We start from the raw sequence: 57,671 nt of genomic DNA on the forward strand, positions 1-57,671 counted from the left end.
GTGATGGTCAGGGAGTTTATTATGGTGTCACCGTTACCGGTAATTTAAAATTAACTATTGTTGATAAAGACGATAATCGTGTTGCCCGTAATGAAGTACTGACTATTTGTAAAGCGCCATATAAATTAACCTTATCTAGTGATAGCGGTACATTAAAAACACCTTATGGTGTACCTAATAAAAGTCGTTTTAGTGCAAGTAAGGCCACTTATTATATTAATCCTAAAGCAGCGCCAGTGGTTTGTTTTGCAAGACCTGGCGCATATTATAGTGGAAAAGGGCTTTCTGCTGCCGTTTGGGATCCTTTGAAGGGTTTTCTACCACAATCATTTACGCCATCGTCTTATGGTTTAAACTTCCCGACTACTGGTGCTCATAATTTGTATTTTGATGTACATATAGGTGGTAGTAATCAGGCCTTATCTTGGGCTACGGTTTCTCATGGTGGTATTACGGCGACGATGACCGATTCAACAAATACCAGCGTTCGAGTCACCCTAACTGGTCCTGCCGTTACAGACCCTAATCAATGGTACTCAGAAAATCCACGTAGAATCGACAGACCCTCTTTACCTCAGGTATTTGAGTTAGTCGGTCGTGATAGCAGAGGTAATGCGGTGGTCAAATATGGATTTGAGTTAAAGCAGTGGTTTGTTAATAGTGGTAATAATGAAAAGAACCATTCTAGTGTGGAATCTTGGTGTAATAATATTGGATACCGTCTCCCAAATATCAGGGATTTAACTAATGGGTCTTGTCGGGAAAATTTAGATAAAGAATTCGAAGACGGTTATTGTAACGGTGTAGTAGATGCAACGCCTTCGTCACCTGATTCTTGGTTCCGGCGTCACATTGGTGGAGGATTGTTCTCGGAATGGGGGATGGTGGAGGATTACTTTGGTGCCAACTTTCCCGGCCTCGGCGGCGGCAGCGTTTTTACGTTTAAATATTGGACGCAAGATATAGTAGTTAGTACTCAAAGGTTTTTTTATGTTAACACGCGTTATGGTTCGATATATTACGATAATTGGGACTACTCCGTAAGGGGCGGCGGAGCCTGTGTCTATCCTTAGCTATTATTTCTTAGTTCTTAGGTATTGAAGCTAAGGATAAGAAAAATAACGTTAGGGCGATAAAAGCGGTTTTGTGGCTCGACATTAGCAACGTGCTGACAACTGAGCGAGGTTAGCATGGAAAACAGGGATGTTTGGCAAGGCGGTGCTTTGTCAGGAACAAATCACAGCCGGTGCGTTAAGACCGAACGAAGGCGGAAGGCAGTCACGCAGTGACCACTTGCGTAGTCGCCGCGGGAGATTGTAAAGAGGGTTGGCGCCAACCCTCTTAACTCGGACGTAATCACCATATAGAAACAACCACAAAACAACAAACGTCCGAAACTCAAACAACCAAAAAATTTTGAGGAAAGGGGGTTTTGAAACGCTTATTCTATTTTTCTTTCACAAAAAGACAGTAATTAACCATTATTATTTGCTCTTAAGGTTTTGTTAATCTGCTTTTGTTAGTTTAGTGACCATTATTAATTGTGAATAATGGTCGCTATGCAAAAATTAGATAATTCTCCAGATTTTAATTGGCATTCATTGCTCTATGTAATTTTATTTTTTTGTTACTTTTCTTGTAGTTTGCAACTCTATATTGCTTTGTCTGGACATGCTAATTTTATTGGCTTACGTGATTCAATTATTTACAGCATGATTTGGCTAGTACCGGTATTATTTTTCCCTCGTTATACCAAAAAAATTGCTACTGTTTATGGCATTATAATTGGGGGATTATCTTTAATTTCTATTGGTTATTTTACGATATATCGGCAAGAGTTTTCACAGAGTGTCTTTTTTGTAATGGCCGAGTCGAATTATAATGAATCACATGAGTTTATCTCACAATATTTAAGCATTAAGTTAGTTATAGTATTGCTGATCTATATTTTGTTTGGGTTTTTTCTATGGCTTAAAGTTAAACCTGTTTATGTTAAAAATATGACTAAATGGTTAGTGTCGATAATCATTGTTATTTATGCATTAATGCCGCTGTGTATTAGTGTTGTAATAAAAAAAATGTCGTTTCAACAAGCAACTCAGCATTTGCTAACACGTATGGAAACCACGGTTCCGTGGCAATTAATCAATAGTTATTTAGCTTATCGTTCGCAACTTTCAAATATGGAGAATATCTTAAATCATCTGCAAACACTGCCTGAGTTTGAAAATTTAACGGATGATAATGGTGATACGCCAAGAACATTAGTGTTAGTGATTGGTGAATCGACCACACGTACTCGGATGGGTATTTATGGCTATGAACGCAATACTACGCCGTTGATTGAACAATTTAAGCAAGATAATCCTGATTTTGTTGTGTTTAATGATGTGGTTTCATCAAGACCTTATACTATTGAAATATTGCAGCAAGCCCTAACTTTGGCAGATGAACAAAATCCAGATTTATATCTTAGCAAACCCTCGCTTATTCACCTTATGAAGCAGGCTGGTTATAAAACGTTTTGGATCACTAATCAACAGACGATGACAAAACGTAATACGATGTTGACCATGTTTTCTAAACAAGCTGATGAACAGTTTTATATGAATAATGATCGTAATCAAAGTTCACGCCAATATGACTCATCGGTGTTTGAACCATTTAAAAAAGTATTACAGGATCCTGTTGAAAAGAAATTTATCGTCATTCATTTGTTGGGTACGCATATGAAATATGAATTGCGCTATCCTCAAAGTGCAGAGTATCAGCGTTTTAATGATAGATCGGATTTAGCGTTTAAACTGGATGATGATAAGTTAAAGGTTTATAACAGTTATGATAATGCGATCATCTATAATGATTTTGTAACAACTAAGCTATTTAATTTATTTAAAGATAGTCAAGCAAATGGTTTTATGTTGTATTTTTCTGATCATGGTGAAGATGTTTATCAAACTCCTCCGCATGATGTTTTAGGGCGTAATGAAAAGGCGCCGACTAAGGTGATGTATACCGTACCATTTATGCTATGGCAGTCACCAAAATGGCTAGCAAATCATCCCAATAACTATCAGTCCTATGTGAATAGAAAATTCAGTACTCAAGACTTGATTCATACTTGGTCTGATTTAGCTGGGCTTAGTTATAATTCCTATGCTCCAGAAAAAAGTATAGTAAATGCGAAATTTGAGCAACCGATTCGGTGGATTGGCGATCCTCATGATAAAAAAGGTTTAACTTATTTTGATAAGTTAACTAAATAATAGTGAGTAATTTGCAGATAAAGTTAAGGTATGATATTGTATATTTATACAGTTATTTTTAAATGCTATTATACCTATTATGCGAAAAATTATTCATGTCGATATGGATTGTTTTTATGCCGCCGTCGAAATGAGAGACAATCCCCGTTATCGCAATATACCTATTGCGGTAGGGGGTGATCCGCGTAAGCGAGGTGTGGTATCAACTGCAAATTACTTAGCTCGGCAATTTGGTGTTCATAGCGCTATGTCAATGGCACAGGCAGTTAAGCTCTGTCCTAATCTTAAAGTTATCCCCGGTCGACATGCTGTTTATAAAGAAGTTTCTAATCAAATTCAGCAAATCTTTAAACGATATACTCAAGCTATTGAAACACTCTCCCTTGATGAAGCTTATCTAGATGTGACTGATTGTAAGCTTTTTCACGGCTCAGCCACTTTAATTGCTCAAGATATCCGTCAAGCGATATATAAAGAACTCGAACTCACTGCTTCGGCTGGTGTTGCACCACTTAAGTTCTTAGCTAAAATAGCCTCTGACATGAATAAGCCAAATGGCCAATATGTGATTACACCCGAACAAGTAGGGAGTTTTATTGAGCAGTTACCGCTAAAAAAAATTCCTGGTGTGGGTAAAGTAACTGAGAAAAAGCTAACTGAATTGGGATTATATACTTGTAAGGATGTGGTCAATTATGACCTAACCAAATTGCTGAATCAGTTTGGTAAATTTGGTCGAATTTTATATGAACGTTGTCAAGGTATAGATGAACGTGAAGTTTGTAATGACAGACAACGTAAATCCGTAGGCGTAGAGCGTACTTTAGTTGATGATATTTATAGTTGGGATGAGTGTTTAGCTCAATTTGATCCGTTATTTGATGAACTCGAAAAAAGATTAAGCAAAGTTCGTGCTGATTTATCGATTGCAAGGCAAGGTGTCAAATTTAAATTTGATGATTTTCAACTGACAACCCAAGAGCATGTCTGGTCAAAATTGGATAAGGATGATCTGATTGAGCAGGCTTATAAAGTGTGGACAGAAAGACGAAATAATCGAGGTATAAGATTAATTGGTTTTCATGTCACTTTGATTGATCCTCAAGTTGAAAAACAGCTAATTTTTCAATTTTGATTGCTAACTGACGATCAAATAGTTATTTTTTACTGTTAGATCATGGTGAGATTTGTTAATGATTAAGGATCTGATTTAATTTTGATAAATCAGATCCTTGATTGTTATTTGAATATATAGCTAAATGATTATTTTAAATTTTGACCATTAGTCTTAATCACATTTTTATACCATTCAAATGATTCTTTTTTATAGCGTTTCATGCTGCCGTTACCTTCATTGTCACGATCAACATAAATTACGCCATAACGTTTTTTCATTTCACCAGTCGTGAATGATACTACGTCGATAATTCCCCAAGCGGTATAACCAATCACATCAACACCATCGTAATCCATCGCTTTTTGCATCGCTTTGATATGAGCACCAAGGTATTCAATACGTGGTTTATCATGAATTTGGTTATCATGTTCTAGTTCATCTATCGCACCAAAACCATTTTCAACAATGAATAGTGGTAATTGATAACGATCATATAAACGGTTAAGAGTATAACGTAATCCTTCTGGATCGATTGGCCATCCCCAGTCACTGCTTTTAATATATGGATTTTCAACCGCATTTGGAAGCGCACCATTAACTATATTGTCACGATGGTCATTTTTAGCATCAGCTTTTACCACTGTTGACATGTAATAACTAAAGCCGATGTAGTCAACTGTTCCTTGTTTTAAACAGGCTAAATCATCTTCAGTGATGTCAAGTTTGTAACCTTCTCGTTCAAACTCTTTTAATGCATAAGCAGGGTAATAACCACGTACATGTACATCAGGGAAGAAGAAACGTTGATGCATAGCAATTTCTGATGCCATCATATCTTCAGGATTACAAGAATATGGATAGATTGGCACATGCGAAATCATACAACCAATTTCAAAATTAGGATTAATTTTTTTACCAGCAATCACCGCTTTAGCACTTGCTAATAATTCATAGTGTGCTACTTGATAAAGTACTTCTTGTGGATTTTCACCCGGTTTAATTTGTACACCTGAATTAGTCCAAAAGAAGATTGGATTACTAGTATCCATTTGATTATTGATTTCGTTGAACGTCATCCAATATTTGACTTTATTTTTATAGCGCTCAAAACAACTAATTGCGAAACGTTCGAAGAACTCAACGGTTTTACGATTTCTAAATCCACCATAATGACGAGCAATATGTAATGGAATTTCAAAGTGTGAAAGGGTGATAACCGGTTCAATTCCATTAGCAATAAGTTCATCAAACACGTCATCATAAAACTGTAGGCCAGCTTCATTTGGTTCTAACTCATCACCATTAGGAAAGATTCGTGTCCAAGCAATTGAAGTACGTAAACATTTTAAACCTAATTCAGCAAATAATTTAATATCCTCTTTATAATGATGATAAAAATCAATTGCAGTGTGATTTGGATAAAATTTACCAGCTTCGATATCTTGAGTGATTTGTCTTGCAACGCCATGAGCACCAGCGGTCATGACATCAACCACGCTTGGTCCTTTGCCCCCTTCATTCCAGCCGCCTTCAAATTGGTGGGCAGCTAATGCACCACCCCATAAAAATGGTTTTTTAGTCATTTTTGGTTCCTTGTTATTGCTTAATTTCAAATAAGATATCGTCAAGATTTACTTCAGTTTTATCAGTTAGTGTGATCGTTTGGAACTGATCAGTATTAACAATAATAATCGGTGTAATTAATGGGTAACCAGCTTGTTTAATTGCTTGCGGATCAAAGCTAATTAGTAAATCCCCCGTTTTAACTTGTTGTCCCATACTTACATGGTAACTAAATTCATTGTTAGTCAGATTAACAGTATCAATACCAACGTGAATTAATAATTCTACGCCATTATCTAAAGTTAAACCGATAGCATGTTTTGAACTTTCAAAAACGGCGGTCACTTTACCATTATAAGGTGCATAGACATGGTTCTCAGTTGGTTCTATCGCAATACCTTCACCCATCAATTTTTGAGCAAATGCGGGATCTGGAACTTCACTTAGTGGGTATACTTTACCAATCATTGGACTTGTTACATCGATTTCGTCGATAACGATTTTTGGTGTATCGTCTTCAACAGGTACATTATTTGCTTTTGTTTCATTAGTCCCAAAAATTTGTAGAAGTAGGACTGGGCCAAATAACGCAATGGCTGAACCAAGTGCAACACCGATGAACGAACCATAATGTTCTGGATTAACCGTATTAACAATAGTTAATGGACCCGCTAATGCTGCATAAGTATAGTAGTAAGGTGTAAAGAAACCAGCGACCATACCACCAATTGCAGCACAAACACAACCATAAATAAATGGTGTTTTAAAGCGTAGGTTAACACCATAAATCGCTGGTTCAGTGATACCAAATAGACCTGTCACAAAAGCTGAGATTGATACTCCTTTCATCTCTTTAGAACGAGTTTTGAGGTAGAATCCTAATGCAGCGCCGACTTGGCCAATTACCGCAATAGTTTGGTAGGCTTGGAATGAATCTTGACCATGTAATCTCATGTTTTCTAAAACTATTGGAGTTATACCCCAATGGACACCGAATATAACAAGTACTTGCCAAAGAGCCCCGATAATAGCACCGGCTAACCATGGAGCAAAATCGACTAAATAGTTGTATCCGATTGATATATAGTGTGCAGCCCCAGCAGTAAGCGGCCCCACTACTAATAACGTTAGTGGTACCATGATAACTAAACAGATGAATGGCATGATCAATGGTTTAATAATGCTGTGTAAGAGAGGTTCTAAGAAACGCTCTAAATGAGAAAGTATCCAGACTAAAAATAGTGGTGGTAATACGGTTGACATATAAGTGGTTTCAGACAGTGGTAAACCAAATAAATCAAATGTGCCACCTTCCTTAATCAATTTAGCAATCTCAGCCCATGTTGGTGACAGCAGTGCTGCACAACACGCTACCGCAATGTAGATGTTACAACGGAAATGTTGCGATGCGGTAATGGCGATAAAGATAGGTAAAAAAGTGAATGGCGCCCAAGAGATAAAACTAAATACTTGGCAAGTGCTCGTTTTTTCAAAACCTGGGAAGACCAGATTAATTAAAATCAAGATTCCTTGTAATATCCCTGCTCCCGCTAACACATAAACAAAAGGCGCAAAAACCGCTGACATTGTCGCGATAATCCGATTCAAAATACTACTTTTGCTATTTACATCAACTTTGTTATCACCACTTATCAATTTAGTAAACGCATTGTAGACTTTATCAACATTGGTACCTATTACAATTTGAATTTGTCCACCTTTTTCAACTACCGTGATAACACCAGAAAAACTAGCAATTTTTTCTTTGGCATTTTCAGGGGTAGATTGCGTCACAACACGTAAGCGAGTTGCACAACGTGCAACAGAAACAATATTATTTTCACCGCCCAATTCGTTTAATATATCAACTGCTAATTTATCATAATCTCTAATTTTAGATGACATCAATTAAGCTCCTTTCAACAGGTAAGAGTGCCTATATTATTCCTAAAATAAAAATTGTTAATTACCAATTTAATTGTTTGTGATCTAGATCCCGTTTTCTCTTAATTTTGATTTAATAATTAATTTACAGGTATAGAATAAATACTATTTATAACAATAATAAAGAATAACAAATGTTAAAATATCAAGATATAGCGAAAAAAATCCAGCAAGCAATTTATCAGCAAGATTTGCCTAAAGATACGCAATTACCAAATATTGAAGGTTTAATTCAGCAATATCAAGTTAGCCGAACTACTATTATTAAGGCTCTAAATCGTCTTGAAAGACATGGCGTAATTTATCAAATCCAAGGTAGTGGTATCTTTGTTCGACAACCGAAAAAACAAGGTTATCTAAATTTTCTGGAAAGTCATGGTTTTAGTGTTGATCTCAATGATTTACCTGGCTCATCGCAAGTATTTAATGTTGATGTTATTCAACCTAATGCTAAAGTTAAAGAAAACCTTCAGTGTGAAGATGATGAATATGTCTATTATATAAAGCGATTACGTTTGGTTGAAGATAAAGTATACGGTTTTGAACAATCTTATTATCGAAAAAATATAATTTCTTATTTAAATAAAGAAATTGCCGAAAACTCAATCTTTAGTTATGTAAAAGATATTTGTAAGGTCAATATCGGTTTTTCAGATAAATATTTTAAAGCCATAAAATTGGATGAAGATATCGCTCCTTATTTGGGTTTAAAGGCCGGCGATCCCGCTTTATGTGTTGAAGAGATCTTTTATACTTCTTCTGGTGAACCTTTCGATTTTTCACGAATTATCTATCATTACGATAATGCGAAATTCTTTGTTCAAAGTCATTCAAAATAATCAGCAAGATTTCATTTAGTTAATCCAATATTAAAAGACGCTTGATAATGGTTATCTTCTTAATTCAGGCTAGCGAAATGGGCTTAAGTAAATTAATGTCGAAAGATAAGAAAAAATGGTAATTACTTTAATTGAATAGTTGTCAAATAATTGTAAAAGTTTGCAAATATAAAAAAAGCGTCTTACGACGCTTGGTTATTTAATGCCATATTCAGAACGATAAGCTTCGACTTGGACTACTTGGTGTTTACGTGATGGATCACGATAAAGATATTGGATCAAATCATCTAAAGTGATAATCGAAATTACGTCACAATTATAAGTTTGTTTGATTTCTTGAATAGCGGATAATTCACCTCGACCTTTTTCTTGACGATCAAGACAGATTAATACGCCAGCAAGCTTAGATTGATTATCTTCTAAGATTCGCATTGATTCACGAATTGCAGTACCAGCAGTAATTACATCATCAACTAACATGACGCGTTGTTGATAGATCGAACTACCAACTAAATTACCACCTTCACCATGATCTTTAGCTTCTTTACGGTTAAAGCAATAAGGTACATCAACATTGTGGTGCTCGGATAAAGCCACAACTGTAGATGAGACAATTGGAATACCTTTGTAGGCAGGACCAAAGATGACATCATATTGTAAATTTGCATCCATTAATGCAGCGGCATAAAAACGACCTAATAATGCCAAATCCTTTCCGGTATTAAATAGTCCTGCATTAAAAAAATAGGGACTTTTCCGCCCTGATTTTAAGGTAAACTCACCAAATTTTAATGCTTGCCTATCTAAAGCAAATTCTATAAATTCACTCTTATATGATTTCATCGATCCTCTCCAATTAATCTTTTAAAGCTTGTTTTTGTGCTTCTATAATGGTTGTAATGCCATTTTTTGCCAGTTCTAATAAAGTTAATAATTCTTCATGACTGAATGGTTCACCTTCGGCAGTACCTTGAACTTCAATGATGCGACCATCATCAGTCATTACCACATTCATATCGGTTTCGGCATTAGAATCTTCAATATATTCTAAGTCGCATACCGCTTCACCATTAACAATGCCTACCGATACGGCAGCCACTAAAGATTTAATTGGGTTTTGCTTGATTTTACCACTTGCTAACATCATGTTTATTGCGTCAACTAATGCCACACTAGCACCAGTTATTGATGCTGTTCTAGTGCCTCCATCAGCTTGGATAACATCACAATCTAATGTAATGGTATATTCACCTAATAATTTTAGGTCAATCATTGCGCGTAATGAACGGGCAATAAGGCGTTGGATTTCCATCGTACGGCCAGTTTGTTTTCCTTTTGCCGCTTCACGTTGGGTTCTTGAATTGGTAGCTCGCGGCAACATACCATATTCAGCAGTTACCCATCCTTGATTTTGACCTTTTAAAAAGCGTGGTACAGATTCTTCAATTGTTGCATTACAAAGTACTTTTGTTTCACCAAACTCGACTAATACAGAACCTTCTGCATGCTTAGTGTAATGACGGGTTATTTTGATTGGGCGGACTTGTTCCGCGGATCGACCAGACGGGCGCATGCAATTCTCCAGCAGTTTTATTTTAAAATTTATCTTTGAACTTATTAAATCATTTAGGAGGACATCAACAAGAAAGCGTTGATGTTTAGCCTAAGCTAAGAGCACATTATACAGAATTTGTGATACAATGCCCAGCAAGTTTTTCATAAATTTAGGACCTATTATGATTTCTAGTATGACCGCATATGCACGAAAAGAGTTGAACCAATCATGGGGTAGTGCTTCTTGGGAGTTACGTTCGGTCAATCAACGCTACCTAGAAACCTATATTCGTTTACCCGAACAGTTTCGCTCTCTTGAACCGATTATTCGTGAACGACTTCGGGCACGATTAACGCGCGGAAAAGTCGAATGTAATTTACGTTTCGAATTAGATCCAGCGGCACAACATCAAGAACTGTCATTAAACATTGAACTGGCTAAACAAATATTAACAGCTGGTGACTGGATAAAACGTGAGTATCAAACGGGACAAATAAATCCGCTTGATGTTTTACGTTGGCCAGGTGTTATGTCAAGCAAAGAACAAAATTTAGATACCATTTCGCAAGAAATTTTGGCTTTACTTGAAACCGCAATTGATGAATTTATCGCCGTTCGGGAGCGTGAAGGTAAAGCGCTTTGTGAATTAATTACTCAGCGCTTACAAGCAATAACCGAAGAAGTTGATAAAATTCGTACTTGGATGCCACAGATATTAGAATGGCAAAAAGAACGATTAAAAAGTAAGCTTGAAGAAGCTAATATTGATCTGGATAGCTCACGTCTAGAGCAAGAAATTGTTATGGTTGCCCAAAAAATTGATGTCGCTGAAGAACTAGATCGGTTAATGACGCATGTTAACGAAACATATTCGATCTTAAAGAAAAATGAGGCCGTAGGTCGTCGACTCGATTTTATGATGCAAGAATTTAATCGTGAATCAAATACCATTGCTTCAAAATCAATTAATGCTGATGTAACCGCTAGCGCTATCGAACTCAAAGTGTTGATTGAACAAATCCGTGAGCAAGTACAAAATATCGAATAATTTACTAGTTGATGAATCAGTATCTCGGTATTTTTGCCGTTATTTTGGCTTCGCTATTATGGGGCACAACTGGCACAGCAGCCACTTTTGCCCCTACTTTATCTCCTCTATTTATTGGTTCATTCGCCATGGGTATTGGCGGAATATTGCAGTGTGGATTTGCTATACCTAACATCAACCAAGAACTAACATCAATAAGATCGCATTATCGCTATTTAATTTTAGGGGCATTAGCAGTTGCCGTTTATCCTTTGGCATTTTATTCATCGATGCGCTTATCAGGCGTTACTATCGGTACGGTTGTTTCAATAGGATCAGCGCCAATCTTATCAGCTATGATTGAATATATTAGTCGTGATTTTCAAGTAACTAAACAATGGGTTATTGGCGCTTTATTGGGTATTATCGGCATGACTATGTTAGCATTTTCTGAAAATGCCTCGACCACAATTGAATATAATTATGTTGGTTTGGGAATTTTATTAGGACTTATTGCTGGTTTTACTTATGCACTTTACTCATGGTCAGCACGACAATTAATGTTAAAAGGTATTGATAGCAAAGCGGCCATGGGGGCTACTTTTGGTTGTGGCGGTTTATTACTGATTCCGGTAATGCTAATAACGGGAACTACGTTTTTTGCAGCATGGAATAATATTGCAGTTGGCTGTTATATGGCATTAATTCCGATGTTTTTGGGTTATCTATGTTATGGGTATGGATTATCAAAAATATCTGCCAGTTTAGCAACTACCATTAGCCTATTGGAACCCGCGGTAGCCACAATTCTGGCGATATTAATTGTTGGTGAGGATTTATCATTAATCGGTTTGGGGGGGATATTGTTGATTTTTATTTGTCTAGTAATGGTTATCTCGTCAAGCCTAAATAAAAAATTTATCTAATTCAATACATTATTCATCTTTACTTTTTCGCAAGTACCTTTAAAATGACTTCTGTCAAATTAATCATATAGTTCCTATTTTGTGGAAAACTACAAAAATTAACAATTAACATTTTAGGTTAGCTATAAATTAATTTTTTTATTTGTCATTTATTGTTAAGGGAATAAAACAATGAGTTTTACTGTTAGTTATTATCAGTCTTCAAAAAAATATGATCCACTATTAACTATTGGCTATACATTAGCAGGTATTTTGGCCGCAATAATTTTGGGTATCATCTATTCATTTATCTCTTATATTTCACCAATTGTAGTAATTAATATTGCTTTAGTTGGTGGGATGGGGTTTACATTAGCTTATATAACAAATAACCTTGCAAAGTTAGCAAAAGTAAGAAATACCATTGTTCACTTGTGTATGGCTTTTTTTATCTGTCTATTTGCCTATTATTCAAGCGTATGCACATTTGAAATTAACTTTATGTCGCTGGGTCCAAAGAGTTATATTAAGCTGTTTTTCAAACCGTTCACGGTATGTGACCTCATGTTTAATGGTATTCTTCCAATCCACAAAATAATCATCAGTAAAGGTGCAAGTACAGGTTATATTTCTGGTTCCATGTTGAAAATCTTATATTTAATCGAATTTCTTGCCTTTTTCTATCCATTACTTGCTGCATTTAAATTTAACGAATATTTTTGTGAAGATTGTCGAGTTTGGTATAGAAAATTCCGATTTTTCTCGTATAGTAATGAAAATTTAGAATCTAATATTACTAGCCATGTCACTAATAATTATGCTGATGTCTTATTGCAATCAACACTCTATGTTAATGAAAAATTACTTGCAAGCGAAGTTGACAAGTCAACAAAAACTATCGATGTTTTAGAATACCAATATTGTCAATGTCCCCAATGCAAGCAGAATAGTATTTTTAGCATAGAGAAAAAGAAATTAATGAGGAAAAATAAAAAAGAGTTTGATCTAAGAGATGTTAAAAAAGGAATTTTAGTTAAAAATGTCTATATCGATAATGAAACTAATGAATTATTAAAACAAGCTTGTGATCAATTATAATGATTTTACGGGGGCAAGGTGCCCCTTTTTAATGTTTCGGATAATGTCGACTTTTAATTGATCTAAAATACCAATATAATGCGGCATAAGCGATACCGGTTGATAAAAGGTCTGCCGTTGGTGATGCAGCCCAAACGCCATCTAAATCGAAGAATAATGGAAGAATATAAAGCGTTGGTAATAAAATTAAAAGTTGTCTTGAAAGGCTTAACAAAATAGAAATCTTTGCCATTCCGATACATTGGAAAAAACTAGTTGTTACCATTTGAAAGCCGACAAACGCAAATGAAAACGTAGTATAACGTAGTGCAATCGCGGATATTGCCACTAAATCGACATCAGAACTAAACGCTTTAACCAGCACGTCAGGCATAAAGCAACCAAATATAAAACCAACACTAGTAATTACTGTGGCAATTTTAACTGCATAGATAAACGTTTCCTTCACCCGGACATAATTTTTAGAGCCGTAATTATAACCAATAATCGGTTGCATACCTTGATTTACACCAATGACGATCATGATAATCAGTGTAATTAATCGGTTAGCATTAGAATAACCGGCGATCGCATCATCACTTGAAACATGTGAAATGGGGGCATAACGGGTTAACTGCCAGTTTATAAAAACAACTACCACTGAGGCGGCAACTTGCATAGCAAATGGTGACATGCCAATCGACAAAATCGACTTAATGTAAGTAAAATCGAGCCTAAAGTTACGACGATATAGCTTTATATTACTGTTTTTGCTAATAAAGTGCTGCATCACAAATAAAAAGCTTATGAACATTGCGAGAGTGGTAGCAAAAGCTGCTCCTCTCATTCCCCAACCTAAACCTATAATAAAAATTGGCGCTAAAATAATGTTGGCAATCACGCTAATAAACATGGTTACCATTGCTTTAAACGGATAGCCACTGGCGCGCATCATATTGTTATAATTAAATGTTAATGTGATAAAAATACTGCCCGGTAAAAATACTTCTAAAAACTCACGAGCATAAATATGGTTGGTTGGGCTTGAACCAATAAAGTGTAAAACAGGATCGATAAAATAGAGTAGTAAGGCTAAAGTGATACCACTAAGTACGGCAGTTAACATAAAAGATGTTCCTGCTACTTTTTCTGCTTTATCGATTTCTCCTCGGCCTAAAAAGATAGATATTCGGCTGGCAGAACCAATACCTACTAGCATGCCAATGCCGGCAGCAAGATTCATTACCGGTAAAATAATACCTGCGCCACTCAGTGCTTCACGACCAATCCAATGGCCAATAAAAATTCCATCAATAATATTATACAGCGTATTCACTGTTGTGCCGATAATAGATGGAAGCGCATATTGCCAAAACAATAAGCTGATTTTTTTATGTTTAAAATCATCATAAATATCGTGTGAGTTTGTCATTTTGATTCACATTGATAAAAGGTTAAAAGTTATAAAGAAGTTTTAGAACAAGGATACGTAAAGTATAAAATTGACAATAAGAATGTTGCTTAGTTTAGCAGAGTTATAAATTGATGATAGCACTTTTTTAGTGCTTTGTTAAAATAGACACTATTAAATTGTCGATCCAAATAGGAATCTCCATGAGCGTACAAATTGAGAATATAGTTCTACATAAATTAATTAGAAAAAGTGATACTGAAATTGAACTACAACTTCGTGACTCACTCCTCGGTAATGAACAAGCTGTTGCTAACTTGATTGAAGATATTAATAGAATTTACAACAATAAAAGTAAAGCATATGGTTTATTTAATAGTGAAAGTCTTTTTGAACAATCACTTAAAGAGTTACGTTTAGGTAATCAAAATTTTCTTAATTTTAGTCAAGAATCAACCAAACAGCTGCGTAATGAATTAGCCAAATATCCATTTGCAGAAGGTGGTACTGTTATTTTTTGCCACTATCGATACCTTGCCGTTGAATATCTAATTATTGCTGTATTAAATAGTTGCTTAAGCATGTTAGTTAATGAGGAGCTTAATATCTCTGAAACTCAGTATCTAGATATCGATCATGCGGATATTATTGCCCGTATTGATATTACTGAATGGCAAACGGCACCAGAATCAAAACGTTATTTAACTTTCTTAAAAGGCCGAGTAGGGCGAAAAGTATCTGATTTTTTCATGGATTACTTAGGTGCTAGTGAAGGATTAGATGCAAAAGCGCAAAATAAAACTCTTGTTAAAGCGGTAGATGATTACTGTCAAGAGATGCAATTTGACAAACAAGATAAAACCAATGCTCGTGAAAATGTCTATAACTATTGTCAAGCTCAATTACAAGCAGGGGAAGAGATAGAGCTGAAAAATCTTGCTAATGAATTACCAACAAGTGACGAAAATAACTTTATGGAATTTGTAAAAAATAGCGAATATGATTTAGAAGATACATTCCCTGCTGATCGTAGTGCCTTACGTCAATTGAAAAAATTCTCCGGTAGTGGTGGTGGATTAACCCTAAGTTTTAACTCCGATCTATTAGGTGAGCGTATAAAATGGGACCCACAAACTGATTCACTCGTTATTAAGGGCGTCCCACCTAATTTACGTGATCAACTTCAACGCAATAGTGGCTCAAACGAATAATTAGGGGAAAAATATGAAATACATTGGTGCACATGTGAGTGCAGCTGGTGGTGTGGATAATGCGCCAATAAATGCTTATCCAATTGGCGCAACAGCCTTCGCTCTATTTACTAAAAATCAACGACAATGGCATGCCAAACCGCTTGAAACTGCAGTGATTGATAGTTTCAAAAAACGTTGTGAACGCTATGGATTCACCAGTAAACAAATTCTACCTCATGATAGTTATCTAATTAATTTAGGTAGCCCTGACAGTGAACAACTTGAAAAATCACGCACCGCGTTTTTGGACGAAATGCAACGTTGTGAACAGTTAGGCCTAACTTTGCTAAACTTTCATCCAGGTAGTCATCTACAAAAAATATCGGTTGATGACTGTTTAGCGCGGATTGCCGAATCGATAAATATCACGCTAGATAAAACCAAAAGTGTCGTCGCTGTGATAGAAAACACAGCAGGACAAGGATCTAACCTAGGTTATAAATTTGAACATCTGGCACAAATCATCGACAAAGTAGAAGACAAAAGCCGTGTAGGTGTCTGTATTGATACCTGTCATGCCTTTGCTGCTGGTTATGACTTACGCAGCGAAAAAGCCTGCAAAGAGACCTTTGATGAATTTGAAAAAATTGTCGGTTTTAAATATTTACGTGGTATGCATTTGAACGATGCCAAAAGCGAACTTGCCAGCCATGTTGACCGTCATGACAGTTTAGGCAAAGGCACCATTGGTGAAGCTGCATTTAAATTTATTATGCAAGACTCACGAATTGATGAAATTCCACTTATTCTTGAAACTATTAACCCAGATATTTGGGCTCAAGAGATAGCATGGTTAAAACAACTGGAAAAATAATCAAATGCGAATCAAAAAAATACTAGCGATATGTTTATTTTTCTTATTAAGTTGTAGCTTTTATGCAATTGGCAATACACAAGAGCGATTAGAGATATTTGAACTTAATCTTGTTGATGATAGCGAGTCAAAATTCTATTTTGTATCGATACTCCAAGGCAGCCATATTACTATTTATGACAAAGATGGCAATAAAAAACAATCTATTCAACCAATATTTCCGGATAATGAGGATGGTTATAAAAAGGATAAATATCAATTACCTCAAAAATATCGACAAAAATTTTTGGCTGCCAGTGGCATATCCGAAACGGATAACTTATTCGTATATAATTATGAATATAATAAATTGTATAGTTTTCCTATTAGTAAATTAGAGGTATTTGCAATAAAGAGCGACTGTTTACCTACTGATGAAACAAATTATCAATTTGGATTTGCATTAGCGTTGAATCAACTACCTCAAGATTACGATCCTAATGATACAACGTTTGTTTATATTGGCAAGGAAAGTCCTTTTGCTCAAGAGCAACTAACTTTATTAAACTGGCAAAAAATTAGCGACAAAGAGTATAATTATTTAGCTCAAGCTTATGGATTACATTACTATTTAAGGCAATATCCTTCTCACCGCGATGATTATCCTAAATGTGGGAGACTAATGATTATGAATGAGAAGAATAAAATCTTACGTGATGATAACTATGTTTTCAGTTCGTTATACGGTGGTCTACCTTTAAATGGCAAAGATAAAGACCATGAATACCAAAAGCAATGGACGGGAAAATTATTTAAAAATAAACCATTAGTCGTGTTTGGGTTTTTCTCAAAGGCGTGGAAAGGGTGCCCAGTAATAGACTTTATTGATTCATCTTTTTCTCGTCATGGCATAAATCTACACTGCGATCGTCTTTATATGTGTAAATGATATGCCCTACAGGGCCAGATATTGATGAATTAATACATAGGGAAGTGAATAAAATGCCAATAAAGAAAATAATACCGATATGTATATTGTTCTTATTAAGTTGTAGCTTTTATGCAATTGGCTATACACGAGAGCAATTAGAGATATTTAAACTTAATCTTGTTGATGGTAGCGAGCCAAAATTCTATTTTGTTAAGTTACTCCAAGGTAGTCATATTGTTATTTATGACAAAGATGGCAATAAAAAACAATCTATTCAACCAATATTTCCTGATAATGAGGATGGTTATAAAAAGGATAAATATCAATTACCTCAAAAATATCGACAAAGTTTTTTGACTGCCAGTGGCATATCCGAAACGGATAACTTATTCGTATATAATTATGAATATAATAAATTGTATAGTTTTCCCATTAGTAAATTGGAGGTATTTGCAATAAAGGATGATTGTTTTCCTACTGATGAAACAAATTATCAATTTGGATTTGCATTAGAGTTGAATCAACTACCTCAAGATTACGATCATAATGATACTTACGATCCTAGTGATACAACATTTGTTTATATTGGAAAGGAAAATCCTTTTGCTCAAGAGCAACTAACTTTATTAAACTGGCAAAAAATTAGCGATAAAGAGGATAAAGAGTATTATTATTTAGCACAAACTCATGGATTACATTACTATTTAGCGACATTAGGGAAAGTGTGGGACCACCTTGAACGAGATTATTACCCTAAAATTGGGATATTAGTGGTTAAGGATAGCAAGAATAGCATCTTATTTAATCATGACTATTTTTCAACGACGATATACAGCACTCTACCTTTAAATGGCAAAGATAAAGATCATGAATACAAAAATCAATGGACGGGAAGATTATTTAAAAATAAACCATTAGTTGTGTTTGGCTTTGTCTCAAAAATGGGTTGCCCAGTGATAAACTTTATTGATTCATCCTTTCCTAGTTATGATATAAGATTACGTTGCGATCTTCGTTTTTATAGTTGTAAATAATATTAATTAAGAACAACTTTTTTAAGGAATAAGATAAATTATTCTTAAAAATGGCAAAAACGAACAGAATAAAACGACGATAAAAACGAGCCAATACATGAGATTTTAAACAACAGATGGTAAGGCGTAATCATTAGGGAAAACACACAATGAATTTGGTTTAGAGTATAAGTTAACGCCACTAGCATTATAGCGATGGATAACTTAAAGCACCGCTACACGTTCATCTACATTGTTTTACTCTAGATTAAATTATTCAAACTTTAGTGATAATAGGTTTTGATTCGCCGTAATGGTCAGATATTGATGAATTAATACATAGGGAAGTGAATAAAATGCAAATAAAGAAAATAATACCGATATGTATATTGCTCTTATTAAGTTGTAGCTTTTATGCAATTGGTTATACACGAGAGCAATTAGAGATATTTGAACTTAATCTTGTTGATGATAGCGAGCCAAAATTCTATTTTGTTAAGTTACTCCAAGGTAGCCATATTGTTATTTATGACAAAGATAGCAATAAAAAACAATCTATTAAACCTATATTTCCTAATATAGAGGATGATTGTAAAAATGATAAACATCAATTACCTCAAAAATATCGACAAAGTTTTTTGACTGCCAGTGGCATATCCGAAACGGATAACTTATTCGTATATAATTATGAATATAATAAATTATATAGTTTTCCCATTAGTAAATTGGAGGTATTTGCAATAGGGGGCGATTGTTTACCTACTGATGAAACATATTATCTATTTGGATTTGCATTAGCATTGAATCAACTACCTCAAGATTACGATCCTAATGATACAACGTTTGTTTATATTGGAAAGGAAAGTCCTTTTGCTCAAGAGCAACTAACTTTATTAAACTGGCAAAAAATTAGTGATAAAGAGGATAATTATTTAGCACAAGCTCATGGATTACATTACAATTTATGGACATTAGGGAAATCTCCTTGGTACCCAGATCATTACCCTGAATGTGCGGGTTTAGTGGTTAAGAATGATAAGAATAAAATCTTACTTGATGAAGTTTTAACTCAGCAATACAGCCTTCTACCTTTAAATGGCAAAGATAAAGATCATGAATACAAAAAACAATGGACGGGAAAATTATTTAAAAATAAACCATTAGTCGTGTTTGGGTGTTTCTCAATAATGGGTTGCCCAGTGATAGACTTCATTGATTCACCTTTTTCTAAATTTGACATAAAGCTACACTGCATAAATAAAAACAACTGGGTTGCCCAGTGATAGACTTTATTGATTCATCTTTTTCTAAATGTGACATAAAGCTACGCTGCGATTCTCGTTTTTATAGTTGTAAATGATATTAATTAAGAACAACTTTTTTAAGAAATAAGATAAATTATTCTTAAAAATGGAAAAAACGAACAAAATAAAACGGCGAAAAAGATGAGCCCATACTTGAGATTTTAAACAATAGATTGTGAGGCGTTATCAACAAGTAAAAAAGCGTAATGAATTTGGTTTAGAGTAAAAGTTACCGCCAGCAACATGGGTAAAAGTTAATAATAAGTCTCAATAACGTTGAGGCTTATAAAGGTAACTATTTAAAATCATTTGAAAATAATTTAATGATGGTATAGACTCCTCAATATTTTTTACAAGTTGTCGGATTTAATAGTTATATTGAAGAAATTGCATTAATATAAGGTTGTTTATTTTATTGCAAAAGATAATAACCGTTTAAAACAATCCTATTAGGCAGTCTTATTATTCAATTCACAAATAAGAGAAATTATTTCTGGCAAAATATCTAAGATTAGGGCTAATTGCTGCATAACCAGCAGATCATTATTGCTTTGGTCATCATTAATTGATAGTGATTCAATATAATCAGCAACCACTTTTTTCAATGGTTGATATTCAGAATCGATTTTTTGGTCACTTAGCATAGTAATTATATAAACCGATACATCATCAAAAATTTCCAAAGTATGCGCTGAAATACTTTTATCGCGATGTGCTCCCAAGGTGGATAGATAACTAATTAAGGTGTGATTAAGGGTCAATAATCTAAAACCTTGGTCAATCACATCTTGTTTAACGTGTGGCTCTTTAGTCATTAAGCTGATTAAGGAGGATAAATCTGCATTACTATCATGAGCTGCGCGTCGCGCGACACGGTATTTGGGATCATTAGTTTTACCTGAGACATACTGACTACCTATTACTGCTAAATAGTGGCTATCTTCGTGACAGACTCGATCTAGTAATTTAGGTAAATTCCTAAACTTCCAATCTGGCCAGATAAAACTTACAGCAAACCAAGCAATAAAACAGCCAATTAAGGTAGCTATAATGCGTGAAATAGCAACAGAGATACTGCTTTCACCGATTAAACTAAAACTGAAAAATACTAATAAGGTAATAAAGGCAGTGGCATAAGCATATTGTGAGTTTTTGAATAGGAAAAATAACCAACCAGTTATAATGATCAATACTAATTGCGCTTCAATACTTGGAAACAAGTAAGTTAAAGGAATACCGGCAATTATCCCTAAAATAGTACCAAAAACGCGCAATTTTAAGCGATATTTTGTAGTTGAATAGTTTGGTTGGCAAACAAATAAGCTGGTTAAAATAATCCAATAACCATGTGAAAGGTTAGAAAAATATATCACCATATACCCAACAAACAAAACAATACTCATACGAATAGCATGGCGAAATAGTGGCGATTTGATGGTTAAGTTTTGCTTAATTTTGGTAAAAATATCATGAAAACGGGTAAGTTCTTCATCAATTAACTGGTTATCTTCTTGGCTTTTCGATAAATGTTGTTCTGTATCGATATGGGCTAATAATAGATCAATAGCGAGCAAATTTTGATATAAATTTTGTAACGATTTAATGAGTAATAAATTAGCGTTAGTTTGTTGTTGATATTCACCTATTGCTTCTTCAAGATAGGTAAAGTAGCGAGCGAACAATGGATCATGTTGGTAAGTTTGATTTAACTTAATTGACAGAGCCAATTTAGCACAGGCTTTAGCTTGTAAATTTAAAATTCTTGCAAAGCGAAATAAAAGATCACTATGTTTAAAATGTTGGCTTAACGCTTTATAATCGCCATGTGATGAACTGGCTCGTTCATGAATATCTTGAGCGACAAAATAGTAACTGAGCATTTTTCTGATATAGGTTTGTCCACGAAAACCTTTAAGCCGATTAAATAATGAACGTTTAGCATCATTAAATACATTAATAACCTGAGTATTACAGGTCGTTAACTCAAAAGTTTGTCGCTTAAAACCATCGGTTTCATCAGGATCGAACATTGCGGCTTTTGCATCAAGATAAAAACTTAATTTCACAAAACAATGGGCTAAAGTTTGTTGTGTAGTGCGAATAGGTTGCACAATTGATTCAATTAGTGAAACAAGGTTATACCAAAGTGCTCCTAATAATAAATAACAAGGTAGAGTGTAATTATCAGCAAATAAATTATGCCCGAGCATGGTATAAGCTGCAATTAGTAATGAGCCAAAGGCAATAACACCATACCGTTGACCTAACGAACCAAGCATAATAAATAGAAACGTTGAGCTAACTAAGCCAATAATAAACAATAGTGGAGCATGGAACAGAAATTCGACCGAAAATGTCGCAATTGCAAAACAAATTAGTGTTAATAATATATTAATACAACGACTTAATAAGCGAGTATCTATCTCAGTCAAACCTGCTGCGACTACGCCCAATGTGAGAGGGATCACTAATGGTACAGAATCAAAGTACCATGGTACTAGAGTAGATCCAGTCAAACTAACCAGCATACGAATACTAAACAGTAAATTACTGCTATAAAAAACTTTGCGTAAGGATAGGATAAATGAATGCACGTTGTTTAGTGTTTGAGTTGAGTTTTCTTAATAATATTAAGAATACTATATTGTTATCATTAGCGAAAGCAAATAAGTATAATGATGATGCTAATTTAAATTAGTGGTTTACTGTTTTAGCTATCTATCTTATTTAAAATAGAAGTAATTTTATATTATCTGTTAATTTAACTGGCTGTAATTATAATCACGGCATAAGCAAATCAGATAGGCTAATAATTTTTTTTTATTATAAATTAATTTAAGAAAACGTTATATTATGCCTTTAAAAATCATTACAGGATGAAATCATGAAGAACTTATTTAAAGTGGTATCGGCGTTAGCATTGTTAAGTTGTGCTTGTCTAAGTGATGCTAAATTACCAGAATCAATCAAAATTGGTTCGGATACATCTTATGCTCCATTTGATTTTATAGATAAAAATGGTGAAATTACTGGTTTTAATATTGAAATTACCAAAGCACTTTGCGAAAAAGCTAATATTAAATGTGAATTTCAATCGACTGATTTTGATGCCTTAATTCCATCTTTATTGTCGCGTAAAATTGATATGATTTCATCGTCCTTAATGATGACTGAAAAACGTAAAAAACAGATTGCTTTTTCAGATGAAATTTTTCTTACTAATTCGCGATTAATTACTAAACAAGGTGCTGGTTTATTACCGACAGTTGAATCTTTAAAAGGTAAAAGAGTAGGGGTAGAACAAGGTACTTCGCAGGAACATTTTGTTAATGATAAATGGCGTCCCAATGGGGTCATTATTGTACCATATCAAAATCAATTGCAGGTGTTTTCAGATTTAGTTGCTGGTCGTTTAGATGCGGCATTACAAGATGAAGTGACGGGAAGTTATGCGTTTTTAAAACAACCACAAGGAAAAGATTTTGCTTTTGCCGGGGAAGTTCTAAACGATAAAGGCTATTTTGATGTTGGTGTCGGTTTAGGATTCCGTAAAAAAGATGATGAACTGCGTGAAGCTTTCAATAAAGCATTAGTTGAAATTTTAAATGACGGTACCTATCAAAAAATAAATGACAAATATTTTGACTTTAACGTTTATAGTAATAAAAAATAGTTCATGCAAGGTTATCGTTCTCTAATATTACAAGGTGCCTTGATCACTATTGAATTAGCGATTTTTTCGCTAATTCTTGCTATTATTATTGGCATTATTTGTGCACTCGGTAAATTATCAAAAAGGTCAGTATTACGACTAGCTTGTCAGGCTTATACATCATTGATTCGCGGTGTGCCTGATTTGGTTTTAATGATGTTGATCTTTTTTGGTCTTCAATTTTTATTAAATAACATTACCGATTTTTTTGATATTGATATGCTGGAAATTGATCCATTTCTGGCAGGCATTATTACGTTAGGTTTTATTTATGGTGCCTATTTTACTGAGACGTTTCGCGGTGCATTTCAAGCTGTTCCCAAAACATTAATTGAAGCTGCAACTGCATTAGGTATGAATAAATGCCACACCTTTATATATGTCAGGTTCCCATTAATGATGCGTTTTGCGTTACCTGGCATTGCTAATAATTGGTTAGTGATTTTAAAAGCCACAGCATTAGTATCGTTATTGGGATTGTTTGACCTTGTGAAAGCCACTAAAACAGCTGGTGAAGCAACATATCAACCGCTATTTTTTGCACTCATAGCTGGCGCTTTTTATCTATTTTTCACCTCTATTTCAAATATTATTCTATGGTGGCTTGAAAAGCATTATTCCACCGGTATCACTAAAGCTAAATTATAAAGAGCAATGTTATGTTAGAAATCCTTCAAGATTATTGGAAAGCTTTATTATGGTCAGATGGCTATCATATTACTGGATTAGCAATGACCTTGTGGATCTTGATTTTATCTGTATCTTTAGGTGGATTATTTGCATTAGTGTTAGCGGTTGGCCGTAATTCAAAACATTTTTTTATAAAATGGCCTATTTGGCTATTTACTTATGTTTTTCGTGGTACGCCATTGTATGTACAGTTATTAATTATCTACACGGGTATATACACATTAAGTTTTGTTAATCAACATCAATCTTTAAATGATTTTTTTCAAAGTGGGTTAAATTGTACTATTTTAGCTTTTGCTTTAAATACTTGTGCTTATACTACAGAGGTTTTTGCGGGTGCTATTCGCAACGTTCCTAATGGTGAAATTGAAGCTGCTACGGCACTTGGTTTTAATCGTTGCCAATTATATCGATACATTATTTTACCTAGAGCCTTTCGAATTGCATTACCAGCTTATAGTAATGAAGTCATTTTTATGTTGCATTCGACAGCTTTAGCTTTTACTGTGACAGTTCAAGATTTGATGAAAATTGCGCGTGATATCTATGCTGAAACTTATCAACCTTTTCATGCTTTTGGTATTGCGGCGGTGATCTATTTATGTGTGAGTTTTGTTTTAATTTTTGGTTTTAGACAACTTGAAAAACATTACTTGTTTTATATACATGTTGGTGGTTCAAAGACTTGTTAAAAAGTAACAGGCAATATTCAATATTGCCTGAAGATATATGAATAAAATTAATTAATTAAATTATCAGCAGGAATTCCATTATCATTGCTGTCATGATCTTTTGAACCTGGTAATGCACGAGTACGATCAATAGGTAAATAACTGCCATTTGTTGTTTCGATTTGACATTCACTCCAAAAGATTGAGTATTTGGTATTTGCATGCATACTTTCGCCACGGAAATAACAACGTGCTGCATTATATAAATCGCCTCGGCAAAGTATGGCAATTAACAACCAAACGCCCACAACCGCCCATGCTACCCATTTCAAATTACGCCATAAGAAAGACCAAAAACCTTTTTTACTGAAATGGCAATAAGCAAAAATTAATAGTATTACGCCAACAAATCCCAATGATTCGTACAACCAAAATAGCCACATATGGTTAACTCCTAAGCAACAGTACTTAGTATTTTATACTATCTTTGAATTTACATCCATGAACCATTACGAATAATACCAACAGCAATTCCTTCAATAGCAAAACTTTGTTGTTCTAAGTCGACATCAATTGGAGAAAACTCAGGATTTTCAGCTAATAATTTTACGTGACGACCTTTTTGCGATAATCTCTTAACTGTTACTTCGTCATCGATTCGCGCAACAACAACTTGACCATTTTTAACATTTTGAGTTTTGTGAACAGCAAGCAAATCACCATCTAAAATACCAATATCTTTCATTGACATCCCTTCAACTCTTAATAAAAAATCGGCTTGAGGTTTAAATAAACTTGGTGATACTTGATAATGACTTTCGATATGTTCTTGCGCTAGAATTGGTGATCCAGCTGCGACCTTACCAATGAGTGGTAGACCTTCAAGTTCATTAGTGTCATCAGGTTGTTCTAATAATAAACGAATTCCACGTGATGAACCGGCAATCATTTCAATAGCCCCTTTTTTAGCTAAGGCTTTAAGATGTTCTTCTGCTGCGTTAGCTGAACGAAAGCCTAATTTTTGGGCAATTTCTGCTCGCGTTGGAGGCATTCCAGTGGTTTGAATATTTTCTTTAATTAAATCATAAATTTGTTGTTGGCGTTCGGTTAATGGTCTCATAGCAAATTCCTGTTTTTATATACAGATATATGTGATTATATACAGCTAAAAAAACAAAACAACTGTTTTATCTATTTTTTTTATGAATAATGGATAAAAATGGTAACTAAAGTTAGATTTTCGATCTAAATCACATAATAGTATTGAAAATTTTCATAAAACTATTTAAAAAAACAATTTTATGCTACAAACAATCTATCTAGCTAGCTAACTAACAAAGTAATACTTAGCGTAAATTTAATGGCTAGTTTAGTAATTTATTGGCATGTATTCTGTTTAATAGTTGTATGATATAATTATTTTCGAAATGATTATTTATTGGAACTAATGTATGTCTTATATTGTTGCACTTAGTGGTGGCATTGCCAGTGGTAAAAGTACCATTGCTGATCTATTTGCGCAATTAGGTGTACCAATTATTGACGCTGATGTAATTGCTCGGCAAGTTGTTGCTGTAGGATCATCTGCATTGACGCTAATTGTAAAACATTTTAGTCAAGAGATCTTGTTAGAAAATGGTGAGTTAGATCGAAGTCAATTAAGAGAAATTATTTTTAATAATGAACATGAACGGTTATGGTTAAACAATTTATTGCACCCGATTATTGCACAAGAAACTCAACAACAGATTGCAAAACAAACAGCTCCTTATATAATTTGGGTGGTACCATTATTAATTGAAAATAATCTACACCAACTAGCTGATCGGGTGTTAATTATTGATACTCCAGAGGCGTTACAACTAGAGCGCTTAATTGATCGTGATAAAATAAGTGAGTCCTTAGCCAAGAGAATGATTGATTCACAAGTTTCATTAAGCGATCGTTTGGCATTTGCAGATGATATTATTATTAATGACGGTAATTTGGTGTCATTAACAATGCAAATATATGATTTAAATAAAAAATATTTGCATAACTCTAAAGTTAAGAATAGCTATGAATAACATTGTTTTTGAACATCCATTAAATGAAAAAATGCGTACTTGGTTACGGCTTGAATTTTTACTTAATCAATTAAATACACACCATCATTTCGAGAAAAATAATGCTTTATTGTTTTTTCATGCTTTATCTGAATTACTCGAAATTATTGAACGAAATGATGTCAAAGGGGATTTGATTAAAGAGATTGAAGCTCAAAAGCAAAAATTACTTTCTTGGATTGATATTGACGGTGTTGATAAAGAATTGCTTGGCGAAATGATTAACAAGTATGAACTGTTTTTAACTAAATTTAACTCAAGTTTACGTTTGGGACAACCGTTAAAAGATGATCGATTTATCATGGCAATTCGCCAGCGTTTGATGATTCCAGGTGGATGTTGTAGTTTTGATTTACCATCTTTCCATTTGTGGTTAAATCAACCGCAAGAAAAACGTAATATGCAAGTTGATAAATGGCTGCAGCATATTGCAATACTTGATGAAACGTTAAAAGCATGTTTACAGTTTATTAGGCAACTAGGTGAATTTAAAACTTTTACTTGTACTAATAATTTTTTTCAAGAGACTAATGGTGATGTGAATTTGATTCGAATTCGTGTTGCTTTCGAGAAAAATGTTTACCCTCAAGTTTCCGGTCACATGTCTCGTTATAGTATTCGTTTTTTACCCCTTTATGCTGGCGATAATAGTAATATTGATGCAATTGAATTTGAACTTGCATGTTGTTAGCCCTATTACTTTAAGAGTGTTTAAATGAATAAAAATACTGTTACTATTGTAAAGTGTCCTACCTGTCAAAAAGATGTTGAATGGTCTGAAAAAAGTTTATACCGACCTTTTTGTAGTAAACGTTGTCAATTAATTGACTTAGGTGATTGGGCAACTGAAGAACATCGCATTGCTGATAAAGAACTAAGTGAACAAGATCTTTGGAGTGAAGATGATCTTTCCAATTTAGTGAGTAAACATTAATGAAGATTTTAGGTATTGAAACATCGTGTGATGAAACAGGTATTGCCATTTATGATGACAAGCAAGGGCTTATCGCTAATCAACTCTATTCACAAATAAAATTACATGCCGATTATGGTGGAGTTGTGCCAGAATTGGCCTCTCGTGATCATATTCGTAAAACAGTGCCATTGATACAAGCTGCACTAAAAGAGGCTAATTTGTGTGCAAGTGATATTGATGGTGTGGCTTATACCGCAGGCCCTGGTTTGATTGGTGCTTTAATGGTTGGCGCCTCTATTGGACGCTCACTAGCATATGCGTGGGACGTACCAGCCGTTGCGGTTCATCATATGGAAGGTCACTTGTTAGCTCCTATGCTAGAAGATAATCCTCCTGAGTTTCCATTTGTGGCTTTGTTAGTATCAGGAGGACATACTCAGTTAATTAAAGTAACTGGTGTTGGTAAATATCAATTACTGGGTGAATCAATTGATGATGCAGCAGGGGAAGCATTTGATAAAACAGCTAAATTGTTAGGACTTGACTATCCTGGTGGTGCGAAATTATCGAAATTAGCTGAACTTGGTGATGCTACAAGGTTTCGTTTTCCTCGACCGATGACTGATAGACCTGGTTTAGATTTTAGCTTTTCAGGGCTTAAAACTGCTGCAGCAAATACTATTTATCAACAGAGCCAAGCTCAGGATCTTGACGAACAAACCAGAGCAGATATAGCTAAGGCCTTTGAGGATGCTTTAGTTGATACTTTATTAATAAAGTCACGTCGAGCTTTAGATCAAACTGGTTTTAATCGATTGGTTATTGCCGGAGGAGTGAGTGCCAATAAAACTTTACGTCGCCAACTTGCTGCACTTATGGCCCAACGCAAAGGGCAAGTTTATTATCCTCGATTAGAATTTTGTACTGATAATGGTGCGATGATAGCCTATGCAGGTATGATTCATCTTAAAGCCTCACAATTTGCCGATCTAGCTATTGAGGTTAAACCAAGATGGCCATTAAGTGAATTAAACGCGAAAGAATAATGTCCTATTTAATTATTTATAAATGGAACATTAGCCGATTTTTATAGTGGGGTAAATTCCCCACTTGTTTTCTTAATATAAGACTTATTGATTATCGTCAGTTGATTTATCTAAAGCTAGTTTTTCGATATTTCGGTTAATATTGAATAGAACACAAATTATTTCATATCCGATGCGGGTAAATACAGCACCACCAACGATAGTTATAATGCCGGTTATTATACCTAGTAGTGCTGAGCCAAAACTATAACTAATAATTAGAAAACTTGAAAAGATGATAGTTAGACCTGAAAATACAATAAGAACTAAACTCATCCAATAAATTACAGTAATGATTTTAGGCGTGAACATTTTGTCAAAAAAGAAAAAGTCTTTAAAAGAAAGTCCACTAGTATCTACTATTTTTTTCATTTTATTTCCTTAATTAAGTTTTATTTATTTTATTGCTTTGACTTTGGTCAAAAAAACGATACATTTAATACCAAATAAATCAATAAAGCAACGTTATTTTTAAAAAGGTTTTTAAAATTTTAATATGAAAACATTTATTCCGGGTAAAGATGCAGCACTTGAAGATTCCATTAACTATTTTCAACAACAATTAGATAAATATGATTTAGCTGTTAATGAAGCCTCTTGGCTTAACCCCGTGCCCAATGTTTGGTCGGTACATATTCAAAATATAAAATGTCCTTTATGTTTTGCTAATGGGAAAGGCTCGAGTAAAAAAGCGGCGTTAGCTTCTGCTTTAGGTGAATATTTTGAGAGACTTTCAACTAACTACTTTTTTTCTGATTTTTATTTAGGTGATAAAGTCGCTAATGGTGAATTTGTTCATTATCCATCGGAAAAATGGTTTGCAATTCCTGATGATAATAGTTTACCCAAAGGTTTATTATCGCAAAAGTTACTTAATTTTTATGATCCTGAACACGAATTAACGGCAACAGATCTAATTGATTTACAGTCTAGTAATAGTGAAAGGGGTATTTGTGCTCTGCCATTTGTACAACAATCAGATGGCAAAACCATTTATGTACCAGTGAACTTAATTGCTAACTTATATGCATCAAATGGAATGTCAGCAGGCAACACACAAAATGAAGCGCGAGTACAAGCTTTATCTGAAATATTTGAACGTTATACCAAAAATAAAATTATTGCTGAAGCTATTAGTCTGCCAACTATTCCCGAAACAGTAATTAATCGTTATCCTGCTGTCTTAGCGGCTATCGAAACGCTTGAAAAGGAAGGTTTCCCTATTTATTGTTTTGATGCATCATTAGCTGGCGAATTTCCAGTGATTTGTGTTGTGCTATTTAATCCTCAAAATGGTACATGTTATGCTTCATTCGGTGCTCATCCTAATTTTGGTGTAGCGCTTGAACGAACAGTGACTGAATTACTACAAGGTCGAAGTCTTAAAGATCTTGATGTGTTTTCACCGCCAAGTTTTGATAATGATGATGTAGCAGATCTTAGTAATTTAGAAACGCATTTTATTGATTCAAGTGGCTTAATTTCTTGGGATCTTTTTAATCAAAAATCGGATTATGAGTTTGTTGATTGGGATTTTTCTGGTACAACCGAGCAGGAATTTGCCAACTTGATGGCGATTTTTGAGCGTCATCAAATAGAAGTGTTAATAATGGATTATCAGCATCTTGGGGTTTATGCTTGTCGAATTTTAGCCGTTGGCATGTCAGAAATCTATCCGCCAGAGGATCTGTTAATTGCTAATAACAATATGGTGATTCATCTTCGTGATTTGATTTTGTCACTACCATATCAAAAACGTACTAACAAGCAACTACTCGACATTATTGAACTGTTTGATGAAGAAGGTATAGATGATTTTGCTCGAGTTCGTGAATTACTTGGTATTGCAACAGGTAAAGATAATGCATGGTTAACATTGAGAATTGGCGAATTAAAAGCTATGCTGGCGTTAGCGGCACAGGATTTACCGCAAGCTAAATTATGGATAGATTGGACGATTGAAATGAATGAGTCTATCTTTAGTGTAGAACGCAATCACGCCTATCGTTGTTTGCAAACTTTAGTTAATTTCATTATTGAGCGTGGCGCAAACCAATTTGATGATTATCAACCTGCTTTTAATAAAATGTATGGTAGTTCCTGTGTAGCAGAAATGTGGCTTTATGCAACAGCAAAAAAACAATTTTTTGGACTAACGGATTTAGAACACTCTGTTTCAGATAGTGATAGTTTAATGGATCTATTTACCATGCACAAAAAGCTTTTAGAGGTATATCACAAATTACATCAAATTATGTAACAAAAATTTTTATTAATCATCAGAAAAAACTAACCATTAATAGTTATTACTGATGGTTGCAATAGTTTTTATAAAATAAATTTTAATTAATACTTATCAAATGGGGCTAAATAGAATATTATATTATCGATTCTTAATTAGATCTGTTATTTGATTAAGTTATCAAAAGTTAGATTTACATATCCAAAAGATTTTTGTTGGCATTGTTGTATTATATGAAAGCAGTAAGATTACTTCCCTTATTGCTTTTTTCTCTCTTAATTAGTGGTAATCAATAGCACAATTACGTTCAAAATCGTTTAGTTAAATTATTTTCAATATTTGTTTTTTTTAAATTACATAATTTATTAAGGATAAATGATGACAATACTTACCGTTGGTTTTGCTTGTTTAGATCTATTGTGTTTTACCTCATCTGGTTTGGAACTGAATGGTTCAATTACTTCCGATGATGTTGTTTATTCTGGCGGAGGATCATGTGCTAATACAGCATATTTATTAGCACTATGGGGTGAAGATATATATCATATTGGCCATCTCAACAATGATAATCATGGTAATCAAATTGAGACAGAGCTTGCTAATATTGGCGTTAATACGCGGCAATTTATCTTTTCAGAGAAAATGGTCACACCATTAGAAGCTATCACTGTTGATGAGCAAAATAATAGCTATACTATTATATCACATCGCTTGCTACAGCCGCCTAAATTGACAATAGCAGAAAAAAATAAATTAGCTCACTTTATACAAACTGTAAGCGAAAACAAAAATGATATAGTTATGTTAGCTGATGGCTATGAAGCAGAATTGAGTGAGTACCTAATCGAGCATTTACCCAAAGTCAAAATGATTATGAATGTAGATAACCTGTCGGCTAATAGTTTGTATTTAGCTCAACAAGCTGATTATCTAATTGTAACAGAACAATTTGCTAGTGCTTTTGTCAAATTAAAAGCTTTCCATGGTAGCGATGAGATTAAAAGTGCATTGAAAAAATTACGCAATTTAACTAACGGTAAAATTATTATTCGTATGAATAAAAAAGATTGCGTATATCTTGATCATCAACAAGTAGTGACAATTTCTGGCTTTAACAAACAAGCTGTTGATGACATTACTGAAAATGATATTTTTCAGGGGGCTTTTGCTTACGGTATTAGTTATGGTTGGCCATTAGAGAAAACGATTTTGTTTGCCAATCTAGCCATAGTAGCAGCCAACAAACAGAAAAGAGGGCGTAGTGCAATGCCTAACTTGGTTGATATTAATCAAGCAGGTAAAGATCTTATTAAGGATTTTAAATACTTTTTTTGATCTATTACTAAAATGATTGATCATCAAAATTGTTTTATTTGAGTGATTTCTTGAATCTCTAAAAATTACTTTTCTAAATATTTTTAAGTATCACAAATTTTCTGCTTTCTAATAGGATTTATAATCAATTATGCTCATTCAATTACGTTTATAAGCTTTAAGCAAAGCGTTTTCATATAAGACCTTTTTATTAATCACTGTTATCGTTTTGATATATTTTTTAAAACAAACTACAATTTTGTTAAACGTCCTTGTTTAACATGTTAACCTGACTCTATTATTAATTCTTTGTAATGTTTTTAACCTTGTCTGGCGAATTCACCTGCTTGCTGGATCAATTCTTCACTAGGAGTAACACCGGTATATAAAATAAATTGCTCAACCGCTTGTAATACGGCGACATCAGCTCCTGAAATAATTGTTTTATTTAATTTTTTGGCAAATTTTATAAGTGGTGTTTCAACAGGTAAGGCAACAACATCGAAAACAATATCGGCATGATTAATTATTGTTTCACTAAACGATAATTGGTCTGCCTCAATGCCACCTTGCATGCCAATTGGCGTAACATTGATAATTAATTTAGCTTGTTCTGGTGTAATGGTAGATTCATCTTTTTGCCATTGGTAATTATAACGCTTAGCTAAAGCTTCCCCTTTCTGTTGGTTTCTAGCACAGACTATGCCATGTTTAAAACCAGCATCGTAAAATGCCCCAATTACAGCATTAGCCATACCACCACTACCTTTTAAAACGAATGGTGTGTTATTACTGATCTGATTAGCCTTAATTAGTTTTTCCACCGCAATATAATCAGTGTTGTAGGCCTTCAAATAGTGATCGGTATTAACAATAGTGTTAACCGCTTGAATTGATTGTACCGAAACATCTAATTCATCAATAAATTCGATACATGCTTGTTTATAAGGCATTGAGATAGCACAACCACGAATTGATAATGCTTTAATTCCATAAATAGCATCTTTTAAGTTATTGGTTGTAAAAGCTTTATATAGATAATTTAAATCTAATTTTTCATATAAAAAATTGTGAAAACGAGTACCAAAATTACTTGGTCTTGATGAAAGTGACATACAAACCGTAGTATCTTTGTTGATAATTCTTGCCATTAACCAAAATCCTTGTGATCATAATAACTAATTCTTTATTCTATCATCTTTTTTAACAGACGTATATTTGATTATGGTTGCAAATAACACTGGTCCCAAAATTACTCAAGAAAAAGCCACGGTGAGGGTGATGATAGCCCTTTATTGCCGCCAGAAACACCATACCCCGAAAAATCAGCTTTGTGACGAGTGTAATGATCTGTTGCAATATGCCATGCAACGTTTAACTATGTGTCGATTTGGCGAACAGAAAACCACCTGTGAACTCTGTCCAAAACATTGTTATCGCAAAGATTACAAACTAAAAATCAAAGAAGTTATGCGCTATGCCGGCCCAAGAATGATGATCCATCATCCAATTATGGCGGTTAAGCATTTGTATAAAAATTTGAAAACTATTTTGAAGGTATTTTAACGAAAGCATTTTTTTGACAATTAAAAAAGTTGAGGAGAGGGGTTTTTGGCTTATTTTTATCACTTATTTTTTTGATTTCATCAATGTTGTATTCGTTTTTTCCTATCGATGCAATAATTTTCACTTATTTTAGATGTTTTTTGCAATTTACTCGCAGTTTAATGCTAAAAATGCGAATGATTATCTTTTAAAATATTGTCATTTTTTAAATACAACCTTATTTGATAGGAAGTATGATGTCTGCATTTACGCTTGATCGCCTTTCTCAAGGACGTGAAGCTGTTATTAAACGTCTGTTACCTGACTCTTTACCTTTTCGTCAAAAGCTTTTAGCTATGGGAATGACGCCCGGATGTAAGTTGACTGTGATGCAAATAGCTCCATTAGGTGATCCAATTGAAATTAATTTGCGTGGTTTTCTACTGTGTTTACGCCGTCGTGAAGCGGCGGCAATTGAAGTTGAGGTAGTCGCATGAAAATTGCATTAGTTGGTAATCCTAATTGTGGCAAAACGACATTATTTAATTTGTTAACTGGTTCAAAACAGCGTGTAGGTAATTGGCCAGGGGTAACTGTTGAGCACAAATCTGGTTCGTTTACTTACCAAAATAAGCACTATGATATTGTTGATTTACCGGGAACTTACTCTGTTGAGCCAGATCCAATCGGTATTGCTCAAGATGAATTTATTACTCGGCAGTTTCTATTAACTGATAACAATAGCTTGATAGTTAATGTTATTGATGCAACAAATTTACAACGCAGTTTATATCTAACATTTCAGTTAATTGATATGCAAGTACCTATGATAATTGTGCTTAATATGGTTGATGCACTTAAAGCTATGGGAGAAAGATTAAATATCGATAAATTAACCAAAGCTTTAGGTTGTCCGGTTATTGCGATTTCGTCTACGCGAAAAACTGGATTATCAAAATTTTATCAGCAAATTGAAGTTAGCTCATCGAATTTAAAGACTGCGATGCCAACCATTGATACGTTAAGTAGTGATGCACAAGCTGTATTTAATCGATATTTAGCTGAATTGCCTGCAACCAGTCGGATAAAACAATTTACTCGTTGGCAGTTAATTGAAGCCTTGCTTAATGGGGCAAATCAATCTTTGGATTTTTTAGAAAACGAAAAGTTAGCTGCTTGTCGTTGTTTATTGTCTATCAATTTCGATAATCAGATTGACGTAGCACTTGCAAGTGCACGTTATGATACGATTGATACGCTTTGCAAGATGGTGATTGATAAGCCTAGAGAAGCCAATATTAATCTTACTGAAAAATTGGATAAATTAGCTTTAGGGCGTTTTACTGGTATTCCATTTTTTTTACTCGCAATGTATAGCATGTTTTTTATTGCGATTAATTTTGGTTCGGTTTTTGTTGATTTCTTTGAAGGAGTATTTAGTACCATTTTTGTTAATGGCTTTGCTTATCTCTTAAATATGCTAGATACACCAACTTGGTTAACAGTTATTTTAGCTGATGGGGTCGGCAATGGCATCACTACGGTATCGACCTTTATACCGGTTATTGCGGCGATGTTTTTTGTGCTATCTTTTTTGGAAGATTCAGGTTATTTAGCGCGAGCAGCAATGATTGTTGATCGTTTTATGCGATGCATTGGTTTACCCGGTAAAGCGTTTGTACCTATGTTAATGGGCTTTGGTTGTGGAGTACCAGCAATTATGGCAACAAGGACACTTGATAGTCCGCGTGATCGTATTTTATCAATTTGTTTAATTCCGTTTATGTCTTGCAGTGCTCGATTACCCATTTATGCTTTGTTTACTGTGATATTTTTTCCTAATCATGCATCGATTATTGTGTTTATGCTGTATTTGCTGGGTATTTTAGTAGCTATGCTAACGGGATTTATATTAAAAAATACTCTGTTACAAGGTGAATTAACGCCATTTATTATGGAAATGCCTGTTTATCGTATTCCGACATTACGGAGTATGTTGAGAATAACTTTTCAACGTTTGAAAAGCTTTGTTTTACGAGCAGGAAAAGCCATTGTCGTTATGGTAACCGTACTTAGCTTCTTTAATTCCTTAGGAACTGATGGTTCATTTGGGAATGAAAATTCAAATCACTCTGTGTTATCAGTTATGGGGCAAAAAGTTACTCCTGTATTTACACCAATGGGAATTGATAAGCAAAATTGGCCTGCAACAGTAGGTATTTTTACCGGAATCTTTGCTAAAGAGTCAGTTGTGGCAACTTTAAATTCACTTTATTCAATGGATCATCAAACTGAACAACCAGAACCTTTTTCTTTTTATGATGGCATCAAGTCAGCGTTAGAAACCATTCCAGATCGTTTTATTGATTTAACTAACTCAATCGCTGATCCGCTAGGTCTATCTAGTATTAATCAAGATGAAAACAGTTTACAAAATGAATTGTCTGTCGACTCGACTACGGTATCGAAAATAAGTAGTTCATTTGTTACATCATCTTCAGCTATTGCTTATCTTATTTTTGTGTTGCTTTATACACCTTGTGCGGCAGCATTAGGCACAATCTATCGTGAAACAGGGCTAAAATGGATGATATTTGTTGCTATTTGGACCTTTGTTATAGGTTGGTTGTCAGCAACAATTTATTACCAATTTAGTTTATTAGGCCAATCTTCATGTGCACCTTATTGGTTGATAGCTATTGGAGGATTTATGACTTTCATTTTTATCGTTATGCGTAAAATGGGGCGTTTACCTTGCTTTAATCAATATTACTTACCAAAACCACGATCTCACAACAACCAATCAGCTTGTTGTGAATAAAATTATTGGTTAATGATAAATTTAAATATTTAATAATATGTTAATTACCGCAATTCGTGATTATATTCAGTTACAAGGACGAGCTAATCTGCAAGATGTGGCTCGTCACTTTCGCTTATCTAGCAGTGCAGTTGAACCTATGCTGAATTTTTGGGTTAAAAAAGGAGTAATAAAATTAATTAAACGTGATTTATTAACTTGTGCAGGTAAACAGTGTTCAACGTGTATAAGTTGTAATTTAGACGCTTATGCAAGCTATGTATGGATTGAGTAAAATATCGAATACAATCAATTAATGGTTAAAGTTAATTTGATTGTATCAAAAGTATTAATATCTAACCTTTGATAAATTCTTGCCAAATTATTTTAACTTTTTGCTTTTTTTAGAATTGAATCCACTTCTTTATCAGCTATTAAAAATTAAATTATTTTTTATTTACTATTTTTTTTGCGACTTATGTCACAAAATTAAATTTATTTGTATCTCAAAATTACAAATGATATTAATATGAACTTATGTTCATTTTGGTGTAAATAAGTAAAAACTATAAAACCGATAACAAGTGATAAAAAGATATCCTTGATTTAAATTCGATCAACAAATTGCTAACTACTGGTTTAGATGATTACATAAATATGAAGAGTCAATTTGTTACATTATTTACCTGTTAATTTTTATGTACTAAAAAGTTAGTTAATGGCTATGAAATATCAATGTTTTTCGTTTTTATCGATAGCTTATTCTGATCAAATTGTAGTTTTATCGGTCTTGTTCATTTTAGCCAAAAAGACCTTAACCGAAACGATGAAACCTTGTCGTTTTATTACTTAATAAATGTTATTATAATTATGTTTAAAAAACATGTAGTAGAGGAAATACAAGTATGAGTCAATTAGATGAATTCAAAAAATTAACTGTTGTGGTTGCTGATACTGGCGATATCGATTCAATCAAACAGTTTTCTCCTGAAGATGCAACAACTAATCCATCGCTTGTTTTAAAAGCTGCTCAACTTCCTCAATATCGTTATTTAATTGATTCTGCTATTGAAACAGCTAAAAAACTAGGTGGTAGTAAAGCCGAGCAATTGGTTAATGCTTGTGACCAAGTAGCGGTAAATATTGGCGCTGAAATTTTAAAATCTATCCCAGGACGAATTTCGACTGAAGTTGATGCAAGATTATCATTTGATACCCAAGCCTGTATTGAAAAAGCTCGCCGAATTGTTGAGCTTTATAAACAAAAAGGCATTGATAAATCAAAAATTCTGATTAAAATCGCTTCTACGTGGGAAGGTATTAAAGCTGCTGAGGTTTTAGAAAAAGAAGGGATTAACTGTAATTTAACTTTATTGTTTTCCTTCGCTCAAGCGCGAGCTTGTGCTGAAATTAATGCCTTTTTAATTTCACCATTTGTTGGTCGTATTTATGATTGGTATCAAGCCAAAAAACCTATAGATCCTTATATTGCTGACCAAGATCCTGGTGTAGTTTCAGTACGTAATATCTATAACTATTATAAACAACATGGTTATAAGACTATTGTCATGGGGGCTAGTTTTAGACAAGTTGATCAAATTTTAGCATTGGCGGGTTGTGATCGTTTAACTATTTCCCCTAATTTATTGTCTGAGATGCAAAAATCAAGTGCCCCAGTAGTGCGTAAATTAGATCCAAATCAAACTTTAGTTGAGCGTCCAGCATTAATGACTGAAGCTGAGTTTAGATGGCAGCATAACAGTGATGCTATGGCTGTTGAAAAATTGGCTGAAGGCATCCGTGCATTTGCTGTCGATCAGGGTAAACTAGAAGATATGATCGGAGCACTACTTTAATTAAAAGAATAGGGGAAATATATTCCCCTTTTTTGTTTTGGTACGAAAGCGTTTTATCTGTCTGCTGTTTGTAGACAATCAATGAATATTTAAAATATATTTTTGGAGAATATTAACATGAATGTAACCACACTATCCCACCGCGAACTAGCCAATGCGATAAGAGCATTAAGCATGGATGGCGTGCAAAAAGCAAAATCAGGCCATCCTGGTGCGCCGATGGGGATGGCCGATATGGCTGAAGTCCTTTGGCGAGGATTTTTGAAACACAATCCTACCAATCCTAATTGGGCTGATCGGGATCGATTTGTATTATCGAATGGTCATGCATCAATGTTAATTTATAGCTTGTTACATTTGACTGGATATAACGTAACCCTTGATGACATAAAAAACTTTCGTCAATTAAATGCTAAAACCGCAGGTCATCCAGAATTTGGACATCTTCCAGGCATTGAAACAACAACAGGTCCTTTAGGGCAAGGTATTGCCAATGCTGTCGGTATGGCTATTGCTGAAAGAACATTAGCTGCTCAATTTAACAAACCAGCACATACTATTGTTGATCACCATACCTATGTATTTATGGGTGATGGTTGTATGATGGAAGGGATTTCTCATGAAGTATGTTCATTAGCGGGTACACTTAAATTAGGCAAATTAATTGCTTTTTATGATGATAATGGTATTTCAATTGATGGTGAAATTGAAGGTTGGTTTACCGACGATACCGCTAAACGTTTTGAAGCATATGGTTGGCATGTTATTCGTGGTATTGATGGCCATGATGCTAAGGCATTAGCTGAAGCTATTGAGCAAGCACAAGCTGTAACTGATAAACCATCATTATTAATGTGTAAAACTGTTATTGGTTTTGGTTCTCCAAATAAAGCAGGAAGTCATGATTGTCATGGCGCACCACTTGGTGATGCTGAAATTGAAGCAACGCGTAAAGCTTTAGGTTGGTCATATCCTGCATTTGAAATTCCAAAAGATTATTATGACGCGTGGGATGCAAAAGCTACTGGTAAACAACGTGAAGATGAGTGGAATGCTCGCTTTGATGCATATGCAAAAGCTTACCCAGAATTAGCAAAAGAATTCAAACGTCGTATGAATGGTGATTTACCAAGTAATTGGCAACAGGTCGCTAAAGATTTTGTTAATAAGCTACAAGCAAATCCGGCAACAATTGCTACCCGCAAAGCCTCACAAAATGCCATTGAAGCTTTTGCGCCAGTGTTAACTGAATTTTTAGGTGGTTCAGCTGATTTAGCACCAAGTAATTTAACTATGTGGTCAGGCTCTAAAGAGATTTTAGCTAATCCAGATGGTAACTACATTTATTATGGTGTACGTGAATTTGGTATGTCTGCAATCATGAATGGTATTGCTTTACATGGCGGCTTTATTCCTTATGGTGCAACTTTCTTGATGTTTATGGAGTATGCGCGTAACGCAGTCCGTATGGCCGCATTAATGAAAATTCGCTCTTTATTTGTCTACACGCATGACTCAATTGGTTTAGGTGAAGATGGTCCAACTCACCAACCTGTAGAACAGATGGCAAGCTTACGTGTCACTCCAAACGTTAGTACTTGGCGTCCTTGTGACCAAGTTGAATCAGCTATTGCTTGGCAATATGCTGTTGAACGTAAAGACGGTCCAACTGCGTTAATTTTCTCAAGACAAAATCTTAAACAACAAGAACGCACCGAACAACAATTAGCTAATGTTTATCGTGGTGGCTATATTTTAAATGATTGTAGTGGCACTCCTGAACTGATTTTAATTGCCACTGGTTCTGAAGTCGAACTAGCTGTTGAGGCTTATCATAAACTTACCGAAGCTGGTAAAAAAGTACGTGTTGTTTCAATGCCATCAACCGATGCATTTGATAAACAAGACCAAGCTTATAAAGAATCAGTATTACCATCTTCAGTCACTGCACGAGTCGCTATTGAGGCTGGTATTAGTGACTATTGGTATAAATATGTTGGTCTAAATGGCAAGATTATTGGTATGACAAGCTTTGGTGAGTCAGGTCCAGCAGAACAATTATTTGCTAAATTCGGCTTTACAGTTGAGAATGTTCTAAAACAAGCCAATAGTTTATTAAAATAATAAATTTATTTAAATAGTAAAAAGCCACCTTATGGTGGCTTTTTTTAATCTAATTAAATTATCTAGAAGCGCGTTTTAATATTATTTCTGTTGGTTGTTTTTGTAGATAAACCATTCTGGCAATTAACAGAAATGCAGCAACAGCAAGCCCTGATATAATCCCTATCCAAAATCCTGCGGCACCAATTGGTTCCATCACTAGATCAGTTAAGCCTAATATGTAACCAACTGGTAAACCAACAACCCAATAAGACAGTAAAGTAATAAAAAAGATGCTCTTAGTATCTTTATAACCACGTAATACATTACTTGCTACTACTTGTAAATAATCTGATGCTTGATAGATGGCAAGTAAAATAATCAGTTGTAGACAGATAGTTATTACATCGATCTCATGAGTAAATATGGTTATTATTGGTGATCTAAAAATGACCAGAATTAATGCGACGATTACCGCTATCATGAAGGATATCGCTAAACTTATATAAGCAGTTTGCTTGGCTAGAATTGGTTTATTTTTACCCAATAAGTAACCGACACGAATACTGGTCGCCACGCCAAGAGATAATGGAATTGCAAATGTTAAACTACTAATAGTAAAGATAATTTGATGAGCAGCCACAGTTATTTGTCCGAGAGGGGCAATAAGTAAGGCAACTACAGCAAACAAGCTCATTTCAAAAAAGTAAGCAAGAGCTAAAGGTATTCCTAATACCACTATCTTTTTAATGATGGAAAAATCAACAAGCTTTGTTAATGGCGTTTTACGAATATCACGTTGGCTAGCAGTAGTTAAGGTATATATACGGATTAAACCAAACATTAACCAGAAAATTATTGCTGCAGTAATGCCACAACCGACACCACCAAAAGCAGGTAAGCCTAATTTGCCATAAATTAAAACATAGTTAATTGGAATATTAGCAAGTAAGGCAATGAATATTATTACCATGGCGGGTTTTGTGTTAGATAAACCTTCACATTGATTGCGGTAAACTAAAAATAGTAGAAATGCTGGTACTCCCCACATAATTGCACGTAAAAATGAAACGGCAACTTCAATCATGTCTGGATCAATCGGATTATCAGCGGAACTTCTTAAGCTAATTATTTTATCTGAATGATATAAAATTAACATTATGAACACAGATAAAATTAATGCAATCACCACACCTTGCCGTGTATGATCGGCAACTTGCTCACGTTTAGCTGCACCATTTAAGTTTGATATAATGGGAGTTAATACAGTCAATAGACCTTGACCAAATAATACTGTGGGTAACCAAATTGATACCGCTATAGCAACACCTGATAAGGCTGTTTTACTGTAATTTCCAGCCATAATTGTATCAACAAACGTTATTGCTGTTTGTGATATTTGAGCAATCATGACAGGGATAGCTAAGGTAATTAAATTTTTAATTTCATTTCGATAATGTAATTTCATTGGTTATTTACTGTTGTACAGTTCCCCATAAATCGTATTCATCTGAATGTTCAATATTGACCTTAACAATATCGCCAACTTTAACCGTTTTTTCTTCATTTAGATAGACTACACCATCTATTTCCGGTGCATCAGCCATACTTCGTCCAATTGCACCTTCATCATCCACTTCATCGATAAGCACGGATAATGTTTTACCAATTTTGTTTTGTAGCTTACGGGTTGAAATTGTTTGTTGCAATTGCATAAACCGATGGAATCGTTCTTGTTTTATATGCTCCGGTATTTGATTGGCTAATTGATTAGCCGCAGCGCCTTCTACTGGACTATAAGGGAAACAACCGACACGATCTAATTGTGCTTGAGATAGAAAATCGAGTAGTAATTCAAAATCTTGTTCAGTTTCGCCTGGATAACCGACAATAAAAGTTGAACGCAGAGTGATTTCTGGACAAATATCTCGCCACTTATGAATTCTTTCAAGTGTTCTTTCAATGGTTCCCGGTCGTTTCATTGATTTTAATACAGTAGGGCTAGCATGTTGTAATGGTACATCCAAATAAGGTAAGATTTTGCCATCCGCCATTAAAGGAATTAAATTATCCACACTAGGGTAAGGATACATATAATGTAGTCGTACCCAAATACCAAGACTAGATAATTGTTCACAAAGGGTATGAATATCGGTTTTTAACGGCATACCATTCCAAAAATTGGTCCGGTTTTTTATATCAATACCATAAGCTGATGTATCTTGGGCAATAACCAATAATTCTTTCACCCCACCATCAACCAAACGTTTTGCTTCATCAAGCACATTACCGATTGGTCGACTGATCATTTCGCCACGTAATGAAGGAATAATACAGAATGAACAACTATGGTTACAGCCTTCTGAGATTTTCAAATAAGCATAATGTTTTGGTGTTAGTTTTACTCCTTGTTCGGGTACTAAACTAGTAAATGGATTATAGGTAGGTTTAGGTGCATATTTATTAACATGCTCAAGTACAGTCTCATAACTGTGAGGTCCTGATATTTCAAGCACTTTAGGATGTACATCACGAATTTGATCTTCTTTAGCGCCAAGACAACCAGTCACAATAACTTTACCATTTTCATTTAGTGCTTCGCCAATGGCTTCTAATGATTCTTGTACCGCGCTATCAATAAAGCCACAGGTGTTAACAATAACTAAATCTGCATTATCGTAGCTAGGTACAACTTGATAACCCTGAGTACGTAATTCAGTTAAAATTCGCTCAGAGTCAACTAAATTTTTAGGACAACCAAGGCTCACAAATCCGATAGTAGGGGATGATGTATTCATAATATTTATAGTAATTTAAAATTTATTGAGGTATTTATCGAGAATTTAAAAATTTGCCAATTTAGATTATGACAACAGGCGAGCATTTTAACATATTTAACTTGAACCAAATAAAAATTTTTAGCGCAGTTATCATCTATAAAAATATAATTTCTTATAGCATGTATGTAACATGCTATTTATTGCAAATAATTTGAAGTTTATATTTTAATTATTTGTAATAGGTAATATCGATAAATCTTATTCGACGGATCACTAATATTAATACCCTTTGCATCTATTTTTTTCCTTTCAACAGAGCTAATAATTTATATAAAGTAATATTAGGTAATGTTATAGGAGGGTTAGGTAATTCATATATGATCAAATCATTTTGTTCAATTATTTCTTTTGCATTATATTTTGAAACAATGTCCGATATTGATGCACCTCATGTTAAACCTAGCGGAGCATCCGCTCGTGCGTGAATCATAAAAGGAAATAATGCTGCAATTAACAATAGTTTTTTTCTTAATGTTTATTCTCCTTACATTCAATTGGCGTGTAATAATAAATAATAAAAAACACTTATCAATCATTTGATTGGGGTTGTGTGAAATATTCTAAAGAAGGCCAAGGTAAAATTGTTAATTAAAAAGCCCTTATAGTGATAAGGGCTTTTGTGAAAGGAAGTTAATTTATTATAAAAAATCAATTTATTTTAATACATTAATTACTTCATCGATTTGACGGTCTAAGCTTTCTGCACCGCCACCAGATAAATACCAAAGGTCTGGTGTTAAATAAATAACTTCAGTTTTACTTTTTGCTAATACTTTTGTATTGAAGAAATCATTTTTCATCGCAGACTGGCCAATTGCTTTACTACGGTCTACAACATAAATAATATCTGGTTTAACTTTACTGATGTAATTATTATCAATAAAGGTTGGTTTTGGTTTACCAATAGCGTTGGTCGGTTGTGGTGCTAATGGTACCGCACGTTTTACTTTTAACACATCATGAATTAATGCGGCACTAGAGCTTGCATTGATAAGGATCATTTTACCGTCATTATGAATAGCAACAATTGCTTTTTTATTACTTGCTTGAGCAACTAATTGAGCATTGCTTATTTTAGCATCTAATGATTGAATTAGATTGTTAGCTGTTTTTTCAGTACCAGTAATACTTGCTAATACATTGATATGATTTTTGGTCGATTCAAGGTAGTTTTTGGCATCAACGCTTAAATTAATTACTGGAGCGATTTTAGTGAATTCTTCCGTATGCCTTGCTTGTCTGCCGTCAATGATAATTAATTGCGGTTTAGCTTGTTTGATTGCATCAATATTTGGTTCTTTCATATTACCTGTATCAGTAATAGTCGTATTTTTATATTGTTGAAGATAAGCCGGAAGAACAGAAAGCGGTGTTGCTGTTACAATTGATCCTTTACCTAACGCATCTAATGTATCTAAGGCTCCATAATTCATCACCACAACTTTATTTGGTGATTTAGGCACAACAACTGATTGTTTATTATCTGGATTTACTGTAATTGACGATTGACAACCAGTCAAACCTAACATTAACGCTGCTAAGCTACTTAATAATAGTTTTTTCTTAGTATTCATAATTAGTTCCTATATGTATGATGCAAATGATAACTATTATTGTTTAAAGGATTATGATTGTCTAGTAATAAATAATTTTTCGTAAGGATATTGATAATTATTCTCATATAGTATATTGTTACTCGCGGATTGCTTTGCAAAATATCAATATAATTAATAGGGTTATAACAATGAATACCAAGTTTAAGTTGGCTACACATGTCTTAAATACAAGTATTTTATTATCATTATCAGGTTTAGCGATGGCGGCTGATGATAAAAATACTGATACTATGGTGGTGACAGCATCAGGATTTTCACAACAAATTAAAGAGGCTCCGGCAACAATTTCGGTGATCACGCCGGAAGAAATTAGCAAAAAACCTTATCGTGATGTTACCGATGCTCTGAAAGACATTCCTGGTGTCACAATAACTGGTGGCGGCGATTCGACCGATATTAGTATTCGTGGTATGGATGCCAAATATACATTATTATTAATTGATGGAAAAAAAGTTAGTACTCGTGAAACTAGACCAAATAGTGATAATTCTGGTTTCGAGCAAGGCTGGCTACCCCCATTAACTATTATTGAGCGTATCGAAGTTGTCCGTGGACCTATGTCTTCTTTATATGGTTCAGATGCTATGGGTGGGGTAGTTAATATCATTACTAAAAAAGTGTCCAACAAATGGCACGGTGGTTTAAGGGTTGAATCAATTGTGCCTTATCGTTCTGATGAGAAAAATACCTATGTAGGTAGTTTTTCAACGATGGGACCAATTATTGATGATATTTTAGGTATTCAATTATTTGGTCAGTACAGCAAACGTAGTGAAGATAAGTTTTTAAATGGGCATTCAGGACAAAAATTACGTAGCTTAAATGGGAAAATATCACTTAATGCTACAGATACTCAGACATTTGATCTTGATTTTGGACGCTCTTTACAAAACAGTAATGCTTCAGGTGGTAAAACAAGACCAGTTAATCGCGGTGATTTTAATAGAGATAACCGTCGCAACTCTTTTGCTTTAACGCATAATGGTTTATTTGGCGATGTATCGACGACATCCTTTATTTCTCATGAAGGTAATAATAATCCAGAAAGAAAAATGAAAATTCGTAATACTAATGTTGACTCACGTGTGACAATTCCTTTCTCGATTAATATGTTAACTGCTGGTGGAGCATATACTTATCAAGAACTTCATGATAGAGGTAATCAGTTAAACAAGACTCTAACAAAAATTGATCGTTGGAGTTATGCATTATTCGCTGAGGATGAAATAAGTATTTTTGATAACTGGAGTATAACGGCTGGTTTGCGTTATAACAAAGATGAAAACTATGGTAGCAACTGGAATCCAAGAGTCTATAGTGTCTGGAATATTGATGATAACTTTACCTTAAAGGGTGGTTATTCAACTGGATTTGCAACACCACAACTACGCCAAGTTGTTTCAGATTGGGGACAGGTTACAGGTGGATCTGGAACAGGTAACAAAGGAATGATAATGGGTAATCCCGATTTAAAACCTGAAAAAACGGATTCATTTGAAATAGGCGTTGGTTATACCAATGATTATGGTATTGATGCATCTGCAACAGCTTTTTATACTAAATATAAAGATAAAATCCAGTCTTATTATATTTGTCGTGGTAAAGCAGGATCAAGAAATTGCCGAATCAATGGTTATAAAGAAAAATTTGATTTTGTTCAAGGCCGTGAGAATGTAGATAAAGCCGATCTTAAAGGTTTAGAACTATCATTTAAAACACCATTGTTTACTGATTTCTTGCTAAGTTCTAACTATTCTTGGACTAAAACAGAACAAAAAACTGGTAAAAATAAAGGTAAACCTTTAAATCGTACACCTAAGCAAAAATTCAATACTCAGCTTGATTGGAATCTAACCCAACAATTGGATTTATGGACTAAAGTTGCTTATTACGGAGTGGAAACAACTACGGATCGTAGTGGCAAAAAGATTGAATATCCAGGTTATACCTTCTGGGATGTGGGTGCATCTTTTCAAATAAATCAAAATGCTAAGATTTATGGTGGCGTTTATAACTTATTTGATAGAGATGTTTCTAACGATGACTTCGGTAAAACATTAGAAGGCCGTCGCTATTTTGTTGGTACTGAAGTTAATTTCTAATTAATATTCATCAATAAAAGGTTGTTATAAATATTGAGTGGCTGTTAATACAGCCACTTTTTTTATAATAAACTATACATAAATATTTTAGTTTATTAGTTATGATTTAGGATTATTTCATAAAGGGATTTTAAATTAATTCATGTCCAAATTTGTCTGTAAAATTGTATTTATTGTTATATTGTTTTTAACGTACTCACCTGTATATGCTAATAATATTGTATTAGTTAATCTAGCTAGATCTGAATTTGTCTTTGACCCGTATGCAGCAATATTTGTGGTAGTTTTACTTTTTGTTTTATGGCAAGTGTTTAAAATATGGTCAACATGGAAGGTTAAGCAATGGGAAAAAGAAGAACAGCAACAGAAGCTGCAAAAGAAAGCTGAAAGAGATCGATTATTTGCTGAGTCAAGAGCAAGAATGCGCTTAACTAAACAATTAACTAAACAAAAATCACGAAAGAAAAAAACACCAGAAAAGTAATATCCGCTCTTAGTCGGTATTTATTCAGTTCAGCTAATTTTTTTCATGATTAAAAATTTGAGGAAAGGGGTTTTTTAGCTTAATATAAATTGAAATTTCTTCATAATTATCATAAACAACCAATCATGTATATTTGTTCCATTCTTATCAAACTTAATAATATATCATTTTTTATCTTATTGAATTATTTATTGGTCTTAATCCATGGCATGCTAGACGATTTTGTAATATATTATCTATCATAGCGCAAGAAGTTACTACAGTGTTGAAAGGCAAACTTGATGGTTGTATTTGAAGATAAACAAGAGTCGGAATTACTTACAGAAATTGCAGTTGCATACTATGAGTATGAACAAACTCAAGAAGAAATCGCTCAGCGATTTGGTCTTTCACGCATTAAAGTTGGTCGTTTGCTAAAAAAGGCTAGAGCAGAAGGAATCGTTGAAATAAGTGTTAAATATCATCCAATATTTAGTTCTCGCATTGAACAGCAATTTGTTAACCATTTTGGTATTAAACGAGCTTTAATTGCTTTAGATCATCAAGACGAAGAGGAGCAACGTAGACAAGTTGCTGCTCTGGTATCAAATTATCTGTCTAGTACTTTAAAAAATGGTATGACCGTTGCGGTGGGACAAGGGCGTAATGTTGCTGCTATTGCCAGCCATGTTGGTGTGTTTCCTGAAAAACAGTGTAAATTTATTTGTGGCATAGGTGGTACTCAGCGTGTTGGTGAAATTATTGATGCTGACCACATTAGTCGAAGTTTAGCCAGAAAATTTAGTGCAACTAGTGAGACTTTGTATGCACCAGCTTATGTAGAAAATAGTGAACTTAAACGTGCATTTATCCAAAATAGAGTTATTAAAGATACATTAGAAAGAGCGGCTAAAGCTGATATTGCTTTAGTTGGTATTGGCGATATGAATGAAAACTGTTATATGGTGCAATTGGGTTGGTTTACTCCACAAGAAGTGACCTATGCAACATTAAATCAAGGTGTGATTGGTGATATTGCTGGATATGGATTTTTTGATATCAATGGTAATCCGGTCGATACAAATATGAATGATCGAGTGATTGGTTTAAGTATTGAAGAATTACGTAATATTCCATGTGTTATTGCTATTGCTTCGGAAAATACTAAAGCAACCGCAATTTTAGGTGCACTACGGTCGGGCGTAATTGATATCATTGCGACAAGTGCTTCAAACGCTAGAACTATATTAAGTTTACAACAAAACAAAATCTAATTTAGCCAATAAGCTATTTGTAAACACATTACAAATAGCCTTGATTAATCTAGATCAAATTTAATTATAATAATCGTTTAATAATTCTATCCACTCTGATGCGGCTTAAACGTTTAATTAATTTATGTACCTGTTTTGGATAGAATTGGCTAGCTTGAATTTGTTGGAAATGGGTGACATGTGCTGTTTTTTCACGAATAGTTGTGAGTTCTTGTTTAATCTGTTGTTGTAATTCATGTTTAGGATCATGAACAAGTATGGCATTTTCCAGATCTAAACGCCAAGCTCTTGGATTAAGATTATTACCTGTAATCATCATCCACTCATCATCTACCCAAATCCCTTTTAAGTGATAAGTTTGATCAGCATCTTTCCATAATCGAATGATTAACTGTTCCTTATCAATATAATTTTGTAACCGTTCAACAAAACGTCTTAAGTTTATTTCATACAAATAAGGTAATCCACCCGAGATATTAAAAGGTTGGTCTTCAGGAATATAAAAGTCATTAGCTACTTTATCACCAATAATGATTTCAACTTGTTTACCTTTTCTTAATAGACGAATGATGTCACGCACTAATATATTAGGTAAGTTGAAATAAGGTGTACAAAATGTGATTTTTTGTTCAGTCGTGTTTATTAGATGGTGAATAATTTTATTCAGCTGATTATTTCGGCCAAGACCTACAATTGGTGCTACTGATAAAGTTTCGTTATCACTATTTCCCGTATATTGATAATTAACATCCATAAGATGTTGGCGTAGTTGTTTAATTTCTGACTTAATTTGTTTACGGGTTTTATGTTCACTAACATCTAACCGTTGCACACCATCAAGTGGCAGAAAATTATCATTAACATAATTCACCATTGTATCCGCTAAAACTTTATTAGTGATAAAGTGATATCGATCATAACGGTATTTATCGAGTTTATATAAATAAACATTATTAATGCTAGCACCACTATAGATTACACTGTCATCAATTATGAATCCTTTTAAGTGTAATACACCTAAAACTTCTCGACGATTAACTGGCACACCATAAACCGGAATATCAACAGATGGATGTTGTTGTTTCAAATCATAATAGTAACGCGCATTCGTTTTGGTTTTATCTTCACCAATTCGACCCCGTTGAGCACGATGCCAATCAACAAAAATTTTGATGTCTAAGTTTGGTTGGTGGGTTTTAGCTTGATAAAGCGCATCAAGAATCTCGCGACCAGCTTCATCTTGTTCTAAATAAAGGGCAACAATATAGATACGATGTTGAGCTTTTTTTATCTGTTCAAGCAATGCAACTCTATAGGTTTTAGGATCATAAACAATCTGATATTGTTCAGCTTTCTGTTGAAGCTTGGCTAATTCGTTTAAATGTTTTTGATGATTATATTTTATAAAGGGTATTCGCATGTTCTAAATATCATTAAAACTGACACAAAGTGTAGAATACCACAATTTATGTCAGAAAATAATACTCCTATTATTTAGGGGTAATCTATAATTAAATTGATCGGTTAACTAACTCTATTATATACCTAAATATGCTTTAAGCTTGTTCATTAACCCATTGTTGAATAATTTTATAGCTTAAGGCTAAGACTACTGGGCCGATGAATAAACCCATAATTCCGAAGGCTAGAATTCCGCCAATTACCCCAAATAAGATAAGTAAGAAGGGGAGATCGGCGCCTTTCTTTATCAAATATGCTCGCATTACACTATCAAGGGTGGTCAAAATGATAGCCACAACAATTAAAACTATGCCTGATATAATATGCCCATCCCAAAATTGCCAAATGATACAACCTAACATGACAATAACAGGTCCAATTTGAGCAACGCAACAGATAAATAGAATTAGGGTTAAAATGCCTGGAAATGGCATTTTGGTAAAGATAAAACTCATTCCGCCAATTAATGCCAGTGTGATGGCTGTAACAACTACACCTAATGCCACCGCTCGTATTGATTGACCCGCTAAGGTAACTGTTGTAGTGCCATATTGTTTAGATAAACGATTCGCCAAAACATAAACATATTTAGTGATACTTTCTCCCTTAAGAAACAGTAATAAACTAAAAATGATCATGACACCGGCATGAAAAATAAAAACGCCAATATTGGTTACTTGCTCTAAAAGCCAGCCAATCATGATGCCAATATAAGGTTGAATATCGGATATTAATTGTGAACCATCTGTTTTGATAAGCTCAAGCCATTTTTGGTGAAATTCTTCACCAAACATCGGAATATTGACCAACCAATCGAGGGTAGGTAATTCTCTATGCGATAACGTTCTAACCCATTCGACCAGATAATGACCATTTTGAGCAACACTACTAATTATTAAGATAAAAGGAATAACACAGACAAAGGCTAAAATTATCGCCATGACTAATAAAGATAACCAACGTTTATTAAAGAGTTTTTTTTGGATTTTGATCATTAATGGCCAAGTTGCAATAACCACCATTACCGCCCAAAAAAAGCCAAATAAAAATACTTCGACTACTCGATAAGTTAAAACAATTAGTAAGCCTATCAAAAGTAAATTAAGAATTAATTTTAATAAATCATCAGTTTTTTTTTCTGCTGGCATTTTTATCTCATATTCATTAATCTAGATAATGTTATTATACGCATTATGTTCTAAAAAGCATACGTTGACGTATTAAGTTAGACAATTTTATTGGAGAAATAATAATGAAAAAATTAGTATTATTAGCATTGATGAGTGTGGCATTATCTGCTTGCGCAAATACGCAAAAAGCCCCGCAAGAGGTTCAAAAACTAAATGAAATTGCTCCATATCCTGATGCAAAAGTCGGTTCTACTCGTTATGTCATTCATCTACCAAACTTAAAAGATGAAGTTAACGCTAAAGTAGAAATATTAATTGGTAAAGAGATGAATGTTGATTGCAATACTCAAAGTTTAGGTGGAATTGTTAAAGAACAAGAGCTTAAAGGTTGGGGATATTCTTACTATGTTGTTGAAGAAGCTAAAGGTAGCATTTCTACAATGATGGCTTGTCCTGAAGGCGCTAACGAAAATAAATTTGTTTCTATCAACCATAAGTTAGGTTTATTAAATTATAACAGCCGATTACCATTAGTATTCTACGTTCCAAACGATTTGACGGTTAAATATCGTGTATGGCAACCAGAAGCAAAAATTTTGCAAGCTAGCGCCGAATAAAAAAAGTAAATTAATTGTTAATAGCTCGCTAATAAAGGGTTGATTGATTAAAATCTAGTCACTCAGCCCACAATCTTAGAATATTTGACTTTTTAAGTGGACATCTGAAAAAAAAAAGGTATTTTATCCCTCGTAATGCAAGGTTAGCTCTACATGTTCATTAATTATATTAATGATTTGTGATTGCCTGATTACCTCGGTTTCACCATATTATTTAATGAGTAATAATGGTAAAATTTGGGGGTCCGTTGTATTTAACAATGGGCTTGTGTCTAACATGTAATATCCCTAACTAGAGGAGAAGTGGTGAGCATGTTTACTCAACGTAAAACAATTCTTTCAATCATCGCTGGTGTATCACTAGCACTATCTCAATCTGCTATAGCAAAAGACCGTGTCGTGCATTTTTATAATTGGGCAGGTCAAATTGGTAATAGCACAATCACTGATTTTGAAAAATCAACTGGTATTAAACTGGTTTATGATGTGTATGATTCCAATGAAGCGCTTGAAGGTAAATTAATGGCCGGTCATTCTGGTTTTGATGTGGTTTCACCTTCAGATAGTTTTTTAGCTAGACAGATTAAAGCTGATATTTATCTACCGTTAGATAAAAGTAAATTGCCTAATTGGAAAAATCTTGATCCTAATTTAATGAAATTAATGGCTAACCATGATCCAGATAATAAGTATGCAATCCCATATGTATGGATGACTACTGGTATTGGTTATAACATTGATAAAGTTAAAGAACGTCTTGGAGAGGATGCTCCTGTTGACAGTTGGGATTTAGTTTTCAAACCTGAAAATATGGAAAAACTTAAAGATTGTGGTGTGGCATTCTTAGATGCTCCAACTGAAATCTTAGCAAGTGCTCTTCAATATTTAGGTAAAGATCCAAATAGTACTGATGCAAAAGATTATACTGGCGCAGCTTACGAATTGTTGGAAAAAGTAAGACCAAATATCCGTTATTTCCATTCATCTCAATATATTACTGATTTAGCTAATGGTGATATTTGTGTGATTTTAGGTTGGTCAGGTGATATTTTACAATCCCGTGATAGAGCTAACGAAGCTAAAAATGGTGTGCATGTTGGATATCAAATTCCGAAAGAAGGTGCATTAGTATTCTTTGATACTTTTGCTATTCCAAAAGATTCTGCAAATCCTGATGAGGCTCATGAGTTTTTGAACTTTGTTATGAAACCTGAAATTGCAGCTCAAGTTACTAATGATGTTAATTTCGCTAGCGCTAATAAAGTTGCAAATGATCAGTTTGTTAAGCCAGAAGTGAAAAATGATCCAGCGGTTTATCCAAAACCAGAAGTGATGGAAAAATTATTCACTTTAACGGTAAAAGAACCGAAACTTGAACGTGTGATCACTCGCACATGGACAAAATTAAAAACGGGTAAATAGCCGTTTGAAAATGTCAATTAATTGACTTATACATTCTAGACGGGGAGATTTAAAATCTTTCCGTCTCGTTTTTTTTGGCTTGTTGTTATGAGGAAAAAAGTGTGAACGATAAAACAACAAATCAGGTACAGCCTAAAAAAAAGATGATAACTCCATTATTGGAGATCAAAAATTTAACCAAAGTTTTTAATGATGATTATTATGCCGTTGATGATGTCAATTTAACCATTTATACCGGAGAGATTTTTGCCTTATTAGGAGCTTCGGGTAGTGGTAAATCAACATTATTGCGGATGCTTGCCGGTTTTGAACAACCGACTTCTGGACAAATTATTTTAGATGGTAAAGATTTATCACAAGTACCACCTTATAATCGTCCGATTAATATGATGTTTCAATCGTATGCTCTTTTTCCTCACATGACGGTTGAGCAAAATATTGCCTTTGGATTAAAACAAGATAAATTAGATAAAAATGAAATTAAACATCGTGTTGAAGAGATGTTGGCGCTTGTGCATATGGAACAGTTTGGCAAACGTAAACCTCATCAACTTTCAGGTGGTCAAAGACAACGCGTTGCTTTAGCTCGAAGTTTAGCTAAAAGACCAAAATTACTACTGTTAGATGAACCAATGGGCGCATTGGACAAGCAACTTCGTGACCGAATGCAACTTGAAGTGGTTAGCATCTTAGAACAAGTTGGTGCAACCTGCGTAATGGTTACCCATGATCAAGAAGAAGCCATGACTATGGCTGGGCGTATTGCGATTATGAACAAAGGCCAATTTGTGCAAATAGGGGAGCCTGAAGAAATCTATGAACATCCAAATAGCCGTTATAGTGCAGAATTTATTGGTTCTGTAAATGTTTTTGACGGTATTTTACAAGAGACCTTAGAAGATGGATTAATTATCAGTTGTCCGATGATTAAACACCCATTAAAAGTCGATTACGATTCACCGGCGGTTGAAGGTGTGCCAATTCAAGTCGCATTACGACCGGAAAAAATTAAACTTTGTGATGAAATTCCAGCCGATGGTTACAACGTTGCCACGGGTGAAGTAGTTGAAATTGCCTATTTAGGCGATCTGTCGATTTATCACGTTAAATTACAAAGTGGACAAATTATTATTGCTCAACTACAAAACGAACATCGTTATCGTAAAGGAATGCCAACTTGGGGTGATATTGTCAACTTAAGTTGGGAAATTGATAGCTGTGTTGTGCTGACCGAATAAACACAAGAGGACAAATTGATGCGATCCATTTTATGGGGTTTGTTGTTAAATGCCTTAGTGTTACTTGGTGTTTATGTACGTTTTGTAACCATCAATGCATTTGACAATCTGTTTTTAGATGCGTTATTTACGTCAATGGTATTAAGTTTTTTAGTATCATGTGTTGGCGCATATTTGGCACATTATAAACCATCTAAATTTGCTTATCGGTTGATTATAGCCGGCAGTATTTTATATATACCTGCTGGATTAGGTTTAGTGGCGATCTATTATGCTTATCGTAAGTTGCGACTACAACGTGATGATTCTGATTTGATGACACTCTATGGTCGTCTATTAGTCATCGCTATTCCATATTGTTGGATGTTGTTGCTATTTTTATTACCGTTTTTAATTGTATTTCGAATCAGTTTTTCCGAAGTAGCGATAGCTGTGCCACCTTATACTGAACTGTTTAGCTATGAAGATGGCTTAGTTAATATTGTTTTAAATTTGGGTAATTATTTTAATCTACTTGAAGATACAATCTACCTAGATTCTTATTTACAATCATTAAAAGTTGCAGCAATTTCAACGTTGTTATGTATTTTAATTGGTTACCCATTAGCATGGGCTATTTCGCAATGTAAACCATCAACCAGAAATATTTTATTACTATTAATCATATTGCCATCATGGACTTCGTTTCTAATTCGGGTTTATGCTTGGATTGGGATTTTAAATCCTAATGGTCTATTAAATAATTTCTTAATGTGGTTAGGGGTTATAGATCAGCCATTAATCATAATGAAAACTTACTTAGCTGTTTATATCGGTATTGTCTATTCTTATTTACCATTTGTGGTATTACCAATTTATACCTCATTAAGTAAAGTAGACACAACGCTGATTGAAGCGGCGTTAGATCTTGGTTGTAAACCAATTAAAACCTTCTTCAAAATTATTGTACCGCTAACCAAAAATGGCGTTATCGCCGGAGGCATGTTGGTATTTATTCCTGCAGTAGGTGAATATGTTATTCCTGAATTATTAGGTCCTTCTGATGGTCTAATGATTGGTACCCAATTATGGGCTGAATTCTTTAATAATCACGATTGGCCAGCTGCATCAGCAGTGGCAACAGTGATGTTATTGATATTAATTGTACCTATCTACTACTTTAATAAGTTCCAGAACCGAGAAATGGGAGGTAAATAAATGAATAATTTACCATTAGTCATGCGCTCAGCATTGATTGTTTTTATTGCTGCATTATTCGGTTCAATAGTGTTATCGGTTTTGATCTCTGCATCAGGATTTGCGCTATTAGGTAGTGCTAGCTTGTATGTCGGATGCTTGCTATTTAGCCTCATCTTAACAACTATTGTAACAATTGCGTTGTTAGTGAGATGTTTAAAAGGATTAATTCTATTAGTAGTTTTTTCCTTTTTATATATCCCTATGGTCATTTTAATTGTTTATTCGTTCAATAGTTCAAGGCTGGTAACGGTATGGGCAGAATTTTCAACCAAATGGTATGTTGAGTTAATACATAATGACACTTTACTCAAAGCAGTAGGATTGAGTTTGACTATCGCGGCAGGTGCAGCCTCATTAGCGATTGTACTGGGTACTTTAGCTGCTTTTACTCTCATTCGGTTTAGACGATTCCGTGGCTCTAACCTGTTCTCGTTTATGACTACGGCACCGTTAGTTATGCCTGATGTCATTACTGGTTTAGCCTTATTACTGCTATTTGTCGGAATGGGACAAGCGCTCGGTTGGCCAAAAGAACGCGGTGCATTGACTATTTGGATGGCGCATGCAACATTCTGTACTGCATATGTGACAGTTGTTATCAGTGCCAGATTGCGAGAGTTAGATAAGTCAATCGAAGAAGCGGCTTTAGATCTTGGTGCGAATCCATTGAAGGTATTTTTCATAATTACTTTACCAATGATTGCACCAGCGCTGGTTTCTGGTTGGTTATTGGCATTTACTCTATCACTTGATGATGTGGTTATTGCTAATTTTGTTACCGGACCGGGTGCAATGACATTACCGAAACTAGTATTTTCTAAGGTTCGTTTAGGTGTCGATCCACAAGTTAATGCCTTAGCAACAATTATTTTACTAATTGTTGGTATTATCGGTTTTATGTCATGGCTTTGGATGCGTCGCGCCGAAAAACGACATTTAAGAGAAATTCGCATGCGTTAATCTGATTATTAATTATTGCCGCTTTTGCGGCAATTTTTTTATCCTTATAAAATATACGTGTTTTTTTAGCCGTTTTATATTATAGTGTGCGCAGTCAGGTTACTGACAAAATTCTCAGGGCGGGGCGCAATTCCCCACCGGTGGTATAGCCCACGAGCGCTTAGTAAAATTCTATTTTATTAAGGACAGCAGATTTGGTGAGATTCCAAAGCCGACAGTTAAAGTCTGGATGAAAGAGAGTAGCTTATCTTTTCTATATTTGCGCTATAGCA

Annotated in this window: 49 protein-coding genes, 1 pseudogene and 1 riboswitch; of the genes and pseudogenes, 35 read left to right on the forward strand and 15 right to left on the reverse strand. The window is 34.3% G+C overall.

Features of this window, described 5'->3' with window-relative positions; translation table 11 throughout:
- The 3 genes from H3T56_RS08180 to dinB all read left to right on the forward strand — a co-directional run.
- On the forward strand, positions 1-1,073 hold a 1,073-nt coding region (locus tag H3T56_RS08180), incomplete at its 5' end, for a hypothetical protein (protein ID WP_198192523.1).
- Between the two features lie 486 nt (positions 1,074-1,559).
- Positions 1,560-3,266, forward strand: coding sequence for a phosphoethanolamine transferase CptA (gene cptA / locus H3T56_RS08185; RefSeq protein ID WP_198192525.1), 1,707 nt, complete (start codon positions 1,560-1,562; stop codon positions 3,264-3,266).
- 79 nt (positions 3,267-3,345) lie between these two features.
- Positions 3,346-4,401, forward strand: a complete 1,056-nt coding sequence (dinB, locus tag H3T56_RS08190) for a DNA polymerase IV (RefSeq protein WP_198192530.1) — start codon at positions 3,346-3,348, stop codon at positions 4,399-4,401.
- 128 nt (positions 4,402-4,529) lie between these two features.
- Here the strand turns inward: dinB and H3T56_RS08195 are convergent, their stop codons facing one another.
- Together H3T56_RS08195 and H3T56_RS08200 are read right to left on the reverse strand one after the other, a co-directional pair.
- A complete protein-coding gene (locus H3T56_RS08195) occupies positions 4,530-5,966 on the reverse strand; it encodes a 6-phospho-beta-glucosidase (protein WP_198192531.1) in 1,437 nt (478 codons plus the stop codon).
- A 13-nt stretch (positions 5,967-5,979) separates the two neighbouring features.
- Positions 5,980-7,851 carry a glucose PTS transporter subunit IIA gene (locus tag H3T56_RS08200; RefSeq protein WP_198192532.1) on the reverse strand — a complete coding sequence of 624 codons (1,872 nt, stop codon included), beginning with the start codon at positions 7,849-7,851 and terminating at the stop codon, positions 5,980-5,982.
- 173 nt (positions 7,852-8,024) lie between these two features.
- Between H3T56_RS08200 and H3T56_RS08205 the strand changes: the two genes are divergently transcribed.
- A complete protein-coding gene (locus H3T56_RS08205) occupies positions 8,025-8,729 on the forward strand; it encodes a GntR family transcriptional regulator (RefSeq protein ID WP_065579224.1) in 705 nt (234 codons plus the stop codon).
- Positions 8,730-8,924: 195 nt separating this feature from the next.
- On the opposite strand, the gene pyrE is transcribed toward H3T56_RS08205, so the two are convergent.
- A complete protein-coding gene (gene pyrE, locus H3T56_RS08210) occupies positions 8,925-9,572 on the reverse strand; it encodes an orotate phosphoribosyltransferase (RefSeq protein WP_198192533.1) in 648 nt (215 codons plus the stop codon).
- A 13-nt stretch (positions 9,573-9,585) separates the two neighbouring features.
- Positions 9,586-10,302, reverse strand: coding sequence for a ribonuclease PH (gene rph, locus H3T56_RS08215; RefSeq protein WP_065579222.1), 717 nt, complete (start codon positions 10,300-10,302; stop codon positions 9,586-9,588).
- Between the two features lie 163 nt (positions 10,303-10,465).
- Between rph and H3T56_RS08220 the strand changes: the two genes are divergently transcribed.
- The 3 genes from H3T56_RS08220 (at position 10,466) to H3T56_RS08230 (ending at position 13,314) form a co-directional block, all read left to right on the forward strand.
- On the forward strand, positions 10,466-11,332 hold the full coding sequence (locus H3T56_RS08220) for a YicC/YloC family endoribonuclease (protein WP_065613248.1): 867 nt from the start codon (positions 10,466-10,468) through the stop codon (positions 11,330-11,332).
- 11 nt (positions 11,333-11,343) lie between these two features.
- A complete protein-coding gene (locus H3T56_RS08225) occupies positions 11,344-12,237 on the forward strand; it encodes a DMT family transporter (protein WP_198192534.1) in 894 nt (297 codons plus the stop codon).
- 171 nt (positions 12,238-12,408) lie between these two features.
- Positions 12,409-13,314 carry a hypothetical protein gene (locus tag H3T56_RS08230; protein WP_198192535.1) on the forward strand — a complete coding sequence of 302 codons (906 nt, stop codon included), beginning with the start codon at positions 12,409-12,411 and terminating at the stop codon, positions 13,312-13,314.
- 28 nt (positions 13,315-13,342) lie between these two features.
- Here H3T56_RS08230 and H3T56_RS08235 read toward each other — a convergent pair whose 3' ends face one another.
- On the reverse strand, positions 13,343-14,725 hold the full coding sequence (locus H3T56_RS08235) for an MATE family efflux transporter (protein ID WP_198192537.1): 1,383 nt from the start codon (positions 14,723-14,725) through the stop codon (positions 13,343-13,345).
- Between the two features lie 182 nt (positions 14,726-14,907).
- Between H3T56_RS08235 and yejK the strand changes: the two genes are divergently transcribed.
- The 5 genes from yejK to H3T56_RS08260 all read left to right on the forward strand — a co-directional run bounded on the left by yejK (position 14,908) and on the right by H3T56_RS08260 (position 19,977).
- Positions 14,908-15,915, forward strand: coding sequence for a nucleoid-associated protein YejK (gene yejK, locus H3T56_RS08240; protein ID WP_065613239.1), 1,008 nt, complete (start codon positions 14,908-14,910; stop codon positions 15,913-15,915).
- Between the two features lie 13 nt (positions 15,916-15,928).
- Entirely contained in the window at positions 15,929-16,771 is an 843-nt protein-coding gene (gene nfo, locus H3T56_RS08245; protein ID WP_198192539.1) for a deoxyribonuclease IV, read from the forward strand.
- A gap of 4 nt (positions 16,772-16,775) precedes the next feature.
- Positions 16,776-17,699, forward strand: coding sequence for a hypothetical protein (locus H3T56_RS08250; protein ID WP_198192541.1), 924 nt, complete (start codon positions 16,776-16,778; stop codon positions 17,697-17,699).
- Between the two features lie 53 nt (positions 17,700-17,752).
- Complete coding sequence (locus H3T56_RS08255; RefSeq protein ID WP_198192542.1) at positions 17,753-18,715, forward strand: hypothetical protein; 963 nt, start codon at positions 17,753-17,755, stop codon at positions 18,713-18,715.
- A 335-nt stretch (positions 18,716-19,050) separates the two neighbouring features.
- Positions 19,051-19,977, forward strand: coding sequence for a hypothetical protein (locus tag H3T56_RS08260; RefSeq protein ID WP_198192543.1), 927 nt, complete (start codon positions 19,051-19,053; stop codon positions 19,975-19,977).
- A gap of 470 nt (positions 19,978-20,447) precedes the next feature.
- Here the strand turns inward: H3T56_RS08260 and yccS are convergent, their stop codons facing one another.
- On the reverse strand, positions 20,448-22,592 hold the full coding sequence (gene yccS / locus H3T56_RS08265) for a YccS family putative transporter (RefSeq protein ID WP_370545541.1): 2,145 nt from the start codon (positions 22,590-22,592) through the stop codon (positions 20,448-20,450).
- A 290-nt stretch (positions 22,593-22,882) separates the two neighbouring features.
- Between yccS and H3T56_RS08270 the strand changes: the two genes are divergently transcribed.
- Genes H3T56_RS08270 through H3T56_RS08280 form a run of 3 tightly spaced genes read left to right on the forward strand, consistent with a single transcriptional unit; the run spans position 22,883 to position 25,092 of the window.
- Complete coding sequence (locus tag H3T56_RS08270; RefSeq protein ID WP_065651877.1) at positions 22,883-23,671, forward strand: lysine/arginine/ornithine ABC transporter substrate-binding protein; 789 nt, start codon at positions 22,883-22,885, stop codon at positions 23,669-23,671.
- A gap of 3 nt (positions 23,672-23,674) precedes the next feature.
- Positions 23,675-24,358 (forward strand): ABC transporter permease, encoded by a 684-nt coding sequence (locus tag H3T56_RS08275; protein WP_198192545.1) that lies wholly within the window; start codon positions 23,675-23,677, stop codon positions 24,356-24,358.
- Positions 24,359-24,369: 11 nt separating this feature from the next.
- Complete coding sequence (locus tag H3T56_RS08280) at positions 24,370-25,092, forward strand: ABC transporter permease (RefSeq protein ID WP_065579205.1); 723 nt, start codon at positions 24,370-24,372, stop codon at positions 25,090-25,092.
- Between the two features lie 47 nt (positions 25,093-25,139).
- On the opposite strand, the gene H3T56_RS08285 is transcribed toward H3T56_RS08280, so the two are convergent.
- Together H3T56_RS08285 and lexA are read right to left on the reverse strand one after the other, a co-directional pair.
- A complete protein-coding gene (locus H3T56_RS08285) occupies positions 25,140-25,514 on the reverse strand; it encodes a hypothetical protein (protein ID WP_065579204.1) in 375 nt (124 codons plus the stop codon).
- Positions 25,515-25,564: 50 nt separating this feature from the next.
- Positions 25,565-26,191, reverse strand: a complete 627-nt coding sequence (gene lexA, locus H3T56_RS08290; RefSeq protein WP_065579203.1) for a transcriptional repressor LexA — start codon at positions 26,189-26,191, stop codon at positions 25,565-25,567.
- Positions 26,192-26,522: 331 nt separating this feature from the next.
- Here lexA and coaE point away from each other — a divergent pair, with 331 nt between their 5' ends.
- The 4 genes from coaE to tsaD are packed head-to-tail and all read left to right on the forward strand — an operon-like array spanning position 26,523 to position 29,138.
- A complete protein-coding gene (gene coaE, locus H3T56_RS08295; protein ID WP_086356885.1) occupies positions 26,523-27,137 on the forward strand; it encodes a dephospho-CoA kinase in 615 nt (204 codons plus the stop codon).
- Positions 27,130-27,867 carry a cell division protein ZapD gene (zapD, locus tag H3T56_RS08300; protein WP_065651882.1) on the forward strand — a complete coding sequence of 246 codons (738 nt, stop codon included), beginning with the start codon at positions 27,130-27,132 and terminating at the stop codon, positions 27,865-27,867. Before coaE ends, zapD begins: the two co-directional genes overlap by 8 nt.
- 24 nt (positions 27,868-27,891) lie before the next feature.
- Positions 27,892-28,110 (forward strand): DNA gyrase inhibitor YacG, encoded by a 219-nt coding sequence (gene yacG / locus H3T56_RS08305; protein ID WP_065579200.1) that lies wholly within the window; start codon positions 27,892-27,894, stop codon positions 28,108-28,110.
- Complete coding sequence (gene tsaD, locus H3T56_RS08310; protein WP_065613221.1) at positions 28,110-29,138, forward strand: tRNA (adenosine(37)-N6)-threonylcarbamoyltransferase complex transferase subunit TsaD; 1,029 nt, start codon at positions 28,110-28,112, stop codon at positions 29,136-29,138. Before yacG ends, tsaD begins: the two co-directional genes overlap by 1 nt.
- A gap of 84 nt (positions 29,139-29,222) precedes the next feature.
- Here tsaD and H3T56_RS08315 read toward each other — a convergent pair whose 3' ends face one another.
- Positions 29,223-29,549, reverse strand: a complete 327-nt coding sequence (locus tag H3T56_RS08315; RefSeq protein WP_065579198.1) for a DUF4282 domain-containing protein — start codon at positions 29,547-29,549, stop codon at positions 29,223-29,225.
- A 124-nt stretch (positions 29,550-29,673) separates the two neighbouring features.
- Here H3T56_RS08315 and ycaO point away from each other — a divergent pair, with 124 nt between their 5' ends.
- A complete protein-coding gene (gene ycaO, locus H3T56_RS08320; protein ID WP_198192546.1) occupies positions 29,674-31,437 on the forward strand; it encodes a 30S ribosomal protein S12 methylthiotransferase accessory factor YcaO in 1,764 nt (587 codons plus the stop codon).
- Between the two features lie 360 nt (positions 31,438-31,797).
- Positions 31,798-32,754, forward strand: coding sequence for a carbohydrate kinase family protein (locus tag H3T56_RS08325; RefSeq protein ID WP_065651885.1), 957 nt, complete (start codon positions 31,798-31,800; stop codon positions 32,752-32,754).
- A 299-nt stretch (positions 32,755-33,053) separates the two neighbouring features.
- On the opposite strand, the gene H3T56_RS08330 is transcribed toward H3T56_RS08325, so the two are convergent.
- The gene (locus tag H3T56_RS08330; protein ID WP_198192551.1) at positions 33,054-33,884 is read right to left on the reverse strand and encodes a shikimate 5-dehydrogenase; all 831 of its coding nucleotides are present in this window, start codon (positions 33,882-33,884) and stop codon (positions 33,054-33,056) included.
- Between the two features lie 73 nt (positions 33,885-33,957).
- Between H3T56_RS08330 and H3T56_RS08335 the strand changes: the two genes are divergently transcribed.
- The 6 genes from H3T56_RS08335 to tkt all read left to right on the forward strand — a co-directional run bounded on the left by H3T56_RS08335 (position 33,958) and on the right by tkt (position 41,058).
- Positions 33,958-34,299 (forward strand): nitrous oxide-stimulated promoter family protein, encoded by a 342-nt coding sequence (locus H3T56_RS08335; protein WP_065651887.1) that lies wholly within the window; start codon positions 33,958-33,960, stop codon positions 34,297-34,299.
- A 236-nt stretch (positions 34,300-34,535) separates the two neighbouring features.
- Positions 34,536-34,775, forward strand: a complete 240-nt coding sequence (locus tag H3T56_RS08340) for a FeoA family protein (protein WP_081298917.1) — start codon at positions 34,536-34,538, stop codon at positions 34,773-34,775.
- Positions 34,772-37,099, forward strand: a complete 2,328-nt coding sequence (gene feoB, locus H3T56_RS08345; protein WP_198192552.1) for a Fe(2+) transporter permease subunit FeoB — start codon at positions 34,772-34,774, stop codon at positions 37,097-37,099. Before H3T56_RS08340 ends, feoB begins: the two co-directional genes overlap by 4 nt.
- Before the next feature lie 37 nt (positions 37,100-37,136).
- Positions 37,137-37,373: a FeoC-like transcriptional regulator gene (locus H3T56_RS08350; protein ID WP_065651889.1), complete on the forward strand. Its 237-nt coding sequence runs from the start codon at positions 37,137-37,139 to the stop codon at positions 37,371-37,373.
- Between the two features lie 610 nt (positions 37,374-37,983).
- Positions 37,984-38,934, forward strand: a complete 951-nt coding sequence (tal, locus tag H3T56_RS08355; RefSeq protein WP_065613207.1) for a transaldolase — start codon at positions 37,984-37,986, stop codon at positions 38,932-38,934.
- A 117-nt stretch (positions 38,935-39,051) separates the two neighbouring features.
- Positions 39,052-41,058: a transketolase gene (tkt, locus tag H3T56_RS08360; protein ID WP_198192554.1), complete on the forward strand. Its 2,007-nt coding sequence runs from the start codon at positions 39,052-39,054 to the stop codon at positions 41,056-41,058.
- 58 nt (positions 41,059-41,116) lie between these two features.
- Here the strand turns inward: tkt and H3T56_RS08365 are convergent, their stop codons facing one another.
- The 3 genes from H3T56_RS08365 to H3T56_RS08375 all read right to left on the reverse strand — a co-directional run bounded on the left by H3T56_RS08365 (position 41,117) and on the right by H3T56_RS08375 (position 45,451).
- Positions 41,117-42,505: an MATE family efflux transporter gene (locus tag H3T56_RS08365; RefSeq protein ID WP_198192556.1), complete on the reverse strand. Its 1,389-nt coding sequence runs from the start codon at positions 42,503-42,505 to the stop codon at positions 41,117-41,119.
- A 7-nt stretch (positions 42,506-42,512) separates the two neighbouring features.
- Positions 42,513-43,835: a 30S ribosomal protein S12 methylthiotransferase RimO gene (rimO, locus tag H3T56_RS08370; RefSeq protein WP_198192558.1), complete on the reverse strand. Its 1,323-nt coding sequence runs from the start codon at positions 43,833-43,835 to the stop codon at positions 42,513-42,515.
- A gap of 695 nt (positions 43,836-44,530) precedes the next feature.
- Positions 44,531-45,451, reverse strand: coding sequence for an ABC transporter substrate-binding protein (locus tag H3T56_RS08375; RefSeq protein WP_198192559.1), 921 nt, complete (start codon positions 45,449-45,451; stop codon positions 44,531-44,533).
- Between the two features lie 170 nt (positions 45,452-45,621).
- Between H3T56_RS08375 and H3T56_RS08380 the strand changes: the two genes are divergently transcribed.
- From H3T56_RS08380 to H3T56_RS08390, 3 genes are all read left to right on the forward strand, one after another.
- Positions 45,622-47,595, forward strand: coding sequence for a TonB-dependent receptor domain-containing protein (locus H3T56_RS08380; RefSeq protein WP_198192560.1), 1,974 nt, complete (start codon positions 45,622-45,624; stop codon positions 47,593-47,595).
- Positions 47,596-47,737: 142 nt separating this feature from the next.
- Positions 47,738-48,079, forward strand: a complete 342-nt coding sequence (locus H3T56_RS08385) for a hypothetical protein (RefSeq protein WP_198192561.1) — start codon at positions 47,738-47,740, stop codon at positions 48,077-48,079.
- 281 nt (positions 48,080-48,360) lie between these two features.
- Positions 48,361-49,332, forward strand: coding sequence for a sugar-binding transcriptional regulator (locus H3T56_RS08390; protein WP_198192562.1), 972 nt, complete (start codon positions 48,361-48,363; stop codon positions 49,330-49,332).
- A gap of 64 nt (positions 49,333-49,396) precedes the next feature.
- On the opposite strand, the gene pssA is transcribed toward H3T56_RS08390, so the two are convergent.
- Positions 49,397-50,752: a CDP-diacylglycerol--serine O-phosphatidyltransferase gene (gene pssA / locus H3T56_RS08395; protein WP_034902509.1), complete on the reverse strand. Its 1,356-nt coding sequence runs from the start codon at positions 50,750-50,752 to the stop codon at positions 49,397-49,399.
- Positions 50,753-50,888: 136 nt separating this feature from the next.
- Positions 50,889-51,941, reverse strand: a complete 1,053-nt coding sequence (gene ydiK / locus H3T56_RS08400) for an AI-2E family transporter YdiK (protein ID WP_198192563.1) — start codon at positions 51,939-51,941, stop codon at positions 50,889-50,891.
- A 104-nt stretch (positions 51,942-52,045) separates the two neighbouring features.
- Between ydiK and eco the strand changes: the two genes are divergently transcribed.
- From eco to H3T56_RS08425, 5 genes and pseudogenes are all read left to right on the forward strand, one after another.
- Positions 52,046-52,540: a serine protease inhibitor ecotin gene (gene eco / locus H3T56_RS08405; protein ID WP_198192567.1), complete on the forward strand. Its 495-nt coding sequence runs from the start codon at positions 52,046-52,048 to the stop codon at positions 52,538-52,540.
- A gap of 312 nt (positions 52,541-52,852) precedes the next feature.
- Complete coding sequence (locus H3T56_RS08410) at positions 52,853-53,962, forward strand: extracellular solute-binding protein (protein ID WP_034902512.1); 1,110 nt, start codon at positions 52,853-52,855, stop codon at positions 53,960-53,962.
- A gap of 101 nt (positions 53,963-54,063) precedes the next feature.
- Positions 54,064-55,200 carry a putrescine ABC transporter ATP-binding subunit PotG gene (gene potG / locus H3T56_RS08415; protein WP_034902514.1) on the forward strand — a complete coding sequence of 379 codons (1,137 nt, stop codon included), beginning with the start codon at positions 54,064-54,066 and terminating at the stop codon, positions 55,198-55,200.
- A gap of 324 nt (positions 55,201-55,524) precedes the next feature.
- Positions 55,525-56,397, forward strand: a pseudogene (gene potH / locus H3T56_RS08420) (putrescine ABC transporter permease PotH); the annotation flags it as partial.
- A gap of 243 nt (positions 56,398-56,640) precedes the next feature.
- The gene (locus H3T56_RS08425; protein ID WP_082205211.1) at positions 56,641-57,399 is read left to right on the forward strand and encodes an ABC transporter permease subunit; all 759 of its coding nucleotides are present in this window, start codon (positions 56,641-56,643) and stop codon (positions 57,397-57,399) included.
- A 106-nt stretch (positions 57,400-57,505) separates the two neighbouring features.
- A riboswitch (FMN riboswitch) is annotated at positions 57,506-57,644 on the forward strand.
- Positions 57,645-57,671 lie beyond the last annotated feature (27 nt).

It is taken from the genome of Gilliamella sp. W8123 (assembly GCF_016101085.1).
Lineage (GTDB): Bacteria > Pseudomonadota > Gammaproteobacteria > Enterobacterales > Orbaceae > Gilliamella > Gilliamella apis.

Bases quoted from the DNA above. Each gene is read 5' to 3' on its own strand.
- cptA (WP_198192525.1), top strand. From the start codon at position 1,560: ATGCAAAAATTAGATAATTCTCCAGATTTTAATTGGCATTCATTGCTC.
- dinB (WP_198192530.1), top strand. From the start codon at position 3,346: ATGCGAAAAATTATTCATGTCGATATGGATTGTTTTTATGCCGCCGTC.
- H3T56_RS08195 (WP_198192531.1), bottom strand. From the start codon at position 5,966: ATGACTAAAAAACCATTTTTATGGGGTGGTGCATTAGCTGCCCACCAA.
- H3T56_RS08200 (WP_198192532.1), bottom strand. From the start codon at position 7,851: ATGTCATCTAAAATTAGAGATTATGATAAATTAGCAGTTGATATATTA.
- H3T56_RS08205 (WP_065579224.1), top strand. From the start codon at position 8,025: ATGTTAAAATATCAAGATATAGCGAAAAAAATCCAGCAAGCAATTTAT.
- pyrE (WP_198192533.1), bottom strand. From the start codon at position 9,572: ATGAAATCATATAAGAGTGAATTTATAGAATTTGCTTTAGATAGGCAA.
- rph (WP_065579222.1), bottom strand. From the start codon at position 10,302: ATGCGCCCGTCTGGTCGATCCGCGGAACAAGTCCGCCCAATCAAAATA.
- H3T56_RS08220 (WP_065613248.1), top strand. From the start codon at position 10,466: ATGATTTCTAGTATGACCGCATATGCACGAAAAGAGTTGAACCAATCA.
- H3T56_RS08225 (WP_198192534.1), top strand. From the start codon at position 11,344: ATGAATCAGTATCTCGGTATTTTTGCCGTTATTTTGGCTTCGCTATTA.
- H3T56_RS08230 (WP_198192535.1), top strand. From the start codon at position 12,409: ATGAGTTTTACTGTTAGTTATTATCAGTCTTCAAAAAAATATGATCCA.
- H3T56_RS08235 (WP_198192537.1), bottom strand. From the start codon at position 14,725: ATGACAAACTCACACGATATTTATGATGATTTTAAACATAAAAAAATC.
- yejK (WP_065613239.1), top strand. From the start codon at position 14,908: ATGAGCGTACAAATTGAGAATATAGTTCTACATAAATTAATTAGAAAA.
- nfo (WP_198192539.1), top strand. From the start codon at position 15,929: ATGAAATACATTGGTGCACATGTGAGTGCAGCTGGTGGTGTGGATAAT.
- H3T56_RS08250 (WP_198192541.1), top strand. From the start codon at position 16,776: ATGCGAATCAAAAAAATACTAGCGATATGTTTATTTTTCTTATTAAGT.
- H3T56_RS08255 (WP_198192542.1), top strand. From the start codon at position 17,753: ATGCCAATAAAGAAAATAATACCGATATGTATATTGTTCTTATTAAGT.
- H3T56_RS08260 (WP_198192543.1), top strand. From the start codon at position 19,051: ATGCAAATAAAGAAAATAATACCGATATGTATATTGCTCTTATTAAGT.
- H3T56_RS08270 (WP_065651877.1), top strand. From the start codon at position 22,883: ATGAAGAACTTATTTAAAGTGGTATCGGCGTTAGCATTGTTAAGTTGT.
- H3T56_RS08275 (WP_198192545.1), top strand. From the start codon at position 23,675: ATGCAAGGTTATCGTTCTCTAATATTACAAGGTGCCTTGATCACTATT.
- H3T56_RS08280 (WP_065579205.1), top strand. From the start codon at position 24,370: ATGTTAGAAATCCTTCAAGATTATTGGAAAGCTTTATTATGGTCAGAT.
- H3T56_RS08285 (WP_065579204.1), bottom strand. From the start codon at position 25,514: ATGTGGCTATTTTGGTTGTACGAATCATTGGGATTTGTTGGCGTAATA.
- lexA (WP_065579203.1), bottom strand. From the start codon at position 26,191: ATGAGACCATTAACCGAACGCCAACAACAAATTTATGATTTAATTAAA.
- coaE (WP_086356885.1), top strand. From the start codon at position 26,523: ATGTCTTATATTGTTGCACTTAGTGGTGGCATTGCCAGTGGTAAAAGT.
- zapD (WP_065651882.1), top strand. From the start codon at position 27,130: ATGAATAACATTGTTTTTGAACATCCATTAAATGAAAAAATGCGTACT.
- yacG (WP_065579200.1), top strand. From the start codon at position 27,892: ATGAATAAAAATACTGTTACTATTGTAAAGTGTCCTACCTGTCAAAAA.
- tsaD (WP_065613221.1), top strand. From the start codon at position 28,110: ATGAAGATTTTAGGTATTGAAACATCGTGTGATGAAACAGGTATTGCC.
- H3T56_RS08315 (WP_065579198.1), bottom strand. From the start codon at position 29,549: ATGAAAAAAATAGTAGATACTAGTGGACTTTCTTTTAAAGACTTTTTC.
- ycaO (WP_198192546.1), top strand. From the start codon at position 29,674: ATGAAAACATTTATTCCGGGTAAAGATGCAGCACTTGAAGATTCCATT.
- H3T56_RS08325 (WP_065651885.1), top strand. From the start codon at position 31,798: ATGACAATACTTACCGTTGGTTTTGCTTGTTTAGATCTATTGTGTTTT.
- H3T56_RS08330 (WP_198192551.1), bottom strand. From the start codon at position 33,884: ATGGCAAGAATTATCAACAAAGATACTACGGTTTGTATGTCACTTTCA.
- H3T56_RS08335 (WP_065651887.1), top strand. From the start codon at position 33,958: ATGGTTGCAAATAACACTGGTCCCAAAATTACTCAAGAAAAAGCCACG.
- H3T56_RS08340 (WP_081298917.1), top strand. From the start codon at position 34,536: ATGTCTGCATTTACGCTTGATCGCCTTTCTCAAGGACGTGAAGCTGTT.
- feoB (WP_198192552.1), top strand. From the start codon at position 34,772: ATGAAAATTGCATTAGTTGGTAATCCTAATTGTGGCAAAACGACATTA.
- H3T56_RS08350 (WP_065651889.1), top strand. From the start codon at position 37,137: ATGTTAATTACCGCAATTCGTGATTATATTCAGTTACAAGGACGAGCT.
- tal (WP_065613207.1), top strand. From the start codon at position 37,984: ATGAGTCAATTAGATGAATTCAAAAAATTAACTGTTGTGGTTGCTGAT.
- tkt (WP_198192554.1), top strand. From the start codon at position 39,052: ATGAATGTAACCACACTATCCCACCGCGAACTAGCCAATGCGATAAGA.
- H3T56_RS08365 (WP_198192556.1), bottom strand. From the start codon at position 42,505: ATGAAATTACATTATCGAAATGAAATTAAAAATTTAATTACCTTAGCT.
- rimO (WP_198192558.1), bottom strand. From the start codon at position 43,835: ATGAATACATCATCCCCTACTATCGGATTTGTGAGCCTTGGTTGTCCT.
- H3T56_RS08375 (WP_198192559.1), bottom strand. From the start codon at position 45,451: ATGAATACTAAGAAAAAACTATTATTAAGTAGCTTAGCAGCGTTAATG.
- H3T56_RS08380 (WP_198192560.1), top strand. From the start codon at position 45,622: ATGAATACCAAGTTTAAGTTGGCTACACATGTCTTAAATACAAGTATT.
- H3T56_RS08385 (WP_198192561.1), top strand. From the start codon at position 47,738: ATGTCCAAATTTGTCTGTAAAATTGTATTTATTGTTATATTGTTTTTA.
- H3T56_RS08390 (WP_198192562.1), top strand. From the start codon at position 48,361: ATGGTTGTATTTGAAGATAAACAAGAGTCGGAATTACTTACAGAAATT.
- pssA (WP_034902509.1), bottom strand. From the start codon at position 50,752: ATGCGAATACCCTTTATAAAATATAATCATCAAAAACATTTAAACGAA.
- ydiK (WP_198192563.1), bottom strand. From the start codon at position 51,941: ATGCCAGCAGAAAAAAAAACTGATGATTTATTAAAATTAATTCTTAAT.
- eco (WP_198192567.1), top strand. From the start codon at position 52,046: ATGAAAAAATTAGTATTATTAGCATTGATGAGTGTGGCATTATCTGCT.
- H3T56_RS08410 (WP_034902512.1), top strand. From the start codon at position 52,853: ATGTTTACTCAACGTAAAACAATTCTTTCAATCATCGCTGGTGTATCA.
- H3T56_RS08425 (WP_082205211.1), top strand. From the start codon at position 56,641: ATGGTCATTTTAATTGTTTATTCGTTCAATAGTTCAAGGCTGGTAACG.